This is a genomic window from Marinobacterium halophilum, assembly GCF_003014615.1.
GTDB classification, from domain to species: Bacteria; Pseudomonadota; Gammaproteobacteria; order Pseudomonadales; family Balneatricaceae; genus Marinobacterium; species Marinobacterium halophilum.
The window spans coordinates 115,343-169,046 of record NZ_PYGI01000005.1; the positions used below are offsets into that span (position 1 = coordinate 115,343).

A 53,704-nucleotide genomic window follows, 5' to 3' on the forward strand; every position below is an offset into this window, starting at 1 on the left:
GGTAAATTTGAAGAACGCATAGATAAACAGAACCACCAGCAGGAGCAACTTGAACTCCCATTCCTGCGGCGTCGCAACCACTACAAAGGGTAAATCCTGCACCAAGTTAATGGCCTTTTCAGCCGATCCCATCACCGTCATCAGGCCCGCCAGCACCAGAATTGTGGTCGAGGCGAAGAAAGCAACGCTGCGCTCAAGATTGGCGATTGCCGTGGTATCCGCAATACGTACTTCACGTGATAACATGCGCTGCATCCATTCGGTACGATACAGATGCAGCATGCTGACCAGACAGGGCGTGGTATGACTTTTGTAAGCCGAGTAATACATGTACCCTCGAAAACACAGTAGAAACCAGCCCAGTGCAATCGCATTCGGCCAGTTGTTCTGCAACAGCAACAGCATTTTTTCCATCAATAACTCCGCTCAACCCGTATCGGTATTACTATAATTTACAGGGATTAAGTTTCAGTGTCTTCAAGCAGTTACAACCTTTCAGCCGGTGCTGGCTATGCGTTGGCAACGACACTGGTAATGAGTTTAGCCGCCGTTTTGATCAAGCTGGCCGCCACTATGATCAGTATTGAAATGATCGTCTTTTTTCAGTATCTGCTGTGCGTGCTGATCATGCTGCCCTGGCTAAGGCGAGAAGGGATACAGATACTGCGTACCGAGCGCCCGGGACTACATCTGTTTCGCGGTTTGTGCGGTTGGGGCTGTTTCTACACTTACTATCTGGCGCTGACCGAAATTCCGCTGGTTGATGCTGCTCTGCTACGCAATGCGGCACCACTGTGCGTTCCGGTTTGGCTACTACTGTGGCACCGGGTTCATCTGTCCTGGCTCAGCTGGCTGCCGCTGCTGCTGGGATTTGTTGGCATTACCCTGATCATGCAGCCGGAAGGGGGCGGCTTCAGTCGCTGGCATCTGGTTGGTTTTGTATCAGCGTTGGCACTCGCCGGCTCAATTGTCACTACCCGTGAACTGACGCATAGCGAACCGGTTAACCGCATCCTGTTCTACTATTTTCTGGTGTCGACGCTGGCGAGCCTGCCACTGGCCATCACTCACTGGCGCCCACTGACACTGCCCAGCCTGCCCTATATTATTCTGATAGCAGGCTCCATCTGGTTGACCATGTGGCTATATACGCGCTCATACAGCCATGCTCCCGCTTCCGTGATCGCGCCACTCAGCTATTTCGGTGTTGTGTTTACCGGCCTGTGGGGCTGGCTGATCTGGCAGCAGATACCCGCAACCACAAGCTGGGTCGGGATGACGCTGATCATTCTGGGTGGCATGGGCTCAGTCTGGATCGGTTCCCGGCTAAACAGCACCCACTGACAATTACGAAGAGCAGGTCAGATAGATCGATTCAGCCCAGTCTGGACGTGGCCCGGCATAACGGGCCAACTCCGCGTGCTCGTCACCCGGATGGCGCAGCAGTGGCAGGAGCGCCTGCAACGGACGATAATCCCCCTGATGCGCTTCCCGAATCACTTCTTCCGCCATGTAGTTACGCAAGATAAAGCGCGGATTGACCGAACGCATCTGCTGCTGGCGGATAGGTGCGCTGGCGGCCTCTTTCTGCATGCGACCGGCATAATCCTGCAGCCATGAAGCAACCGAATCAGGCTGGGTACACAACCCCAACAACGCAGCTGTGGACTCTGCATCTCCGGCCTGCCACTCACTCAGCGTCCGCAAGAAACGGTTATGATCAATTCCCTGCTCAGCCCAAATCGCTTCCAGCCGGTCAATCAATAACCGGTCATCGCCATCGACAACCTGTAATCCCAGACGCGCGCGCATACGCTCCAGGCGTTCAGCCTGGTATAGACCATCGAAACGATCCAGCTCCGCTTCCAACAAACTGCGTTCGACCAATGGCAACATTGCCTGAGCCAATGCAGCCATGTTCCAGAGCACGATGGAGGGCTGCTTGTGAAACGCATAACGGGCCTGATGATCATTTTTGTTAGCTACATGGTCCGGTTCATAGCGATCAAGAAAGGTATAGGGGCCATAGTCGAAGGTTTCACCGATGAGTGACATATTGTCCGTATTAAGGACACCATGTACAAAACCATACGCCTGCCACGCCGCTACCAGCCGCGCTGTCCGTTCCAGCACTTCACGGTACATCGCCAAATAGGGCTGTTCGGCGGATTGCAGCTCAGGGAAGTAGCGTTCCAGGCAGTAATCGGCCAAGCGGCGCAGATCATCATGCTGACCGGAATAGAAAAAATGTTCGAAGTGACCAAAGCGAATATGACAGGGCGTCACCCGCAGCAGCATGGCACAGGGTTCCATACCGTTACGCTGGGTAAATTCTTCACTCCCCAGCAGACAGAGCGCGCGGGTGGTCGGTATACCCAGCCCGGCCATCGCCTCACCTGCCAAGTATTCACGAATACTGGAGCGCAGCACTGCCCGGCCATCACCAAAACGGGAATACGCGGTTTTCCCCGCACCTTTCAAATGTAAATCATAGCGCTGCCCTTGCGCATTAACCACTTCACCCAACAGCACACCACGACCATCACCTAGATCAGGGTTATAGACACCAAACTGGTGACCCGTGTACTTCATCGCCAGGGGCGCGATGCCAGACCACTCTATTTCACCCATGCAACGACGCACCAGATCTTCCGGCGAAATACGACAGGGGTCCAGGTCCAGCCAGCGTGCGACTACGGGACTGAAGGCAATCAGGTGACTGTGCTTGAGCGGCTGCACGGGCATTGGCTGAAACCAGTGCTTCGGCAAGCGCGCATAGCTGTTATCAAAGCTCAATTGATTCAAGGTACGACCCGCACTCATCCATTTATCTCCTGTCTCGTCTGCCCCTATAACCTAGCATTTTGATCAAGTATTAACAGCCCCCTAACTGCAGGGTTATTTTTCCGACACGGCCTGTTAAGCTTGCCGCTCGAAAAGGAGCACATGATGTGGATTGAGTTATCGGACCTGTTTTGGCTGGCACTGACAGCCACCCTGTGCCTGAGCTGGTGGCACAATTTAAAACTGCGGGAATATGCGACCCAGAAGGTCAAACGCTATTGCAGTGCACAGGATGTACAGCTGCTGGATGACAATATTGCCTTGAAAAGCCTGAGACCTGTACGTGATGGCGATAGCGGCATGCTGGTGTTGGCACGCCGCTATCAGTTTTACTTCACCTCGACCGGGGACGAACGCTATCCCGGCACAATTGAGCTGACAGGCCGCCGCGTCATACGTATCGAACTGGCCGCCCACAAACTCAACTAGGCAAGTCGCCAAGTTTGCGGGCTCGGGCAATAAGACGATCCAGCTGATTGGCGAACTGCTGGCGGTCGGCATTGTTCAGAGCAGCAGGACCACCACTCTGTACACCGCTGGCCCGCAAGGTTTCCATGAAGTCACGAATGTTGAGGCGAGCCCGGATATTCTCTTCCGTAAAGCGCTCCCCCCGGTGCGTCAGCGCCAACGCACCCTTTTCCAGCACCTCGGCTGCCAGCGGAATATCACTGGTAATGACCAGATCACCCGCACTCGCACGACGCACTATTTCATGATCAGCCACATCAAAACCGGCGGCAACCTGTACCGAACGAATATTGGCAGCAGGCGGCACGCTCAGTGCGTGATTGGCAATAAGCGTAAGCTCCAGACCAGTACGCTCTGCCGCCCGGAACAGAATATCCTTGATAACAGCCGGACAGGCGTCGGCATCCACCCAGATCTTCATTCAGACCTCCGTTAGCGTAACTGGCGAACGCGGCAGCTACGCCCCTTGATTTTGCCCGCCGAAAGCTGACGGACCGCATCACGGGCAGCAGATCGACCGACGGCAACATAGGTGCAGAAGTCGAATACACGGATCTTGCCGACTTCATCACCCGACAAGCCTTCCCCGCCTGTCAGCGCACCCAGCACATCACCGGGACGAATTTTCTGCTTTTTGCCAACATCCAGCTGCAGGGTCACCATCGGAGGGCGATACTCACCATCCATGCGCACATTCGGCAACGGCTCGTCGGTGATGATCATATCCATCTGCGCCTCAATGGCCGCAAGCCTGAACCGTTCACGCTCATTGAACAGCGTGATCGCCACGCCGCTTTCTCCAGCACGTCCGGTACGACCGATACGGTGTACGTGCACCTGCGCCTCTTTGGTCGGACGCTGGTTGATGACCAGATCCAGCCCGGCAATATCGAGTCCACGGGCAGCCACATCCGTTGCCACCAGGACCGAAGCGCTCTGATTGGCAAAACGCACCAATGTTTCATCACGTTGGCGCTGATCAAGCTCACCGTGCAACGCCACTGCCGCAATTCCGGCCTGCTGCAAACGCGTCTCGAGATCCTTGACCTCTTGGCGGGTATTGCAAAATACTACTGCCGACGTTGGGCGATAGTGATACAACAAAGCGGTCAACGCATCATCACGCGACTCTTCCTTCACTTCGTAAAAATGCTGTTTGATCGTCGAGTCCTGATGCAGAGCCGCCACTTCAACGCGAGTGGGATCACGCATGATGCGACCGGCAATCAGCTCGATTTCCTTTGGATAGGTCGCACTGAACAGCAGTGTCTGACGCGACTTGGGTGTTTCAGCCACGATGGTATCGACGGCAGCTTGAAAACCCATTTCCAACATACGATCGGCTTCATCCAACACCAGCGTCCGCAGCTGCCCAAGACGCAGCGTACCTTTACGCAGATGTTCCTCAATACGCCCGGGCGTACCCACAACAATATGGGCACCATGCTCAAGGGAACCGATCTGCGGCCCTAACGGCATACCGCCACAAAGGGTGAGTATTTTTACATTGGGAATGAGGCGAGCCAGACGGCGCAATTCCTGCGCAACCTGATCAGCCAGTTCACGGGTCGGGCACAACACCAGAGTCTGTACCTGAAAACTGCTGTTATCCAGCGCCTGCAACACCCCCAAACCAAACGCTGCGGTTTTACCGGAGCCGGTTTTACCCTGTGCGATAAGATCACGACCCGCGAGAACGACGGGCAAGCTATCCTGTTGGATCGGGGTCATCTGGTGATATTCCAGCGACTCCAGATTGCGTAAAATTTCGGCTTTTAACGGCAGGAGCGAGAAAGACTGTTGGCTCAAGTGAAATACCTGTCAATGGCGTGGTACGAAAACGCCATTCTACCAGAACACCCCGAACAGCGGCGGAACAGCCACAAAAAAAGGCAGCCGAAGCTGCCTTTTTCATCAACCCTGAAGGGTTTTACTTCATGGCCCAGCCTGTCACTTCGGACAGACCCTTGCCGATGTCGGCCAGGGAACGGACAGTTTTCACGCCAGCATCTTCCAGAGCCGCAAACTTCTCGTCTGCAGTACCCTTGCCGCCGGAAATGATCGCACCGGCATGACCCATGCGCTTACCAGCAGGCGCAGTAACACCTGCAATGTAGGAAACAACCGGCTTGGTTACGTTTGCCTTGATGTAGGCAGCCGCTTCTTCCTCGGCAGAACCACCGATCTCACCGATCATAACGATCGCTTCGGTCTGCGGATCCTTTTCGAACATTTCCAGAATGTCGATGAAGTTGGAGCCCGGGATAGGATCTCCACCGATACCAACACAGGTAGACTGACCGAAACCAGCGTCAGTAGTCTGCTTAACCGCTTCATAAGTCAAAGTACCTGAACGCGATACGATGCCTACTTTGCCCGGCAGGTGGATGTGACCGGGCATGATACCGATTTTGCACTCACCCGGAGTGATAACACCCGGGCAGTTCGGGCCGATCAGGCGTACACCCAGCTCATCACACTTCACTTTGCACTGCAGCATGTCCATCACCGGGATGTGCTCGGTGATGCAGACGATCAGCTTGATGCCAGCGTTGGCTGCTTCCAGGATTGAATCCTTGCAGAAAGGAGCCGGAACGTAGATCACGGACGCTTCAGCACCAGTCGCTTCAACCGCTTCTTTAACGGTGTTGAATACCGGCAGACCCAGGTGCTCAGTACCGCCTTTACCCGGCGTTACACCACCAACCATCTGAGTACCATAGGCAATCGCCTGCTCAGAATGGAATGTACCCTGGCCGCCAGTGAAACCCTGACAGATAACTTTGGTATCTTTGTTGATCAAAATGGACATGATTATTTACCCTCCGCTGCTTTAACTGCCTGTTGAGCAGCATCAGTCAGGCTGGTTGCCGCAATAATGTCCAGACCAGATTCAGCAAGCTTCTGCGCACCCAGTTCTGCGTTGTTGCCTTCAAGGCGCACAACAACCGGTACGCTGACACCAACTTCTTTCACTGCACCGATGATACCGTCTGCGATCAGGTCGCAACGTACGATACCGCCGAAGATGTTAACCAGAACCGCTTTAACATTGGTATCTTCAAGAATGATCTTGAACGCTTCAGTTACGCGTTCTTTGGTTGCACCACCGCCAACGTCCAGGAAGTTGGCCGGGAAACCACCATGCAGAGATACGATATCCATGGTACCCATGGCCAGGCCTGCGCCGTTAACCATGCAACCAATGGTGCCATCCAGTGCAACGTAGTTCAGATCCCACTCGGCAGCACGTGCTTCACGCTCGTCTTCCTGAGACGGATCATGCATGGCCTGCAGATCCTTGTGACGGTAAACAGAGTTACCATCGATCACGATCTTGGCATCCAGGCAGTGCAGGTTACCCTGATCAGTGATGACCAGCGGGTTGATTTCCAGCAGCGCCAGATCTTTCTCTTCGAACATCTTCGCCAAACCCAGGAAGATATGAACGAACTGCTTGATCTGATCACCCTGAAGACCCAGCTGGAACGCCAGCTCACGGCCCTGATAAGGCTGTGCACCGGTCAGCGGATCAATCGTTGCTTTCAGGATTTTTTCCGGAGTCTCTTCAGCAACCTTCTCGATCTCGACACCGCCTTCGGTGGAGGCCATGAAGACAATACGACGGCTGGAGCGATCAACCACGGCGCCCAGATACAGCTCGTTGGCAATATCAGTGCACGTTTCAACCAGGATTTTGGTAACCGGCTGACCATTGGCATCTGTCTGGTACGTTACCAGACGCTCGCCGAGCCATTTTTCTGCAAAAGCTTTCGCTTCTTCAGCAGAATCGACCAGCTTGACGCCACCCGCTTTACCACGGCCACCAGCGTGAACCTGGGCTTTAACAACCCACTTGTCACCGCCAATTTTTTCAGCCGCTGCAGCAGCCGCTTCCGGAGTATCTACCGCGATCCCTTGAGAAACCGGCAGACCATATTCGGCAAACAGTTGTTTGCCCTGGTACTCGTGAAGGTTCATGCTCTAATCCGTTGTTATATCATTTATACAGGTGCCCAAATCCAAAATACCTATGGCAAGGGCACACCTTTTGCTCTGCAGAACCTTGCCGACCGAGCTATCCGACCGACAAGGCCAACCATTCAGGTTACCGCTTTTTGCGATTTGCAATGTGAATGGCGTGATTGTCTACTGCCAGAGCCGCCTCATGGACAGCTTCACTGACGGTCGGGTGAGCGAAGACCATCAGCTGCAGATCCTCTGCACTGGAGCAGAACTCCATTGCAATCACACCCTGGGCAATCAGCTCGGAGGCGATACCGCCAACCATGTGAACACCCAGAATACGGTCGGTGACTTCATCAGCAATGATTTTGACGAAGCCGTCAGTCGCATTAGCTGCCATTGCACGACCAGAAGCCGCGAACGGGAATTTACCAACCTTGTATTTAACACCCTCAGCCTTCAGCTCTTGCTCGGTCTTACCGACCCAAGCCAGCTCCGGGAAAGTGTAAATGATGTTGGGAACACAGTCATAATTCATTGCAGCCTTATGGCCCGCAATGATATCAACGGCCATGATTCCTTCTTCAGATGCCTTGTGCGCCAGCATCGGGCCACGCACCGAGTCACCAATTGCGTATACGCCCGGTGCATCAGTGCGGCAGCTTTCGTCAACGAAGATGAAGCCACGCTCATCCAGTTTGACGCCGCTATCAGCAGCAATCAAACCCTGAGTCTGCGGACGGCGGCCAACAGCAACGATCAGCTTGTCGAATACCATCTCCTGCTCACCGTTGGAATCAGTGAATTTAACTTTCACTTCCTTGCCATCGATGATTTCAGTGCCCGTGCAACGCGCACCCAGCTTGATATCCAGACCCTGCTTGGTCAGCAGTTTCTTGGCTTCTTTGGAGACATCAACGTCTGCCAGCGCCAGGAAATCATCCATCGCTTCAAGAACGGTGACTTCAGAACCGCAACGCGCCCAGATGGAACCCATTTCCAGACCGATGACACCCGCACCAATGACACCCAGACGTTTCGGGGTTTCATCAATATTCAGTGCGCCTTCGTTATCCAGAATCAGACCTTCGGTCAGCGGTGCCGGCGGAATTTCAACCGGTACTGAGCCTGAAGCCAAGATCACGTTATCAGCCGCATAAACGGTAGCAGCACCATCCTGAGCGGTAACTTCAACCTGCTTGTTGGCCAGGAGTTTACCCGTACCTGCCAGCAGAGTGACGCCATTGGCTTTGAACAGACCTGCGATACCGCCGGTCAGGTTCTTAACGATCTGATCTTTGCGTGCCACCATCTGCTTGGTGTCCATACGCACGTTGTCCGCAACGATGCCCTGTGCAGCAAAACCATGCTGAGCTTCGTGGAACTTGTGCGTGGTTTCCAGCAGTGCCTTTGACGGAATACAACCGACGTTCAGGCAGGTACCACCCAATACAGCGGCACCCTTATCATCAACCCACTTCTCGACACAGGCAGTCTTCAGACCCAGCTGGGCAGCACGAATAGCTGCCACATAACCGCCGGGGCCGGCACCGATAACAATGAGATCAAATTTATCTGACATTACTTAATCCTGTTTTCGCTCGTTCGATTGCGTGTCTGATCAGACATCCAGCAGCATGCGTGCCGGATCTTCCAGCAGATCCTTGATGGTGACGAGGAATTGTACCGCCTCTTTGCCATCAATCATACGGTGGTCGTATGACAGCGCCAGATACATCATCGGCAGGATTTCAACCTGGCCGTTGACCGCCATCGGGCGTTCCTGGATTTTATGCATACCCAGAATTGCAGTCTGCGGCGGGTTAAGAATCGGCGTCGACATCAAGGAACCGAAAACACCACCGTTAGTGATGGTGAACGTACCGCCCTGCATGTCATCCATACCCAGCTTGCCTTCACGACCACGCTTACCGAAGTCGGCAATGGTTGATTCAACTTCAGCCAGATTCATGGAGTCGGTATCACGCAGAACCGGCACCATCAGGCCACGTTCAGTCGATACAGCTACACCGATATCCTGGTAACCATGGTAAACCATGTCGTTACCATCAATGGACGCATTTACCGCCGGGAAACGTTTCAGCGCTTCAGTTGCTGCCTTCACGAAGAAGGACATGAAGCCCAGACGCGCGCCGTGAGTTTTCTCGAACAGGTCCTTGTACTGCTTGCGCAGTTCCATGACCGGCTTCATGTTGACTTCGTTGTATGTAGTCAACATGGCCGCACTCTGCTGTGCTTCAACCAGACGCTTGGCGATGGTTGCACGCAGGCGGGTCATCGGCACACGCTTCTCGGTACGCGCACCAACCGGTACGTTCAGTACCGGCGCTGCAGCAGCGGCAGCCGGTGCTGCAGTCGCAGCAGGCTTGTTCTTGATGAAGTTCTGTACGTCTTCCTTGGTGATACCGCCATTCTTGCCGGTACCCGGGATGCTGGCGGCATCCAGACCATTTTCTTCGATCAGCTTGCGTGCCGCAGGCCCGATCTTGTCAGCGTCAGTCGTTGTTTCCGCCACAGGGGCAGAGGCTGCCTCTGTGGCTGATGCAGCCGGAGCGGACGCTGCAGCGCCGGCTTCGAACACTGCAATAACTTCTTCGCTCAGAACAGTCTCGCCTTCGCCTTTGAGGATCTCTTTGATTACACCATCTGCCGGCGCAACCACTTCCAGAACAACCTTATCGGTTTCAATGTCAACGATCAGGTCATCGGCTGAACATGCTTCACCCGGCTGCTTGTGCCAAGTTGCAACGGTTCCGTCTGCTACTGATTCAGGGAAAGTCGGCGCTTTAATATCGATGGACATGCTGTTTCCTTTATTCATGCTGCGCAGGTATTGATTACTAACCTGTCGTCATTAACCGTTGATTGCTTCGTTGACCAGCTGTTCTTGCTGCTCAAGATGAACCGAAATATAGCCTACTGCCGGCGCGGCTGCATGCGGACGCCCCACACCCATAAGGTGCAGTTTGGGATCATGCTTCTGCAGGACATTACGCATGTGATGCTGACTGCAGTACCAGGCACCCTGGTTCATCGGCTCTTCCTGACACCAAACAACAGACTCAAGGTTGGTGTACTCAGCAATAGCCTGCTTCAGCCCTTCTTCCGGGAACGGATAGAGCTGCTCGATGCGCACGATGGCCACATCGTCTTTCTCAAGCTCGGCGCGGCGATTGTACAGATCGTAGTAAACCTTGCCACTACACAGCACAACACGTTTAACCTGCTTGGGATCCTTCGCATCCACTTCCGGGATAACCGGCTGGAATGTACCCTCAGACAGGTCTTCCAGTGAACACACCGCCTGTTTATGACGCAACAGGGATTTCGGTGACATCACAACCAATGGCTTACGCAGCGGGCGAACCATCTGACGACGCAACAGGTGGAAAATCTGTGCCGGAGTTGAAGGCACACACACCTGGATGTTGTGCTCTGCACACATCTGCAGGAATCGCTCCAGACGTGCAGAAGAGTGTTCCGGACCTTGCCCCTCAAAGCCGTGCGGCAACAGCATGGTCAAGCCGCAAAGACGGCCCCACTTGTGCTCACCGGACGTAATAAACTGGTCGATAACCACCTGGGCACCGTTGGCGAAGTCACCAAACTGAGCTTCCCAGATCACCAATGCGTTCGGCGTAGTGGTGGAGTAACCATATTCAAAGCCCAGTACCGCTTCCTCGGACAGGAAGGAGTCATAGAGATCGAATGTCGGCTGATCGTCCGCCAGATTCTGCAACGGGACATAGTTGGATGAATCTTTCTGGTTATGCAGCACCGCATGTCGGTGTGAGAACGTACCGCGTCCAACATCCTGACCCGTAATACGAATCGGATAACCTTCTGCAAGTAGCGTGGCATACGCCATGGTTTCAGCGAAGCCCCAATTGATCTCCATCGCACCGGCAGCCATTTTTCTGCGGTCTTCGTAGATCTTTTGCACCTGGCGCTGAACAACAAGTCCTTCAGGGAATTCGCAAGTTTTATTCGCCAATTCCTGCAGCAACTTCTGATCTACACTGGTATCACAATCGAATGACCACTTGTGGCCCAGATACGGACGCCAATCGACGAACAATTCCTTGTTCGGCTCCATGACCAGGGATTTGGCAACGTGCTGGCCATTTTCAAGCGCCTTGCGATAGTCCTGATCCAAGCCTTTAGTATCTTCTGCTGCAACCACACCTTCAGCAACCAGATGCGCAGCATACAGTTCCTTAGTGGTTTTCAGGCTCTTGATCTTCTGATACATCATCGGCTGGGTGCCGGACGGCTCATCCGCTTCGTTATGACCACGACGGCGGTAACACACCAGGTCGATCACGACGTCCTTGTTGAACTCGTTGCGGTAATCCAGTGCAAGCTGAGTCACGAAGCGCACAGCTTCAGGATCATCGCCATTGACATGGAAGATCGGCGACTGAACCATCTTCGCTACGTCGGTGCAGTACTCGGTTGAACGCGCATCTTCCTTGCGCGACGTGGTAAAGCCAACCTGGTTGTTGATGACGATATGAATCGTACCGCCAGTCTTGTAACCGCGAGTCTGGGACATCTGCAATGTCTCCATGACTACACCCTGACCGGCAAACGCTGCATCACCATGAATGGCGACCGGAATAACACTATTGCCCACAGCATCATCACGGCGATCCTGACGGGCACGCACAGACCCTTCCACTACCGGAGAAACAATCTCCAGATGTGACGGGTTGAACGCCATTGCCAGATGCACTTCCCCACCCTGGGTCATCACATTGGATGAGAAGCCCTGATGGTATTTCACGTCACCAGAGGTTTCGATGACACGCTTGCCTTCAAACTCGCCGAACAAATCCTGCGGATTCTTACCGAAGATATTGACCAGCACGTTCAGACGTCCACGGTGCGCCATGCCGATAACCAGCTCTTTGGCACCATCACGACCCGCACGCTGAACCAACTCATCCAGGCAAGGGATAAGGCTCTCACCACCTTCAAGACCGAAACGCTTGGCGCCGGCATAACGTGAGCCCAGGTATTTCTCCAAACCTTCTGCAGCGGCCAGGCGTTCAAGGATATGCTTGCGCTCATCATTGGACAGTACGGGATGGCTGCGTACCGGCTCCATGCGCGACTGAATCCAGCGTTTTTCCTGCGTGTCGACGATGTGCATGTACTCTGCGCCGACGGTAGTGCAATAGGTTTTCTTAAGATCAGCCAGGATCTCTTTCAGTGAACTCTCTTCAGGACCGAAGAACAGGGAGCCCAACTGGAAGCGGGTATCAAGATCGGCCTCAGACAGCTCATGGAAACGCAGATCCAGATCAGGCACCTGCTCACGTTCCATCAGATTCAAAGGATCGATCTCAGCATGCTGATGTCCACGTACGCGATACGCATTAATCATGCGCAGGACACGGACCTGTTTCTTTTCATGTTCCGAGCTGACACTGCTGCCGGAAACCGGCATGGCGCGCTTCTGATTTTTGGAGAGGAGAAGGAAGTGTTCCCGGATAGTGGAATGGGGTACATCTTGAGTGATGTTTTCACCAACCTTGGGGAGTCGATCGAACTCTTCACGCCATTCTTGTGGAACAGCGTTAGGGTCCATCAGATACGTTTCGTATATTTGTTCAACATATGAAAGGTTGCCACCATAGAGATGGGCATTCTTCCACATCTGCTCCATTATGCCATCTTGCATTATCATCTCACCCTGGCTCTGAGAGGGCGCTGCGACGGTCAGGCTGCACTAATTCCTGTACCGGCAGTCCTTCGACCCTCTACTGATTACCGTTTTGTATATTGCTCGTCACCGCAACGGATTACGTGCGGTTGCGGGCAATAATTCTACGCCTTTTATGACAGGCTTTACACCGCTAGCAGCTATCGATTCTACAAAATATTACCACCTTGTCGACATAGGCCTTTTGGCTAGTAGAAAAGCATTGCCAAAATCGACAAATAAAAAAAAACGGCATCATGGATGCCGTTTTTCGAGACACTGAATTGTGATCAGGTCGCCTGCTGGATCAGCATGTTCCGAATTTTGCCGATCGCCTTGGTCGGGTTAAGACCTTTCGGGCATACGCTGACACAGTTCATGATGCCGTGGCAACGGAAAACGCTGAACGGATCATCCAGGCCAGCCAGGCGCTCCGTTGTTGCGGTATCGCGGCTATCCGCCAGGAAGCGGTAAGCCTGCAACAGGCCGGACGGACCGATGAACTTGTCCGGATTCCACCAGAATGACGGGCAGGACGTAGAACAGCATGCACACAGAATACACTCGTACAGACCATCCAGCTCAGCACGCTCTTCCGGAGACTGCAGACGCTCAATAGCAGGCGCAGGCGTATCGTTGATCAGGAACGGCTTGATCTTCTCATACTGCTTGTAGAACTGGGTCATATCAATGACCAGGTCACGAATGACCGGCAGACCCGGCAGCGGGCGCAGAACAAGCTTGTCATTCTCAACCACTTCAGAAAGCGGTGTGATACATGCAAGACCGTTCTTGCCGTTCATGTTCAAGCCATCGGAACCACAGACGCCTTCACGACAAGAGCGACGATAGGCCAGACTCGTGTCTTTCTCTTTCAGCAGCTGCAGAAGATCCAGCACCATGATGTCCTTGCCACCCGGGATGTCAATATGAACATCCTGCATGTACGGCGCATCATCAATCTCAGGGTTGTAACGATATACACTTACCAGCATCGCACCAGCCTCTTAATAGGTTCGTATTTTCGGCGGGAACGGATCCATTGTCTTCGGTGCAAAGTTTACTGCACGTTTGCCAACGGACTTGTTCAGCGGGAAGAAGACTGAATGGCACAACCAGTTCTCGTCATCACGCTCGGTGAAGTCGTTACGGGCATGCGCACCACGCGACTCCTTACGCTCCTCTGCCGCGATCGCAGTTGCTTCAGCAACTTCCATCAGGTTTTCAAGCTCCAGTGCTTCAATACGCGAGGTATTGAACGCCTGACTCTTGTCTTCCAGATGTACGTTGGCTACACGCTCGCGGATCTCCTTCAACAGACCCAAGCCCTTCTGCATGCTCTCGCCATCGCGGAATACACCGAAGTAGAGCTGCATAGTAGCCTGCAGATCCTTACGAACGTCAGCAACCTTTTCACCACCCGTGCTGCTATTCAGACGATTCAGACGACCCATCGCCGCTTCAATATCAGCGTCGGTTGCATCAGTCACCTGATAGCCTTCACGCATCTGCTGTTCGATCTGGATACCGGCTGCGCGGCCGAAGACCACCAAATCAAGCAGCGAGTTGCCACCCAGACGGTTGGCACCATGAACAGATACGCACGCGGCTTCACCGCAGGCAAACAGACCGTTAATGATCTTGTCTTCGCCCGTCTCCTGATCCGGCGCAATCGCCTGACCACCGATATTGGTAGCAACACCACCCATCATATAATGACAGGTCGGAACAACCGGAATCGGCTCTTTAACAGGATCGGATGCTGCAAACGTTTTCGACAGTTCACAGATACCCGGCAGGCGGGAGTGCAGAACTTCCTCACCCAGATGATCCAGCTTCAGGTAAACGTGGTCGCCATTCTCACCGCAACCGCGACCTTCAAGGATTTCCAGAATCATGGAGCGCGCAACAACGTCACGACCCGCAAGATCCTTGGCATTCGGAGCGTAACGCTCCATGAAACGCTCGCCATCCTTGTTGACCAGGTAGCCACCTTCGCCACGACAGCCTTCTGTTACCAGAACGCCAGCACCGGCAATACCGGTCGGGTGGAACTGCCACATTTCCATATCCTGGACAGGCACGCCAGCACGCATTGCCATACCAATACCGTCACCGGTATTGATCAGCGCGTTGGTAGTAGAGGAGTAGATACGACCCGCACCACCGGTTGCCAGAACTGTTGCCTTGGCCTTGATATAGACGGTCTCGCCCGATTCGATGCAGATTGCAATACAACCTACCACATCACCGTCAGCGTTTTTCACCAGATCAACGGCATACCATTCATTCAGGAATGTAGTACCGGCTTTCATGTTAGCCTGGTACAGAGTATGCAGAAGTGCATGACCGGTACGGTCAGCTGCCGCACAGGTACGCGCAGCCTGGGTAGAGTCGTTTGGACCCTTGGACTGACCACCGAACGGACGCTGGTAGATACGACCCACTTCAGTACGGGAGAACGGCAACCCCATGTGGTCCAGCTCGAATACAGCCTGAGGACCTACAGAACACATGTACTCAATTGCGTCCTGGTCACCGATGTAATCAGACCCCTTAACGGTGTCATACATGTGCCAGCGCCAATCATCATTCGGATCAGCACTCGCAATTGCACAGGTAATACCACCCTGAGCCGATACGGTATGAGACCGGGTCGGAAATACTTTAGTGACACAGGCGGTATTCAAACCTGATTGTGCAAGCTGTAGCGCTGCGCGCATGCCCGCACCACCACCACCGACCACAATCGCATCGAAAGTAAGCGTACGCAGTTTAGACATGTTTTAGATACCCCACAGAATCTGGACGCCCCACACGACGTAAATAAACGCCAGCAGGCCGCATGCGGACTGGAATACAAAGCGAGCGCCGGTCGGCTTAATATAGTCAGTAGATACAGACCACATACCGATCCAGGCATGTGCCACCATGGAGAGTATTGCCAGCAGGGTATAGATACGCATAACCGTACCATCAAACAGCTCTCTCCACTGCGCATAACCCATATCAGGGTTCAGCAGCAGATAACCGATCATGAAAACGGTGTAGGTCAGCAGCACCAGCGCTGTAACACGCTGCATCATCCAGTCATAAAGACCGCTACGACCAAAGCTTGTAATACTAGTTACCATATCCAGACTCCCGCCAGCAGAATAGCGATAACCGCTACTACCAAGGTGACTTTTGCAGCCAGACGACCGCCTTCCAGTTCTTCACAGTGACCAAGATCCATGATCAGGTGCTTGATACCTGCAAAGAAGTGGTACAGCAGTGCTGATACCAGTCCCCATGCAATGAGTTTTGCCAGGAAAGACTCCTGGAGCATCTCAGTAGCTTCATTGAAGCCGGCCTGAGACTCCAGCGAAAGACTCAACACATACATCATAAAGATGGCGCCGAAGAACAGCGCCACCCCTGTTACGCGATGAATGATCGAAGTGATCGCCGGGAGTGGCTGTTTTATGGTTCGCAGATCTAAATTTACAGGTCTTTTCTTGTTCACGGCTCTAGTTCACACTTTATTTGCCCAATTGCAGGACAACGGACAAGGTTGCTAGGAAGTGCTCAGAGAGTAGTACCTCGAGATGCCAGAACTGACACTAAACCAGCGGGCACGGTGCCAACTCAGGGGCGAGAGTATAGACAGATCATATGTGGAATACAACGAGATAACAGGGTCTTAAGGCTTAAGTCTAGTGTATTGATCCATGCTTATTCCCAATTCGTAATAGCTATGTTTTGATGTATTAAACTAATTATTTATTCCCCTGAAGCACTTGTATTGGTAGAACTTTTTACTCGTGCTGCATTGCAACACTTTAGCTAAACGCTTAATTGACAATCCCGTTTCAAACTCTATAGTGGTCGAGTCCTTTTTCGGGCCATTTCCTATGACGCGGCGCTCCATTTGCCGTAGTAATACAAACAGAATGATAGGAGCCTCTAATGGCTGACAAGAAAGCACGTTTGACAGTCGATGGTCTAGACGAAGCGATTGAACTACCGGTCTACTCCGGTACGGAAGGTCCCGACGTCATAGATGTACGCCCGTTGACCGGTAAAGGTCTGTTTACTTACGACCCCGGCTTCGTGTCGACTGCAGCATGCGAATCCAAGATCACCTACATAGACGGTGCCAACGGGATTCTGCTGCATCGCGGCTATCCGATTGAACAGCTGGCCGAAAAGTCAGACTATCTTGAAGTCTGCTACCTGCTGCTGAATGGCGAACTGCCGACCGCAGAACAGAAAGAAACGTTCGTCAACACCGTGTCCAACCATACAATGGTGCATGAGCAGCTTAGCCAGTTCTTCAAAGGCTTCCGTCGCGACGCCCACCCGATGGCCATCATGTGTGGCGTCGTGGGCGCATTGTCCGCTTTCTACCATGACTCGCTGGACATCAACAACCCGCATCACCGTGAAGTCTGCGCATACCGCCTGATCGCCAAAATGCCGACGCTTGCAGCCATGTGCTACAAGTACTCCATTGGCCAGCCGTTTATGCACCCGCAGAATGAGTTGAGCTACGGCGAAAACTTCCTGCGCATGATGTTTGGCACCCCCTGCTCCGAGTACAAGGTCAATCCGGTACTGGCCCGCGCCATGGATCGTATTTTCATCCTCCATGCCGACCATGAGCAGAACGCCTCCACATCAACCGTACGCCTTGCTGGCTCATCCGGCGCCAACCCGTTCGCCTGTATCGCAGCAGGCATTGCCGCGCTCTGGGGCCCGGCACATGGCGGCGCGAACGAAGCGGTTTTGACCATGCTGGACGAAATCGGTGACGAATCCAACATTGCAGAGTTCATCGAAAAAGCCAAGGATCCGAACGACCCGTTCCGTCTGATGGGCTTTGGCCACCGCGTATACCGCAACTTCGATCCGCGCGCCAAGGTCATGAAGAAGACCTGCGACGAAGTACTGGCCCTGCTGGGTATCGAAAACGATCCGCAGCTGCGCATTGCCAAGCGACTGGAGCAGATTGCCCTGGAAGACGACTACTTCGTACAGCGCAAACTGTACCCGAACGTCGACTTCTACTCAGGCATCATTCTGAAAGCGATCGGCATCCCGACCAATATGTTCACCGTGATTTTCGCCCTGTCACGCACCATCGGCTGGATATCGCACTGGAACGAGTTCCACTCCAGCCCGAACAAGATCGGCCGCCCTCGCCAGCTCTATACCGGCGAAAAGCAGCGCGACTACCCTGCCTGACACTGATACAAACAAAAAAGCCCTGCACTTGCAGGGCTTTTTTTGGTTTAACTTTAGGAATTTGTCTTAGTGCTCATACAGTCCCGGCAGGTTATAGTGTACAGACCAAGGAAGATAACGTTCAAAAGGAGTCTTGAACATGGAACACAGCTGCCAACAATGCCACCTGCTGCTTTGCACCGGCAAACGCCACCCTGACCTACACACGATCAGCTATCTACACCAAAGCGAGCTGGCCAAATGCGACATCTGCTCCACCTACTACCTGCATGAGCGCAATCACTGGGAGTTCCTACCCACCCTCCCCAATACCCCTAATTCAAACAATACCCATAGCAATATTTAAAGCAAAACATAGTTGCAAGAAACGCCATGAAAAGGCCGCATGAATAATAAGAGCCTCAATAGCCCACATGGATACTAAATATATTAACCATGCAGCGCATCCAGACTCGGAGAGCAGAAAGGAATATACAAAAAATACTCACATGCTATCCCCAGCCAACCCGACAGAATAGAGCACCCCAAAAGAAGCAAACCCACATACTGAACACAACACGACTACAGAATCATATGACTAGAGTACAGATATGAAAAAAGCCACTCGGCATTATCCGTTAGTGGCTTTTTTCAATAATTTGGTAGGACTAAGCAGATTCGAACTGCTGACCTCCACCATGTCAAGGTGGCGCTCTAACCAACTGAGCTATAGTCCTGAAACTTGCTGCGTATTATATAGATGAAATTTTGGCGCGCAAGACTTTTTTTAATTTTTTCTCGTTCTTTTTCATAAGGATGCACCACCTGCACAGATCATAAGTAGAATCGATCAATGAACAGTCAGTCCGCGATTCAGGACAACTGAACCAGGTTGTGCTCAATGGCATAGCGGGTCAGCCCTGCTGCCGTATGGATATCCAGCTTGGCCTTTAAATTCTGGCGATGGGTTTCCACCGTACGCACTGAAATGCCCAGCACACGGGCTATCTCCTTATTGTTATGGCCTTCAGCCAGTAGTTTGAGCACCGTCTGCTCACGCTGCGTCAGCGCCGATGCCGCTCGCGCCTCCCCCGCAGCCGGCTGCTCGAAGTTACTGAACAAGGTCTGGGAGGCACTGGCGCTGAAGTAGGTACCACCCTGATAGACAGTCTCGACCGCCTTCACCATTTCTGCAGCTGATACATCCTTTAAGATATAGCCCTTGGCCCCACTCTGAATCAGCTGCACCATATATTCACGATTATCATGCATGCTCAGAATAAGCACCCGAGTATCAGGAGCCTGCTCACTGAGAATACGCGTCGCCTCCAAACCATTCATAACAGGCATGGAAATATCCATCAGCACCACATCGGGCTGCAGCTCTCGGCTCAGCACTATGGCTTCCTGGCCATTACCGCCACGCCCTACAACCTCAATATCACCCTCACCCTCAAGGCGCGCCTGGATACCATCAATGACCAATGGATGATCATCCACCAGCAATACACGTATGCGTTGCCCCATGCCTTTATACCCTCTGCTGCAATGACAGACCTACCAGCAGAGTAGCACCCTGCCCTAACTTTGATAACAAACGAAACTCGCCACCCAGCAGCTCGACCCGTTCACGCATGTTACGCAAGCCGATCCCTTCAAACCGTTCCAGCACATCAGAGTCAAAGCCACACCCGTTATCCTGAAGTCGTAGCCATAGCATACCGGCCTGCCCCCACACACTCAATTTGAGCAGACTGGCATCTGCATGCCGCTCCACGTTAGTCAGCCCCTCCTGTACCAGGCGGTAAATGGTGATCTCCACATCTTCCGGCGGCTCTGCCACCGGCATGCGAATGTCTACCTGCAAACGCATACCAGTACGCTCGGCAAACCGACTGAGCAAGCCTTCCAGTGCGGCCTGCAATCCCAGATCATCCAGCAATGTCGGTCGCAAATCGTGTGATATTCGCCGCACTTCCTGAATGGCTTCATTCAGCACATCATAACCCTGGCCCAAGTCCTCCAGCCCACTCATGTCCTGCCGTTTCAGCTTGCGCTGCGCCAGTTCAATCCGGTACAGCACAGACACCATCAATTGATTGATGCCATCATGCAACTCACGAGAAAAACGCCGCCGATCCGCCACGTTGGCCAACACCGAACGATGAGCCAGCAGACGCAATCGACTGTCAGCCAGGCGACTTTCATGCAGATTTACGGCAATGCCCACGAGCACCACCAGCACGACAGCCACCGACATGATCACCAATACTGTAAAGAAGGTATTACGGATATTACGATTGACCTGCGCACGAATTTTGGCAACGTCGCGACTGATGTCATCAAGGTATAACCCTGTACCCAGCATCCAGTTCCACTTTGGCAGCAGCACCACATAACTGAGCTTCTCGATATATTCCTGCCGCGACGGTTTTTGCCACAGATACTGATGGTACCCGCCCCCGTTCTCAACCTGTGCCAGCAGGTTACGGATAACATAATCACCACGCCGGTCCTGCAGATCATACAAATTCTGACCTACCAGCTCAGGCAGTGTCGGGTGCACCAGGTTGGTGCCGTCCAGGGTATAAACAAAGAAGTAACCGTCTGTGCCCTGCCCAAAGGTCATATCGGTCAGAATACGGCGTACATTCGCCTTTGCCTGCTCATCATCAACACCGGCATCATTGACGATGTGCGCAATAGACGTAAGCGCCAGGTCAACATAGTTTTTAAGCTCACGTTGCCGTGACGACAGCAGACTTTCTTCAAATAGCCGAATTTCCTCTTCGGACAATTGACGCGCCTGATTGAGACCAATCCAGGTAACAGCGGATGTCACCACCATCATCGGAATAAGAGAGAGGAGTAAGATCTTGAACTTGAGCGGCATGAAACGGTACCCGCTGCAGGGAAACAGAAATGCCCCGGGTTATACCCCGGGGCTACCGCTTGAGTTTAAACCAGTCCGTAAAGATCCGGGAACAAGAGTATCGAGATAACGACCAGAACTTGCAGCAGGATGAAGGGCAACACTCCCTTATATATGTCCAGCGTACGAACCTGCGGCGGCGCCACACCCTTCAGATAAAAGAGACTGAAGCCAAACGGTGGCGTCAAAAAGCTGGTCTGCAGGTTCATTGCAATCAGAATGGCAAACCACAGCGGCGCAATGCCCAGAATTTCAGCCGCTGGCAACAGGATTGGCACGATGATGAAGCTGATCTCGACGAAATCGATGAAGAACCCCAAAATCATGATTGCCAACATCGACAGCAGCAGGAAGCCCATGGCACCACCCGGGAGATTGGACAGATAATGCTCGACCACCTCTTCACCACCGGTATAACTGAAAGCCATTGAGAAGGCCGTTGCCCCCAACAAGATGGCAAAGACCATCGCAGTCACCTTGACGGTTTCAGTTGCGGAGTCAAATACCATTTTCCAGCTGAACTGACCGTAAATAAGCGCCAGCAACAGCGCACCCACTCCACCCAGAGCCGACGATTCGGTGGGCGTAGCAATACCGGCAAAGATGGAACCCAGCACCACCAAGATCAATGTTAACGGCGGGATAATAGCCTTCAACGCCTTGAATATCTGTTCTTTTCGGGTTCCGTCATTCGGATCCAGTGGCAATGCCGGTGCCACTTCAGGCTTGAGGTAGGTGTAGATCAGGATGTAGATGATATAGGCACCGATCAAAATCGAGCCCGGCAGTATTGCAGCCTGAAACAGGTCGCCCACCGGAATCCCCATAACATCACCCAGAATGATCAGGATAATCGAGGGCGGGATGATCTGCCCCAGCGTACCTGAAGCACAGATGGTGCCGCAGGCCAGCTTCTTGTCATAGTTGTATTTCAGCATTACCGGCAATGAGATCAAACCCATCGCAACGACGGAAGCTCCCACCACACCAGTAGATGCTGCCAGCAACGCGCCCACCAGAACTGTAGAGATTGCCAGTCCGCCACGCACACCACCGAACAGCTTACCCATGGACTCCAGCAACTGCTCAGCAAGGCGAGTACGCTGCAAGACAATACCCATAAATACAAACAGCGGTACCGCCATCAGCACCGTATTTTCCATGATGCTCTGAATACGGAACGGCATGAATGCAAACATGTCCGGACCTTCGGCATACACACCAAACCACAGCGCTACACCACCGAAAATAAAGGCTACCGGGAAGCCGATCAACAGCATCGCCAGAGCCACGAAAAACATTGTAATACCAATCATCGTGAGATCCTTCGTCAGTGCTGTGTCGGAATATAGTCATCACCCTGGTGATGACCCTTGAGTATATTGATCGACCTCAGCATCATTCCCACCCCACTGATGAAGGTGCAGAAAAGGGCAAAGGGGATTACAGCCTTGATAACCCAGCGGTAAGACAAGCCACCGGGGTCACCTGATGTTTCACCCAACTCAAACGACTCGCGCGCAAAATCCACGCCATACCAAGCCACCAAGAGACAAAAGGGAAACAGCAAGGTCAGAATCCCGAAGAGATCGACAAAAGCCTTCCGCTTCAGACTCAAACCTTCGTACACGATATCGACACGTACATGACCACCCGCTCTGAGCGTAAATGGCACACCCAACATGAACATGGCAGCAAACAGGTGCCACTCCAGTTCTTGCATGCCGATGGAAACATCATTGAACAGGTAACGCGTGATTACGTCATAGAAGACGTTGAACAACATCAATACAAACAGTACAGCAGAGATCTTGCCCAACCAGTCGGAGAAAGCATTGATCGTCTGCTCAAGGCGTAACAGAAACATGTGAAGTCCTCACAGACAGGAACAGCAGACACATCGTCTGGTGATGAATGGGGCCTGGATTGCCCAAGCCCCACGACTGACTTACTCGAAGCTGTTCAAGTAGGCCCGGTCAGCAATATCGGTCCACTGACGCACCACACCCATATACTCAGCCTGGGAGTCGAGAATCTCCTTCGCAAGCGGGTCGTTGGCAGAATGCTCAGCCAGCAGGTCGTCATTGGCCTGACGCAAGGCCGTCATCACTTCATCAGGGAAGGTTTTCACCTCGACATTCGGATATTCGGCCTTCATGGTGGCCCAGTTCTTACCCGACTCATGATGCGACTTAATAGTCATGTCATATGCCGCGACACGCATCGCTGTCGTCAGGATCTCCTGCAAATCAGCCGGCAACTTCTCAAATGTACGCTTGTTCACGATAAACTGCAGCTCGGTGCCAGGCTCATGCCAGCCGGTGTAGTAGTAAGGTGCAATTTTATGGAAGCCCATACGCAGATCCATGGACGGACCTACCCATTCAAGCGCGTCGATGGTGCGGCGCTCCAGCGAGGTATACAGCTCACCCGGCGGGATATTGGTCGGATTGGCGCCCAGCTTGGCCAACACTTCACCGGCAAAGCCCGGTATACGCATCTTCAGACCCTGAAGGTCTTCGACGGTGTTGATCTCTTTCTGGAACCAGCCACCCATCTGCACACCGGTATTACCGCCCGGAAATGACATCAGATTGAAGGGCTCATACACTTTCTGCATCAGCTCCATGCCATCGCCGTAATAGAACCAGCCATACTGCTCGGTTGCTGTCATACCAAACGGCATAGTGGTGAAATACAGGGTGTTGGGCACCTTGCCTTTCCAGTAGTAGGACGCCGAATGCCCCATGTCGTACTGCCCGGCACGGACCATATCGAATACGCCAAACGCAGACTTGTGCTTGTTAGCCGTATCGATACGAATCTCGAGTCGACCGTTTGACATCTTGTTAGCCAGATCAGCCATGCGTCGGGCAGGTTCACTGAAGACACCGAAGTTGGTCGGCCAGGTTTCGGCCAGCTTCAGCTTGTAGACTTTCTCGGCGGCCTGGGCCGGGCTGATCAGCACGGCTGCACAGGCAGCGGCCGTCAGAATTTTACGAGCAAAGGTCAGTTTAAACATTATTTTTATCCATCCTCTGTTGTCATTCCGACCGGCGCATCGGGCATGTCACCGGCAATCAACAGTATCAACAGAAGGACGTGATAAAAATATTCGCAAAAACCCGCAACTACCCGCCATTTATACGCAGATCAGAACGTAGTTTCCGCAGGATTGGCTACGTAGTATTACGGTGTTTTTTCGCTTTCCGGTGCCGACAGAGGTGCAAGGTAGGCATACTCGGCAGGAATAAACAGCTCAATACGCACTCCGTGCCCAGAGGCAATCGTCAGCTCGGCATGCATGTGCTCTGCTCGCTCACGTATCCCCAATAGGCCAAACCCTCCAGTTTGAGCCCGCTCCCGAGCATCACCGAGACCTTGGCCATCATCTTCGATAACCATACGCAACCCGGTCGGCTCATCACATAACTGCACCAGCACATAGGTTCCATGCGCATGCCGCGCCACATTGGACAACGCTTCCTGGGCAATACGGTAAAGATTGGACATCAGCTCAGCCTGTAACGGCCGAGTCTGATTGATATCCAGCTCAACCGCATAATCCAGCTGCTCCAACAGCTTGACTACCGGCAGTGCGGCCACGCTGACCCCCAAACCAAAATCACTGAGTTCAGAAGGCCGCAACATACGAATACGATGATAAACCGTGTCATAAATGCTATTGACCAGCGTCATCGCATGCTCCAGGTTCTCAATACAGGGCTCACCTGCCTGAAGCTCATCATGATGCAGTTGCAGGTTCATTTTGACCGCCACCAACAACTGCGCCATATCGTCATGCAACTCACTGGACAAACGTAGTCGTTCACGCTCTTGCGTCTGCATCAGGTGCTGCAAAATCTGCCGCTTTTCCTCATTGTTCTGTGACAACTGCATATTGACGCTTTCCAGCTCGTCTTCTCGCGCCTTCAGACAATTAACAATGCTGACGATCTCTTCACCGATAAGGTTGAATTCACGAATGCGGGTTTGCGGCCAGCGGGTGTTGCGGTCCGTATTGGCGAGGCGGGTAAATGCGATCAGCTGCTGCAACTGGCGGTCCACCGCACCCGACAGCAGTAACGACATCACCAACGACACAACCAGCGCCAGCAGACAACCGTAAAAAAGCGTTTCAATCAGTACCGTCCGCAGCTGCATCTGCGCCTGGTCACTGGATATCAGACCGATGCGAACATTCTGGCCAAGTTGTGTCAGCCCTTCAGAATAGGTGATACCCACACGCCGCTCACGCTCGGCATCTGCTGACATTCGATCCAGAATGGTCAGTGGCTGCTCGTCGCCAAACAGCCCCAGCATCTGTAAGCCATCGGCTGGCAATAACAGCTGATTCAACAGGTAACGATTATTCTTCAGGCGAATGCCCACCATCAACTGGCCTACAATCTTGCCGGACTCACTCAACTCCAGTGGAGTTGAATACACGGCCAGCCACTCGCCGTTGAGCTGCACCTGACGCCACCCATAGGCTGCAAACTCGCCATGTTCGCGCACCAGATCCTCGCAAGGCATGACACTCAACTCAGGCACATAACTGCGCGACAGATAGCAACGTGCGGATGCAAAGAAGGACGCGGCGACAAAATCATAGTGCAGGTTCTCATAACGCTCCTCCCAACGGGTAAGGCTGCGGTGAAACTGCAGCTGATCACCGGTATACAGCGCCTCCACACGGTCCGCATTGGCGGCAATCGCCAGAGCCTCGTCCTCCACGTTTGCAAGATAGTCATGCAAACGTTGCTCATAGCGCGCCGCCAGTCCTCGATTATACCCCTCGGCCTGAAGCTCGATGACGCCTCGGGACTGAATAAAGGCAGTACTGATGAATACCATCAGAAAGACCAGCGACGACCCCAACGTCAGCAAAAATGTCAGCGTTTTAAAACGCGGCTTAGTTGCCATTGGAATGCACTCCAGAGTAGCGGTGCGCACGTGCTTCCTGTTCTCGAATACTGGCATCCGACATGCCTTTATGCAGCACGGTAAAGCGCCCCGCATACACCAGCGGTACCGGAAGCCCCAACAGTTCTCGCCGTATCGCTTCAGCAATCGCAATACCGCTTTCATCGCTCATCCGCATTAACACCAGCGGAAGCGACCCGGCACGCAGCTGTTCAATCTCTTCCGGCCCGCCACCCCAACCATTCACCATCACATCCTGTCGATCCAGTTCAGCCAAGGCGTCCAACACTCCCAGCGCCAGGTCTGTCGAGCAGGCATAAATATAATCCAGTTGCGGGGACTCACGCAGCATCTGCAATGCAGCAACCCGCCCGCCTTCACGGCTGGAGTCAGAATAGAAGCTGCTGCGTAATCGGTGTGCGGCAGGCTGCGCCTGAATAAAGTTGACCCCCCGCATCTGACTCACCAGCCCCTTACTGCGAAACAGAACGCCGTAATCAGCTTGATCCGGGAAACGATCACGAAATTGCTGCGCAAGTATCTGTGCACCTTCAGCATGGTCAAAACCGACATACATAAAAGGCTGACGTTTATCCCAGGCTTTCAACGGCGTGGTGATATTCTGCAGGATCAAACGGGTGTCCGTGTTCTGGACCAGACGCTCGACGATCAATTTCTGACGTGGAGAATCCAAGGTATAGATCAGATAATCCGGCTTCCACGCAAGCAGCTCGTGAATCTGCCGAATCTGTTCATCGAATTGAGTATTGGGTGCGGTGTAACGCGTTTCCAGCCAATAGCGAATGCCCAGTGCATCCAGACGCCCAGTCAGCGCATTTTCACTATCCGACCAATAACTGGATGCCTGCAGTCCCGGATACACTTGAGCAATCCGAATCGTTTTTTGTCGTAACGCGGCAGGCACGCCAACAGGATCCTGCTGGACTGCATGAACCAGCTCATCCAGCCAGGGCTTCTGGTCGGGATGCATGGAATAATATTGATCAACCGACCAGTAATCGCCCAGCCCCGCTGCGCGCAGGGTGGTTGATATCGCCAACAAAGCCGGCAACATGATCACCAACAGCAGTGTAACCCCGAACGGCAGACGTGGGCATACCCTTCCCTGTATTGTATTTTGCATCCTGTCTTCCCGGTTTATCTACTCGCAGAGCATCCGTCAGGCACGGACAAAAAAGATGACGGTCATGACCAGACCCACCAGCACCACAAAAATCTTGACCCAGCGAGCCGGCAAGCGGCGCGACAACGCCGCCCCCTGATAACCACCCGCCGTTGCCGCCAACATCATTACCACAGCTTCCAGCCAAAGCACCTTGCCGGCAACAGCGAAGGCGATCACCGAAATCAGCGAAATAACGAACGAAATCCAATTCTTGAGGCCGTTCATCAACAACATGCTGGTCATTCCGGCGGCAGCCAACATCGCCAGCAGCATAATGCCCAACCCACCATTAAAATAGCCGCCATAGAGCGCCACGACAAACAAACCGGGCAACAGCGGTAACGGATGTTCACTTTTACGCACCCGCGCCAGCAGCTGCTGACCAAAGGCAAACATCAGCGTCGCCAGCAGCAAAAGCAATGGCACCACTTGTGAAAACAGCTCTGCCGGGGTGATCAGCAGCAGCAATCCGCCACACAGCCCGCCGGCCAACCCAACCAGTGACATCTGAACATGCTGACGGCGACTCAGCTCACCCAGCTCGCGACGAAAACCGGCAGCCCCGCCCAAATAGCCGGGTAATACCGCAACCGCACTGGTAGCATTAGCGATGATCGGAGGGACTCCAGCCCACACCAGAGCGGGAAAGGTAAGAAAGGAGCCACCGCCTGCAATCGCATTCAATACCCCCGCCAGATAACCGGCTACCAGCAATACACTCCACTCCAGCATGATCTACTCCTTAGCCACTGTGCTTCAGTTGTTCCAATGTGTCGCGGTAGCCTGCGGCCTTCTCGAACTCCAGATTCTTGGCCGCTTCATACATCTGATCCTCAAGCCGATTGATCGCCTTCGCCAGTTCAACCGGCGACAGCGTCGTCGCATCCACTACATACTCCGGTTCCGCCTCTGCCACCTTGCGCATTGCATTGCGGCTGCGCTTACCCGGTATCTGCTGAGCACCTTCCATAATATCGGCAACCGACTTGCGAATACCCTTCGGGGTAATGCCATGCTCGGCGTTGAACGCCACCTGTTTTTCCCGACGGCGGGTGGTCTCGTCAATCGCCCGCTGCATCGACCCGGTCATCCTGTCAGCATACAAAATTGCCCGGCCGTTGACGTTGCGCGCCGCCCGTCCGATCGTCTGAATCATGGACGTCTCGGAGCGCAGGAAGCCCTCCTTGTCGGCGTCCAGAATCGCAACCAGCGCCACCTCTGGCATATCGATACCTTCACGCAGCAAGTTGATACCCACCAGGACATCGAATTCACCGATACGCAGATCACGGATGATCTCTACACGCTCAACCGTATCGATATCCGAATGCAGGTAACGCACACGTACATTATGCTCGGCCAGATAATCGGTCAGATCTTCCGCCATGCGTTTGGTCAACACGGTCACGATCACCCGCTCATCACGGACAACGACCTTGTTGATTTCACTCAACAGGTCATCAACCTGGGTCGTGGCCGGGCGCACCTCCACTTCAGGGTCAACAAGACCCGTCGGGCGCACAACCTGCTCAACAATCTGCTGCGCATTGGCCGCTTCATACTTGCTCGGCGTCGCCGACACGAACACCATCTGCGGCGACTGACGCTCCCACTCCTCGAACTTCATCGGCCGGTTGTCCAGCGCAGACGGCAGACGGAAACCATATTCCACCAGCGTTTCCTTACGGGAACGGTCACCTTTATACATGGCGCCGATCTGCGGCACGGTGACGTGGGATTCATCAATCACCAGCAAGGCGTCGTCCGGCAGATAGTCAAACAGCGTCGGCGGCGGCGCGCCCGGATCACGACCAGAAAGATAACGCGAGTAGTTTTCAATGCCGGAGCAATAACCCAGCTCGTGGATCATCTCGATATCGTACAGTGTTCGCTGCTCCAGCCGCTGCGCCTCGACCAGTTTGCCGTTCTCACGCAACTGGTCCAAGCGCAGGCGCAGCTCATCCTTGATGTGCTCGGTTGCCTGCAGCAGGGTCTCCCGCGGAGTGACATAGTGCGTTTTGGGGTAGATCGTCGCCCGCGGCACCTTGCGCAACACTTCCCCGGTCAGAGGGTCGAACCATGAAATCTGATCGACTTCATCACCAAACAGCTCAATGCGAACCGCTTCTTTTTCCGATTCTGCGGGAAACACATCGATCACATCACCACGTACCCGGTAGGTGCCGCGATGAAACTCGATATCATTGCGTGTGTACTGCAATTCGGCCAATCGACGCACCAGGTCGCGCTGATCAATTACGTCACCGCGATCCAGATGCAACATCATCGACAGGTAGGATTGCGGGTCACCCAAACCATAAATCGCCGAAACCGTGGCCACGATAATCGCATCATCACGTTCCAGCAAAGCCTTGGTTGCTGACAGGCGCATCTGCTCAATATGGTCATTAATCGAGGCATCCTTCTCAATGAAGGTGTCCGATGACGGCACATAGGCTTCCGGCTGGTAATAGTCGTAATATGAAACAAAGTATTCCACAGCGTTATCCGGGAAAAATTCCCGAAACTCGCCATAGAGTTGTGCTGCCAACGTCTTGTTATGTGCCATGATAATTGTGGGACGCTGAATCGCCGCCACAACATTGGCAATGGTAAAGGTCTTGCCCGACCCGGTCACGCCGAGCAGCGTTTGTGCCGCAAGCCCTGATTCCAGACCGTCTACAAGCTTTTCGATGGCGGCGGGTTGATCACCGGCCGGGGCAAACGCCGACTGAACTTTGAACCGTTGTTTCATCATGGCACCGTTATCGCAGATGACCGGTCAGTATACCCTGTTGACCGGTACGCAGAAATCGAGAATCGCACCTAATACACGGGGGAGACTGGCTTTTTTAGTATTCAAGCATTTAGACCCGGACATTTATGTTGTATGCTCGTTTGGCTATGCATTGATGGATACCTTGCACCGGAATATAGAGAGGACCAAGGCTTGGACGTGCGACTTTCCAACCGCGTTAACAGCATCAAACCTTCCCCGACACTGGCAGTCACCAATCGTGCTGCCGAACTGCGTGCCGAAGGCAACGATATTATTGGCCTGGGTGCCGGTGAACCTGATTTCGACACCCCTGAACACATCAAGGCCGCTGCCACCAAAGCGATTCAGGATGGCTTCACCAAATACACGGCGGTAGACGGAACACCGGCGCTGAAGAAGGCAATCATTGCCAAATTCGAGCGTGAGAACGGTTTCCAATACGCAGCCAATCAGATTTTGGTGTCCAGTGGCGGCAAACAAAGCTTCTTCAACCTGGCGCTGGCATTGCTGAACCCGGGTGATGAAGTGGTTATCCCAGCACCGTACTGGGTTTCTTACCCGGACATGGTACTGGTTGCCGAAGGCAAGCCGGTGATCATCACCACCGCTCAGGAACAGCGTTTCAAGATTACGCCTGAGCAGCTGGACGACGCAATCACCGACAAGACCCGCCTGGTCGTGCTGAACAGCCCGTCCAACCCGTCAGGCGTGGCCTATACACTGGATGAACTGAAGGCATTGGGTGAAGTACTGAATAAGTACCCCGATGTACTGGTCGCCACCGACGACATGTACGAGCATATCCTGTTCACCGAGCAGCCGTTCTGCAACATCCTGAACGCTTGCCCAGAACTGTATGACCGCACCATCGTTTTGAATGGCGTATCCAAGGCTTACTCCATGACCGGCTGGCGTATCGGTTACGCGGCAGGTCCGGCAAAGCTGATCGGCGCAATGAAAAAGATCCAGTCACAGAGCACCTCCAACCCGAACTCCATCGCACAGGTGGCAGCTCAGGCAGCACTGGAAGGGCCTCAGGACTGCGTCCACATGATGGTCAGCGCGTTCAAGCAACGCCATGACTTCGTGATCAAGGCGCTGAACGAAATTGAAGGTGTTGACTGCATCGAAGCCGACGGTACCTTTTACGCGTTCCCAAGCTTCCATGCCGTGATCGATTCGCGCCCAGAGTTCGAAGACGATATTGCTCTGGCCGAGTTCCTGCTTCAGGAAGCCGGCGTTGCCCTGGTGCCGGGATCCGCATTTGGCACGCCCGGCAATATGCGCCTATCCTTCGCCACCAGCCTCAATGTGCTGGAATCAGCGATAAGTCGCATCAAGGCCGCACTCGACGCTTGATCAACATACGCCCCGGCCTGACCGGGGCGTTTTTTTATCTGACCGAAACACCCACCCATGAAAACCCGCGCCCTGACCAAACTGCTCTCCACCACCGCCACGCCTGCTCTCCTGCTCACGGACAACAGCATCCAGTGGCACAACTCCGCCTTTGATACATTGGCCAAACCTGAACGGCAACAGATTGAACACTGGGGCCAACATGGCCACGATGAACTTTTGGTCTGCCACGGCATGCTGTTTGAGCGCCTGACCGCCGACGACCACACCCTGGTCATTGCCAGCGGTCACCGAGCTCCCGCTCAACAGCGCCAACTGATGCAGGCACTGTTGCCACAGTTGCAGCACGGCACTGACCCCTTCTTCGCGTTGCCGCAAATTCTCGCCGAACTGTTGCAATGGCAGTCCGCCGCCGCTTGCAAGCACCTGCACGATGGGCAGCTATCACTGGTCGGTCACTGGAGTGATGGACAACAGCAACCACCGCGCACACTGAAAATGAAGCACAGTCTGGCAGCCCCCCTCTATGACGACGCCCAGACCGGCACTCGGGTACAGGAGTGGGAAGCTGAAGACACACATGACCCGCTATTGCCTGAGCAAGGCATCTGGTTGGGACAGCGCATCGATAATGCCAACGGACAGCCCATCGGACATTTGGCTGTTTGGGGACCCGGCCCACAGACCAGCATGGCGGACAGTATTCATCTACTGCAATTATGCGCGGACCTGGTCAGCGCCTGGTCACCGTCTGCCGAGAGTAAAGAGCCGCCTGCTGCCTCATTCATACAGGACAGACTGACCGGCTTGCCCTTGCGCGACGCCCTCGACCACGCACTGACCACCAGCGAACAGCACTACCGCAACGGCAAGGACTACCTCCTGGCCCTGATCGATATCGACGCCCTGTCCGAGATCAACACCCGACTCGGACAACAGGAAGGTGATCGCGTACTCTGCGCCTTTGCCGACAAGCTCCGCCATGTCTGCCGCCCCAACGATCAGCTGTTCCGCTTCGGCGGTGACGAATTTGTACTCTTGCTGCCGGCAGGCTCGCATCCGCCACCGATCATGGATCGCCTGCAACAGATTAACCGCAGCATGAGCGAACAGCTGGGGCATCCTTTCAATGCCAGTGTTGGCTTGGCCAAACTCGATGAAGTCAATGGCAGCGGCGATGAACTGCTCCTGCTTGCCGATAGTCGCTTGCAACAGGATAAGCGAACCGGCTGATACGTCTTTAGTCTACATCCATTATTGAACCGATCGTTCCATTAGGGCACAATGCTCGCTTTCTGGAACGAATGGTTTAATTAGATGAGCAGAGGCAGACCACCGACTCACTGTCGCGAAGCCCTACTGGAAATCGGTAATTCCCTGTTCCAGCTACACGGTTATCACGGCACCAGCCTGAGCATGATTCTTGAGGCCTGTGCCGTGTCACGCGGCTCTTTCTACAATTATTTCAACGGCAAGGAAGCCTTTGCCATCGAAGTGATTGAACATTACCAGGTACTGGAGCTTGATCTCTGGAAGGCCGAGTATGGCCAACTGGAAGGTCGACACGCTGACAAGCTGCAAACCATGATGCGCCGCCTGACCGAAGAGTTCAGCATGACCAATGAGCGCCTCGGCTGCCTGCTGGCAAACCTCTCTGGTGAAATGGCACTGGCGTCAGACTCCTTTCGAGCCGCAATCCGCAATGCCATCAGCCGCGTACTAAGCGTCATTACCGATGATATGCGGCTGTGCCAGGACGAAGGCAGCGTCCGTACCGACCTTGCGCCCGAACAGCTCTCACGGCTGATTTGGGACTACTGGCAAGGTGCCCTTTTGCGCATGAAAACCGAAAACAGCCGCGAGCCGTTATATCAAGCGCTCGATATGCTGTGGCAACACCTGTTACCGCCCCAATCACCCTTATCCCCCACAAAGAGTGAAGCATGAAAAGGATATCTGTATTCATATTGGCCTGCGCGTTGACTTCCCCCAGCGCAATCGCCGAGGAAGCTCAACCCGAAACGACGGCCGGCCTGCCCGCTGAAGTAGTAAAACTCACCCCTGTGGTGTTCGAACAACAGCTGACCGCTGTAGGCGTACTTCAGGCCAACGAGTCGGTCATGATCAGTCCGGAACAAAGCGGACGCATCAGTGAGATCCTGTTCATGGAGGGCCAGCAGATCACAGCAGGCAGCCCAATGTTCAGACTCGACGGCGCACTGTACGACGCAGCATTGGCACAGGCCAAGGCACGCGCCCGATTGAGCCAGCTCGAATATGAACGTGCTGCCAGCCTGCTAGAGAAGCGAGTCGGCTCACAGACGGAACACGACACCCGACTCGCACAATTGCGGGTGGACGAAGCCGAAGTCGCTCTGGCACACACGCGTCTGGACAAAATGACCATTGGCGCACCCTTCTCAGGTACGATCGGCTTGCGCAGGGCCAGCCCGGGCGATTTTGTAGTCGCCGGCCAGCCACTGGTTGAACTGACGGATCTGTCCAGCCTGAAAGTCGAGTTCAGCATTCCCGAACGCCATCTGCAGCAACTGCGCACCGGTCAACCGATCACTCTGGCTGTCGATGCCCTGAACAAGCAGACATTTACCGGCGAGATCTATGCGATCGCCCCCAGCGCAAATCCTGAAAGTCACAACATCAGCATTCGCGCCCGTGTACCCAACCCGGAAAGCACGCTGCGCCCCGGCCTGTTTACACGCATTCAGGTACTGACCGCACGTAACGAACAGGCGTTGATCATGCCGGAACAGGCCCTTATTCTGCAGGGCAAAGAAACTCTGGTCATGCGTGTCGGTGTCAACAACCAGGTTGAACTGGTGCCGGTCACAACAGGCGCACGCCGCTTCGGTGAAGTGCAGATTCTATCAGGCCTCAAGCCCGGTGCCGTCGTCGTCACTGCAGGGCACATGAAGCTGCGTCCGGGCATGCCTGTCACACCGATCTTTCCCCAGCCCGTCAGCACTGAAGGCAATGGCGCATGATTCTGTCCGAAATCAGTATCAAGCGCCCCGTACTGGCCACGGTGATGAGCCTGCTCATCCTGCTGGTCGGCCTGATAGCTTACGACCGTCTGAGCGTGCGCGAATACCCGAAGATCGATGTCCCTGTAGTTTCGGTGGAGACCGTCTACCCGGGTGCCAGTGCGTCCATTATCGAATCACAGGTCACCAAAATTATTGAAGACTCGCTCTCCGGTATAGAAGGGATCGATTTCATCAGCTCGATCAGTCGTTCGGAGAAGAGTCAGATTTCAGTGACCTTCCGCCTGGAACGCGACCCGGATGACGCCGCCAGTGAGGTCCGCGACCGTGTTGGCCGTGTACGCGGGCAACTGCCTGACGATATAGAAGAGCCGGTGGTGGCCAAATCCGAAGCGGATGCCCAGCCCATTATCTGGATCGCTCTCTCCTCAGACAGCCATACGACCATGGAGGTCACCGACTACGCCGAGAACCGGGTTCAGGATCCGCTGCAGACCGTGCCGGGCGTGGCCAGCGTGATGATTGTTGGTGAACGCCGCTACGCCATGCGCATCTGGCTCGACCCGCAGAAAATGGCGGCTTACAACATTGTGCCGCAGGATATCGAGTCCGCACTGAGTGCTCAGAACGTAGAGATCCCTGCGGGGCGCATCGAGAGTCGCGAACGCGAATTCACGGTGCTGACGCAAACGGATCTCAATACCGTACCCGAGTTCGAACGTATCATTATTCGCAACGACAACGGCTACCCGGTACGTATCAGCGATGTCGCACGCGTTGAAATCGCCCCGGCATCCGAGCGCAACACGGCCCGTTTTAATGGTGACAACGCCGTTGCACTGGGCGTTATCAAGCAGTCCACCGCCAACCCACTGGACGTATCCGCTGGCGTGCGCACCATGCTGGAGCAGATCGACCAGAACCTGCCGCCGGGCATGAGCGCCCAGATCGGTTACGACTCATCACTGTTCATTGAAGAGTCGATCGACTCCGTCTTCACAACACTTTGGCAGGCCGGCGTACTGGTCGTACTGGTGATTTTCTTCTTCCTGCGCAACATCAAGGCCACATTGATTCCGGTCGTGACCATTCCCTTGTCGCTGATCGGTGCGTTTGCCATGATGTCGCTACTGGGGTTTTCCATCAACACCCTTACGCTGCTGGCACTGGTGCTGGCAATCGGCCTGGTGGTGGATGACGCCATCGTCATGCTGGAGAATATTTACCGCCATGTCGAAGCCGGGCTGGACCCGATACAGGCTGCCTTCAAGGGCGCACGCGAGATCGGCTTCGCCGTTATTGCTACCACCGCCACACTGGTTGCCGTATTCGTACCCGTCGCCTTTTCCACCGGCCGTACCGGCCAGCTATTCACCGAGTTTGCCCTCACGCTGGCAGGTTCCGTACTGGTGTCCACCTTCATTGCGCTGTCGCTGTCACCGATGCTCAGCTCACGTTTGCTGCATCACGAAAAACGCCACAGCGCTCTATTCAACCTGATCGAAGGCTGGCTCAACAGCTTGAGCGCCTTTTATCAGCGCATCCTGGTCAAGGTGTTGCGCTCACGCTTGCTGGCAGTCGCCCTGCTGGGTGCCAGCGCACTCGGTGCCGCCTATTTTTACCAGCAACTGCCACAGGAACTGGCACCGGTTGAAGATCGTGGCACCATCATGACCTTTTCGATCTCGCCCGAAGGCGCATCAGTCAACTATGTTGATCGTTACGCACGCCAGGTAGAAGACATTGTCGGCCAGGTACCTGAAGGTACACATTACTTTGGCGTGGTTGGTTTCCCTAGTGAAACCAACTCGCTGACGTTCCTTGGCCTGCAAGACTGGGACGCACGTGAACGCAAGCAACAGGCCATCACCAATAGCCTGACACCACAGCTTTATGGCGGCGTCACCGGCAATATGAGTTTCGCCATGAATCCGCCATCACTGGGGCAGAGCATCATCTCGCGCCCCGTCGAGTTCATCATCAAAACCACCGCGGACTATGACCAACTGGCGATCATTACCGACCAGATGTTGGCCAAAATGGCGCAAAATCCGGGTCTTGCCCAACCGGATACCGACCTTAAGCTGAACAAGCCGGAGCTGATCGTAACGCTGGACCGCGACAAGGTGTCGGACGTCGGAATCAACGTCAATGTCCTTGGCCGCACCCTGGAAACCTTCATGGCCGGCCGCGAATTGACCCGCTACAAACAGCAAGGCGAGCAGTATGACGTCATCCTGCAGGTCGAGGATCAGTATCGTCGCGTTCCTGGTGACCTGACCGATGCCTATGTTCGCGGCGATAGCGGTGACATGATTCAGCTGGCGAACCTGGTTACCGTGGAAGAAAGCATCACCGCCAAGGAACTGAACCACTTTGACAAACTCAAAGCCGTGAAAATTCAGGCCATGCTTGCGCCTGGCTACAGCCTGGGCGAAGCCTTGACCTTCATGGAACAGAGCCTCAAGGAAGTCGCACCGGATGCTCTTTATGACTACGCTGGCCAATCCCGCGAGTTCAATGAATCCAGCAACACCCTGCAGATGACGTTCGGCCTGGCGCTGATATTCATCTTCCTGGTGCTCGCGGCTCAGTTCGAAAGCTTCAAGAATCCTTTGATCATCATGCTATCGGTACCCCCTGCACTGGCAGGTGCATTACTGGCGCTGCATTACAGCGGCGGCTCACTGAGCATCTATAGCCAGATTGGCCTGATCACACTCGTCGGCCTGGTCACCAAGCATGGCATTCTGATCATCGAATTTGCCAATCAGCTGCAGGACCGCGGTGCTGCACTGAACGATGCTATTGTTGAAGCAGCAGCCCTGCGCTTGCGTCCGATCCTGATGACGACAGGCGCAACGGTTCTTGGCGCACTGCCTCTGGCAATGGCGATGGGTGCCGGGGCCGAATCCCGACAACAGATCGGTTGGGTCATTGTTGGCGGTATGCTGTTTGGTACGCTGCTGACTCTGTTTGTGATCCCCACCGTCTACAGCTATTTTGGTAAACGCAACTTCCGTCAGGTCGAGCCTGATCCTGCACATCGATAAGGGAAGCGCACACGTGAAACAGATGAAAAAACGACTGATCCCCCTGCTCGTGGCCGGTGCCATGGCAACGTCAACCGCTCAGGCGGCTGCGCTGGCCGATCTGTACCAACTGTCACTCAAGAACGATCCGCAGCTTAAGGCGGCTGAGGCTACCTATCTGGCAGGTCAGGAGGCGGTTCCACAGGGCCGCGCCGGCCTGCTGCCACAAATCAATGCCGGAGGCAGTTACACCCACTCCGACAGTGGCGCACTGAACCAGTCCGCCAAAGACCGTGCCTGGCAGGTCTCTCTGGTACAGCCCGTGTTTGATACCAGCAAATGGTTCGGCTTTCAAAAAAGCAAAGTAATCAGTGAACAGGCGCAGATTCAGTTCGATCTCGCCCAGCAACAGCTGATCCAACGTTCAGTTAACGCCTATCTTGGCGTGCTCAACGCAATGAGTGCTCTGGATACGGCACAGGCACAGGAACGCGCGCTACAACGCCGCCTGGACCAGGTCAATGCCCAGTTTGATGTTGGCCTGATCGCCATTACCGACGTGCAGGAAGCCCAGGCCTCGTTCGATAATGCAGTCGTCCAGCGTATTGATGCCGAAGGCGCACTGGCCAACAGCTATGAGGCACTGAATCGTTTGGCTGGCCAGACTTTTGATACCGTAGATCCCCTGCGTGAAGACTACCCGATCGAAGCCCTGTCACCTAACGACCCAGCCGCCTGGCTGGAAAAGGCACGTACCGGCAACCTCGCACTCAAACTGAGCGAGCTCGGTGTCGAAAGCAGCCGCCGCGATACCCAGATCGCCCGCTCAGGCCACCATCCCAAGGTCAATCTGGAAGCGGCCTACGGTTACAGTGAAAATGAATTCCAGCCGAGCAGCGGCCAATGGGACGACAACAGCCAGGTTGCATTGACGCTGAGCGTACCTGTCTTCTCTGGCGGCGCTACCAGCTCTAAAGTACGCGAAGCCGAGCAAGGTCTGTATGCCGCCCAGTACAACCGTGAAGACCAGTATCGCGCAGTTACTGAGCAGACACGTTCGCTGTTGCGCGATTTGCTAACCAGTGTACAGAGCGTGAAAGCACGCCTGCAGAGCATCAAATCACGGGAAACCGCTCTGCGTGCCACTGAAGAAGGTTTCAACGTTGGCACCCGCAACGTGGTCGATGTACTGCAGGCCGAACAGGCGCTGTATCAGGCACGCCTGGACTATGCCAACGCGCGCTTCAACCACGTTTCCACTCTGTTTCGCTTCAAGTTACAACTGGGCACACTGAACCCGGATGACCTGCTGGCACTGGATGAATGGCTTCAACCCGCATCCTGAAGCCGCACCACAAAAAAGGGCTGACGATTCAATCGTCAGCCCTTTTTAATACCTTCATTTCACCGCCCCATACAGAGTACAGAGCGGCGAAAATCAGGATCAGTTCCGCTCGATCTCAGCCGATGCTTTCAGACCCTGAACATGAGCACCATAGGAGAAGTTGGCTTCACGCCCAATCAGCGACTGCTGCAGTTGCTCGACCAGTTGCTCATCAACCTGCTCCGGGGTATGCACTGCGCGTACGCGCACCAGCAGATGATCACCATTCTGCATTGCGATCGACTTGATACTAGCCTTGTCACCGGCTGGACGCGGCATCTCGAACGCAGCACGGTTCACTTCCAGCGGCATGCTGCCAGCATCACGCGCCACATCATCTGCCACATTCCACTGCAAACCCGCAACCAGCTGCTCAAGAGGTTCGCCCTGCACCAATTTCTCTGCCAGTGCATCGGTACGCTCTTTCAAACGTGACGCAGCGAGTTCCTGACGCAACTCGGCATCCAGCTGAACCCGCACTTCTTCCAGCGACTGCTGACGGGCAGGAATTGCTTCATGCACTCGCACCACAACCGCACGCTCACGACTTAGCTCCACTGGCGCACTATTGAGTGCTTCATCCAACAGCTCCGTGCTGAACGCAACACGCAACACCTTGGCATTGGTCGTAATGTCACTGGCGCCACCACTCTGCGCGAAGGCTTCCGTCTGTTTGATCTCCAGACCCAGCTCTTCCGCCGGCACCTGTAGGTCGGCAGACGAGAAACTCAAATCTGCAAGACGTTCCAGAGCCTCAACATAGTTTGCTTCCGCAGCAGACGCAGCCAGTTCAGCCTGCAGCACCGGCTTGCGCTCGGCAAAACTCGGCGGCTCGGTGGCTCGCACTTCGTCCAACTGGATCAGGTGGTAGCCAAATTTGCTGCGTACCGGCTCAGACAACTCACCCGCCTGCATGGCAAACAGCGTATCTTCAAAAGGTCCGGCAAAAACACCACGACCATTGAAGCCCAAATCGCCACCGACCGCAGCAGACCCCGGATCGTCTGAATACTGCGCAGCCGCCTCGGCAAAGCTCAAATCACCAGCCACAATGCGTGCCCGGACGTCAGCGACCAGTTTGCGGACATCAGCCTCTGATGCGTCATCCAATGTAAACAGAATATGCGCGGCACGACGCTCCTCCTCTGCACTGAAGCGAACCAGCTCCTGCTCATAGGCGCTGCGCAGATCCGCTTCGCTGACACTGTTTGGATCAGCAAAATCGGCCTGATTCAGTTCAACATACGACAGCACAACCTGGGCATCGGTCATGAAACGCTCGCGCTCGGCGTCGTAGCGTTCCTGCAACTGCTCAGGCGTGATTTCAATCTCTGCCAGGGCATCATCAAATGCAAAACGAACCCAGTCAATATCACGCGTCTGGGCTGCCAGCAGCGCCAACTGCTCCGCTTGCGCCGGAGTGGCAAAGGCTGAAAGGTAATAGGCTCCACGCTCCTGCGCAGTCAACAGCGCCTTGCGCAACTGATCACGATACATGAGCGGCGTCAGACCCTGGTTACGCAATACGGCTTCAAACTGGTTACGGTCAAAACGGCCGTCTTCACCCTGAAAGGCGGGCTCCGCAACAATCAACTGGTCAATCATCTGCTCAGAGACGTACAGACCCTGATCCTGTGCCGACTGTAGCAAAACCTGCTGCTCGATCAGACGATTCAGCTCAACACGACGCAAGCCGACCTCATCAATGGCGGCCGGGTCTGCGTTTTCACCCATCTGAGAAAGAATCTGACGACGTTGCAATTCGACTCCGCGCTGCAGATCCATTGTGCTGATCTCTTCTCCGTTAACCTCTGCCGGTGCCTTTTCACTGTTGGCCAGGCCGATCAGCGACTCAACACCGAAGAGCGCAAAGGTGACGATGATCAGGCCAACGATCGCCTTGGCTATGATCCCCTGTGAATTTTCCCTGATGGTTTGAAGCATTGTATGCGTACACTCTGATTCTGTTATAAAAAAAGCGCATTCGGCTGAATGCGCTTTTTCAGATCACGTTAAAAATCCCGATAGACTATGGGACATGATCGGAAGTTGGCGGAACGGACGGGACTCGAACCCGCGACCCCCTGCGTGACAGGCAGGTATTCTAACCAACTGAACTACCGCTCCGTCGCAATCAGGACTTCAGCCCTATTACTTGTTGACCGCGTCTTTCAGTGCCTTGCCCGGCTTGAACGTCGGCAGAGTTGCTGCTGCGATTTCAATCGGGTTACCTGTCTGCGGGTTGCGGCCAGTACGCGCTGCACGTTCTTTGGTCGCAAAAGTACCAAAACCAACAAGAGCAACAGACTCGCCGCTCTGCAGTGCTTCAGTAACTGCTTCCAGAGTGGCATCCAGTGCGCGACCAGCTGCAGCCTTAGGAAGGTCAGCCGAAGCGGCAATAGCGTCAATCAGTTCAGATTTATTCACAGTGTTCCCCTTGTAGAATCGTTGTCTAGTTCTATCCGTTGTCGTTGCCCAGCGCATAGTTGCAACTTTATACCAACTGCCCGAAACCGGTGTCAACTGGCTGCAGCCCTTTTCTGCTGGGGCTTTGCGTTAATGCGTACTTAGCTGACCTGAACCCTTGTGCCCATTCTTCGCCTCACTCGCTGCCGGTTCTGCCTCAGGTTCAGGCAACGGCTTCGGCTGATAGGCCAGTGCAATATCCAACACTTCATCAATCCACTTCACGGGTCGAATATCCAGATCTGCCTTGATGTTGTCGGGAATTTCCTTCAGATCGCGGGTATTTTCCTCAGGAATGATCACCGTACGAATACCGCCACGGTGTGCCGCCAGCAGTTTTTCCTTTAGGCCACCGATCGCCAACACCTGTCCTCGAAGCGTGATTTCACCAGTCATGGCAACATCGGAACGCACCGGAACACCCGTCAATGCCGATACCATCGCCGTACACATGCCAATACCGGCGCTGGGGCCATCTTTCGGTGTAGCTCCCTCAGGAACATGGATATGGATATCGCGCTTCTCGTGGAAATCAGGAGCCACACCCAGCGACCGCGCACGACTGCGTACAACCGTCATCGCCGCCTGGATTGACTCTTTCATCACATCGCCCAGTGAACCGGTGTGGATCTGACGACCCTTGCCCGGTACCACGGCAGATTCAATAGTAAGAATATCACCGCCAACCTGTGTCCAGGCCAGACCGGTAACCTGACCAACCTGATCCTGCTCTTCAGCCATGCCAAAGTTGAATTTTTTGACGCCGTTGTAGTGCTCAATCTCATCAGCGGTCACGCGGATCACATCACCCTTGCGTTCCAGTGCCAACTCACGCACAACCTTACGGGCAATCTTGGCAATTTCACGCTCCAGGCCACGCACCCCAGCTTCACGAGTGTAATAACGAATCAGCTCAAGTACTGCTTCATCGGTTATTTCAAGCTCTGTCGACTTGATACCGTTGTTTTTCAACTGTTTGGTAATCAGGTACTTGCGCGCAATATTAAGTTTTTCGTCTTCGGTGTACCCCGGAATACGGATGATTTCCATACGGTCCAGCAAGGGGCCCGGAATGTTCATCGAGTTGGAGGTACAAACAAACATCACATCCGACAGGTCGTAATCGACTTCAAGATAGTGATCGTTGAAGCTACTATTCTGTTCCGGGTCCAGCACCTCAAGCAAAGCCGATGCAGGGTCACCGCGCTGATCCATGCCCATTTTATCGATCTCATCGAGCAGGAACAGCGGGTTCTTCACCCCGATGCGAGACATCTTCTGAATCAATTTGCCCGGCATTGAGCCGATATAGGTACGACGGTGACCACGGATCTCGGCCTCATCACGTACTCCACCCAACGCCATGCGCACATACTTGCGATTGGTGGCACGCGCAATGGAACGACCCAGTGATGTTTTACCCACCCCCGGCGGTCCAACCAGACACAGAATCGGTCCCTTGAGCTTCTTGACGCGCTTCTGCACAGCCAAATACTCAAGGATACGGTCCTTTACTTCTTCCAGGCCGTGATGATCTTCATTGAGAATCTTTTCCGCATGTTTCATATCGAGACGTACACGAGAACGCTTGACCCAGGGGATCTGTAGCATCCAGTCGATATAACCACGCACCACAGTTGCTTCAGCACTCATTGGTGACATCATCTTGAGCTTGTTGTACTCGCTCAGAGTCTTCTCCAATGCTTCCTGCGGCATACCCGCGGCTTCAATACGGCTCATCAGCTCTTCCATATCGGAAGCGCCGGTTTCATCCATATCGCCAAGTTCTTTCTGAATCGCTTTCATCTGCTCGTTCAGATAGTACTCGCGCTGACTCTTTTCCATCTGCTTCTTGACCCGCCCACGGATCCGCTTTTCGACTTCAACCAGGTCGATTTCGGCTTCCATCAGCGACATCAGGTGTTCAAGACGCTGACGGGCACTCAGCATCTCGAGAATGTTCTGTTTTTCGTCCAGTTTCAGCGCCATGTGCGCTGCAATAGTGTCAGCCAGACGACCAATCTCTTCGATATTCTGCAGTGAACCCAACACTTCGGACGGAATTTTCTTGTTCACCTGGGCAAAACGTTCGAACTGGTCGAGTGCCGTCTTTTTATATACCTCTGCTTCGGTGCTGCTGACCGTCTCGACCGGTAGCACACTTACGCGGGCACTGAAGCTTTCGGCTTCTTCAGTCAGTTCGCTGATATGTGCACGGTAATCACCCTCAACCAGCACTTTCACCGTACCGTCCGGCAGCTTCAGCATCTGCAAAACATTGGCAACACAACCTACTGAAAACAGGTCCGCCGAGGTCGGCTCATCTTCAGAAGCACTCTTCTGCGCCACCAGCAGAATCTGCTTATCACTCGCCATCGCCAATTCCAACGCATGGATGGACTTCTCGCGGCCGACAAACAGCGGGATCACCATGTTGGGATAGACCACCACATCGCGCAGCGGCAGTACCGGAAGCTCGACGGTCACGGCGTCATCTTTTGCTTCAAATTGATCCATGATGGAGTGCCTCTTTACAGGGCGCTATTCACTTACAGCGCAACTTGGAAAAATGTCAGATATGTCTTCAATGGGGTTGAATCCAGTAATTACAACCGGTTAAAACGGCTTTTTCACTGAAAACACTGCTGGGGCGGGGTCGGAGGAGGATAATACCTCCTCCGGAGGGGTTATTGCGGCTGGTATTACTTGAAATAGGCGTTTTCACGTACGCTGTGATCGGTCACATCACGCACGCCGGCCAGACCGGGCACACGTTCGATCAGCGTTTTTTCAACACCATCTTTCAAAGTCATATCCACAGCACTACAGCCCTGGCACCCACCACCGAAACGTAATATGGCAATCATGCCGGCCTCTTCCTCGACCAGCTCGGTCAATTTCACTTCACCACCATGGGAAGCAAGGCCCGGATTGACTTCAGAGTAGAGGATATAATTGATCTGCTCGTCCATCGGACTGTCCGGAGACACTTTTGGCACTTTGGCATTCGGCGCCTTTATGGTCAACTGTCCGCCCATGCGATCTTCAGCAAAATCGATATGCGCTTCATCCAGATATGGCAGACTATTACGTTCCATATAAAAACGCAGCAATTCCATATCCATGACTTCGTCTTCTGCATTAACCTCATCAGGACGACAATAAGCCAGACAGGTTTCAGCATAGGCAGTGCCCGGCTGCGTCACGAACAAGCGGACTGCAATGCCTTCAACGTTTTGTTTTTCAAGCAGCTCTGCCAAATAACGTTCAGCAGATTCGGTAACCGTAATTGTCATAACCCAACCTTGTGCAAATCCTGTATTTCAGATTTTTCAGCATACACCCAAAACAATCCCGAGTAAATTGATCGGATATTAATCAGAATGCCTGCTTGTTTCGCTGTTCCCAAAGATGCCTGGCGGTCTGCATCCATTCCTGCGCAGGTCGCTCTTCGCCTTTCGCCAACAGACGCAACACCGCCGCCAAAGTGCTGATCACCGCACCTTCACCATAGGCATGCTCAACGTCCCCGCGCCACAGCCGTAGCATGTCGGCCGGATCCAGCGCATCTTCCCGCACCAACCGCTGCGGATACAGGCGAGGCCAGAACTCTTCCGAAAGCGAGCCGGAGCATACCCAGTGCAGTTCAGAGTCGGAATCCGGCTTCATTTCAGCCTCGCCCCCGTCACCCCGGATGGTCAGACTGTATTGCGTTCCCAGCAGCTGCGCCGTACGTTGATGCATCGGCGCATAGGGCGGATGAAAAACACCATCCACACAACAATCCGCCGATAATGGATTCAGCAATCGGCACAGCGTATGTACAGGTGAACGCAGCCCCAGAATCGGACGCAGTGCAATCAGCTGACCAAGCTTGGGTACCAACCGGTCTATCGACATGAAAGCGAAGCTATGCTCGTTAAGATCTTCGTTCACCTGCGGCCAACTGATAGCAGCGCGCAGACCAAATTGTGCCAACAAATCCTCGGTATAGATACGCCCCGGCGTGTGCCCGCGCGCGCCATGCATGAAGATACGAACGCCCTGCTGTGCCAACAGAAAAGCTGCCAACATGAACCAGGGCAACCGACGTTTTTTACCGGCATAGCTGGACCAATCCAGATCTACACTCAAGCTTTCAGGGACTGGCAGACGCGCCCGGACAGCCTGAGCAAACCCCATCAATTCTTCAGGTGCTTCTTCCTTGATCCGAATCAGCATCAAGAAAGCGCCAAGCTGCTCTGGCAGTACCTGCTCATCCAGGATCATCCCCATGGCAGTTTCAGCTTCTTCAGTGGTCAACGACCGACTGCCTTTCTTGCCCTTGCCGAGAATACGCACATAGGATGCAAATGGATGCTCCGCAGACATGAAAACTCCTTAAAGCTGGCAGCGATTGATTCACGTAACAGACGGCAGTTTGCTAGAATGGCCGGCTGATCAAGCGGGAAGTATGACATGAGTCGAAAACGAATTCAGTTCGGTGCGCCTCCACGCGCACGTAAAACACCCGAAGCACAAGGCCCGGTTACCGTCGAGATTGACCGCCTGAACCATGAAGGGCGTGGCATCGCCCAAGTGAATGGCAAAACCACCTTTGTCGGGGGCGCACTGCCCGGTGAAACCGCCAGCATACGGGTCACACAGCAACATAAACGCCACGATGATGCCGAACTGATCGAAATCGTCACGGAGAGCCCGGAGCGTGCCGAGCCGCTGTGTGCGCATTACGGGCAATGCGGGGGCTGTGATCTGCAGCACTTGAACATTGAGCAGCAGCGCCAGCACAAGCAGCAGCAGGTACTGGACCAGCTTTCACGCTATGCTGACGTGCGACCCGAGCATATCGCCCTGCCACTGGTCAGCAATGATAGCGGCTATCGCCGCGCCGCCCGCATCGGCATTAATCAGCGCCAACGGGATGGTGAAGTGCTGGTCGGCTTCCGTCGCCGCGGCAGTCACAAGCTGCTCAACATCGACACCTGCCCGGTCCTGACACCCCGCCTGCAACCGGTCTTTGCACTGCTGCGCGAGGCACTCAGCGACATGGGGGATATCCGCACCCTGACCCATGTGGATGTCAGCTGCGGTGATCGCGATGGTTTTATCCGCTTCCGCTGCACCCGCAAGCCAACCGATGCATTGCACGCCAGGCTGATGGAAATCAGCACACAACTGCAGCTGAAACTGGTCATTGGCCTTAAAGACCATGATATCAGCGTGGATGAGGGTTACGCCCACTACCAACTCCCTGACAGCAACATGGCACTGGCCTTTACCAGTACCGATTTCATTCAGGTCAATGCGGATGTGAACCGTGCCATGATCCAGCAGGCGATTGCATGGCTTGACCCGCAACCGGACCAGCGAGTGCTCGACCTTTTTTGTGGACTGGGCAATTTCACCCTGCCACTGGCACGCAGCGCAGCACAGGTCGTCGGCGTTGAAGGTTCCGCCGAGATGGTCCAGCGGGCACAATACAATGCAACACAGGCCGGACTGGATAACGCCCAGTTCTATCGTGCCGACCTGAGCGAAAGTTTCCGTCATGCAGCCTGGTTCCGCAGCGGCTTTGATCTTATTCTGCTCGACCCGCCCCGCACCGGTGCGCGTGAAGCGATCAAGCAGCTGACTGGCTACGGTGCCAAGAAAGTACTCTACATCTCCTGCAACCCATCCGCACTGGTGGCAGATCTGCCGCTGCTGACGGCAGCCGGCTACAAAGTTACTCGTTTCGGCATTATGGACATGTTCCCGCACACCGCACATGTTGAATCGATGCTGCTGCTGGAACGCAGCAATGCCTGAATATATCTACACTGACGAAAGCATCGTGGTGGTCAGCAAGCCAGCCGGACTGTTGAGCGTCCCTGGGCGTGGCGAAGACAAGCAGGACTGCCTGTGGCGAAGGGTACAACAGCGATTCCCCACGGCGCGCATTGTCCATCGCCTGGATCAAGCCACGTCAGGATTGCTGATTCTGGCGCTCACAGCCGATACGCATCGCCACCTGAGCATGCAGTTCGAGCGTCGAGTGCCGAGCAAGCGTTATCAGGCGGTTATCTCCGGCGTTCCCGAACAGAGCAGTGGCCGCATTGAGCTACCCTTGCGCTGCGACTGGGAAAATCGTCCTCTGCAAATGGTCGATCCTGTCGATGGCAAAGCCGCCACAACCGAGTGGGAACGCATCGAAACACTGGAACAGGGCACGCGTGTATACCTGCATCCTATTACCGGGCGCTCGCATCAGCTGCGTGTTCACATGCAAGCGATCGGCCATCCAATCATCGGTGACCGCTTTTATGCACCAGAACCGGCACGCAGCTGTGCCGATCGGTTACTTCTACATGCCGAACAGCTAGGACTGAACCATCCAGTCAGCGGACAATGGCTCGACTTTGAAGCTCCCTGTCCATTCTGAGCAGATATAAAAAAACGGGAGCCAAAGCTCCCGTTTCTGTTTGCGCAGCTGGCTCCTGATTCAGTCTGCCTGTGGCAGCTGATCCTTAACCGCCCAAAGAATCTCTTCGGCAATCACCGCAGGCGCTTCCAGACCTTCAGCGTTGTACACGGAAAGGAACACGCCTGAGCGGGTTCTGTTCACTTTAAGCTGATAGCGGCCCGTATGCTCATAGTTGCCGGTTTCGGCATTGTAGCTGCCGCGCTCACCACTACCGAATACATACACAACCTTACCACCAAACCAGATTTTGTAGCCTTCCTGGTTCGCCATATTGGTCGGATCAGACAATTCGGTACTCAACTCGCCATCTTCTTCTATACGCTCGGAAGACGGACGCGCACCGACAGCGCTGTAGCGCTTGCCATCAATCTCTTCTTCACTCCCCAGCGCCGCACTGATCATGCTGGTATCCAGCTTGATATCACCGCGATCAGAGTGCAGCCATTCGAAGAACCCCATTTTTTCAGTATCATCAAACGGGGTCGTCGTTGTGTAGGTCATGTAGAAGACACCGACGGCCTGGTCACGCGTACCGACATCAACACCGGCTGCATCCAGTGCATCACTCACCTGCTCCCAGGCGGCATCAATCGGTGCATTGATTTTCAGCACCGGATTGCCACGGGAATCACGACCCAGCAAAGGTCGCTCGGCACGCTGCTGCTGCAATGCAACCAGTGAGTTTGCGCTTTGCTGCGAACTGGCCTTGCTCAGATAGCGCAGCAGTTCGAACATCATGTCGGACTGGTAACCGACATCACGCGCTGTACGTTCCCAATCAACGGCAGCGACATCAGCAGACTCAGGGTACTGGGCATGCTTGAGCCGCACGGCAGTACGGCCGTAATTTTCAGGGTCCGGACGCAATGTCATACGCAACTTGTTGCGGGTAGGGCCCTCAACATCCTGCAGTGTCAGACGCTTGACCCAGCGATCAGCAAAACTGTATTCGCGGCCGTCCAACACGATCCATTCGGTTTCCATAACGCCCTGACGCGGATCTGAACGAGCCACATCGATCTCATTGAAGGCCCAGAAGTCCTGAGCCTTCAGCCATACATCAGCAATGGGCTCGTCAACCAGAATGACTTTTTCGCCTTCAATGCGACGGAAGTTGACACTGTCGCTGCCCGATTCCGCATAGAAAAACTCTGGCCGGGGCACTGCGAACTCACTATCGCTGCGGGTTGCCGTAGCACCTACATCGGGCACAACCAGCTGCTCCTGCAACTGTTTGGCACGCAAATGTGGAGGCAACTGCAACCGATCACTCTTTTGGGCCAGCTCATAATCCTGAGTGCGATCACGGATCACGCCGTTGTCGCCATAGATCGGGTTATTGCCAACCATACTGCAGCCCGTCAGCGCGACCGAAACGGCCAGCGCCAGCGGAAGATAGGTAGTCCGAAGTGTAGTCATGCCAAATCCTGTTAGATGATGCCAGCTTCGCGCAAAGAAGTACGTACCAGGTCCTGATACTGCTCAGACAGGACCGTCAACGGCAAACGGATACCGTTGTCGATCAACTTCATGTCATACATAGCCCACTTGACCGGAATCGGATTGGCTTCCACGAACAGGTTGGTATGCAACGGCATCAGTCGCTGCTGCAAGGCACGAGCAGCTTCAGTCTCACCCTCCAGGCCCAGACGACACAGTTCGATCATTTCAGCCGGCGCCACATTGGCTGTAACCGAAATATTGCCTTTGCCGCCCATCAGGATCAATTCGATCGCAGTCGCATCGTCACCCGAGTACACCGCGAAATCAGCCGGCACATTGGCGAGGAGCTCACGCGCACGATCCAGATCGCCCGTTGCTTCCTTGATACCGACAATGTTGTCAATCTCGGCCAAACGGTAAACGGTTTCCGGCAACATATCGCAAGAGGTACGACCAGGCACGTTGTACAGGATCTGGGGGATAGCGACCGCGTCCGCGATTGCCTTGAAGTGCTGATACAAACCTTCCTGGGTCGGCTTGTTGTAATACGGTGTTACCAACAGGCATGCATCCGCGCCAGCCTTGGCGGCACGCTGCGTCAGGTCGATCGCTTCCTTGGTAGAGTTGGCACCGGTACCCGCAATTACGGGAATACGACCGTCCACACGCTTGATGATCGCCTTGATGACTTCCAGGTGCTCATCATAATCCAGGGTCGGTGATTCACCAGTGGTGCCAACGGCAACAATTGAGTCGGTACCCTTCTCGATATGGAGATCCACTATCTTATCCAGCGCAGTCCAATCGATCGCTCCATTGGCTGTCATCGGGGTCACGAGCGCTACAATACTGCCGCGAATCATCTCTGTCTCCATTTGTCTGAGAACTCTCAACATGTTGCATCATGCTACCGGTGCTGGGCGATAGCCTCAACCAGTAGACACTTTTTTGATATCGTAAAGGCCGATCATTCTAAACGAATTCTGCACCTTGCGCGTAGTAGTGCGCATCACTTTTTAGTCACTGAGGATGTTTCACCATGACAGCACCCGTCATCGACCAGCCGGTCACCGATTTCACCGCCCCCGCAACCAGCGACACCGGCATCACGCTGAGCGCACTCAAGGGCAGGAATGTGGTTATCTATTTCTATCCCAAGGACAGCACACCCGGCTGCACGACGGAAGGCCAGGATTTCCGTGACCTGTATGCTGAATTTCAGGCTCTTGATACGGAAATTTTCGGCGTATCCCGCGATGGTCTGCGCAGCCATGAAAATTTCAAGAGTAAACAGTCTTTCCCGTTTGAACTGATCAGCGACAAGGACGAAGCCATCTGTCAGCTGTTTGATGTGATCAAACTGAAAAAAATGTACGGCCGCGAACATATGGGCGTTGAACGCAGCACCTTCCTGATCGATAAAGCGGGCGTATTGCGCCAGGAATGGCGCAAGGTCAAAGTCAAGGGACATGTCGCTGAAGTACTTGAAGCCGTCAAGGCACTTTAAAGACACGGCCTCCGCTGATCACACAGCGGAGGCTTCCACCTCTTCCGCCGCCTTGGGCCAGGCACTCAAAATAGCCTTGACCAGCGTTGCCAACGGAATTGCAAAGAACACACCCCAGAAACCCCAAAAACTGCCGAATACCAACACCGCCACGATAATTGATACCGGGTGCAGATTAACCGCCTCGGAAAACAACAGCGGCACCAATACGTTGCCGTCCAGTGCCTGAATGATGCCATAGGCGATCATCAGATACATGAAGTCTGTCCCCCACCCCCACTGGAACAGTGCAATCAGCATAACCGGCAGCGTTACCAACGCGGCACCAATATAGGGAATCACCACCGACAATCCCACTAGAATACCGAGCAGAGCTGCATAGTTGATGCCAAAAAAGACAAACGTTACATAGCTGATAATACCGACAATCAAAATTTCGATCGCCTTTCCCCTCACGTAATTGGCAATCTGCTGGTCCATCTCATGCCAGACCCGGGTCATCATTGCCCGCTTTTCAGGCAGCAAGGCTGACCAGCCGCTCATCAGGTGCCGCCCATCCTTGAGGAAAAAGAACACCAGAATCGGTACCAGCACCACATAAATCAACAGGGTCACGATGCTGGTGATCGAGTTGAGTGAAAAGGTCAGTACCCACTGCCCCAGCTGACTCAACTCAGCGGCGGCGGCAGCGATCAGTTCACGTATCTGGGTTTCGGACACCAGCTCCGGGTAACGCTCCGGCAATACCAACAGCAGCGCCTGTACCTCAGCCACCATGCGCGGTGCTTCATTAAACAGATTTACCAGCTGCTGCCACACGATCGGCAACACAAACAGCAAAAACGCCGACACAAATCCGATAAAAAGCAGAAACACCGAGATCACGGCAAAAAGATGCCCAATACCCCGCCGCTGCAACCAATCCACCACACCTTGCATCAGAAATGCCAGAATAATACTGGCGATCACCGGCGCCAGAGGCTGACCAAGTACCCAAATAACCAGCAGCGCGCCACTGAGCAATAAAAACAAAAACAGCGCTTCTTCATCGGAGAAATAGCGGTCAATCCATTTACGGAATATTTTGCGCATGTACCGTCCTTAGGCGTTATTACCACGCCGAATCCAATAGATGAAATGCTGCTCATTACTGAACGTATGCAGCAACTCATGGTCCGACACTTCAGTATAAGCCGGAAAATCACGTACCGACCCGGCGTCGGTTGCTATAACTTTAAGTACCTGCCCCGGCGACAGTTGATGCAACGCAAGCTTGGCTTTCAACAAGGGCATGGGGCAACTCAGCCCGCTGGCATCCAATTCCTGATCATGCTGGGGAGGTAACATCGGCTCGACTCCTGCGATAACACTGGCCATGAATGGCAAGCACTATATACCATAAACAGATGCCAAGATAATTCGGAAGGCGTTTCGAGATGCTCAAGTTTACTGCTGCGAAAATCATTATGCTCGGCCTGCTATTGCTACCCTATCAAGCCAGCAATGCCACGGAAAATTATAACCTGCCACTGCTCAATGACGGCACCTCTTCAATTGTCAGCCTGGACGCCGAATACCGGCTAGGCCGCAACTGGGCGCGTATTCTGCGTGGCCAGGCCCCCATGCTCGACGACCCGATCACCTATCAGTATCTCGAAGACCTGCTCTGGCGACTACTGCCCAACAGTCAGGTACAGGACCGCAGACTGGAACTGTTCGTACTGGCCAACCCGAGCTTTAATGCCTTTGCCGTACCCGGTGGCGTCATCGGTGTACATGGCGGCCTTATACAGGCCGCCGAAAGCGAAGGTGAGTTGGCATCGGTCATCGCGCACGAATTGGCACACTTGAGTCAGCGCCATTACGCCCAACGCCTGGAGGAAGAACGCCGCAACCGCCCACTAATGCTGGCCGGGGTACTCGCCGGTATTCTGGTTGCAGCGGCCGATACCCAAGGCGGCATGGCGGTACTGTCTTCCACCATGGGCGCGACAACCCAGAACCAGCTGGCTTTCAGTCGCCGCAACGAGCAGGAAGCGGACCGCGTCGGCATGCAGACTCTGGTCAATACCGGCATTGATCCGCATACCATGCCCCAGATGTTTACCCGTCTGCAGCGCACCTATCAATTCTATGGCCAGCGCCCACCCGAATTCCTGCTGACTCACCCGGTGACCGAATCACGTATTGCCGACTCACTCAACCGCGCCAGTCAAATGCCGCGTCCGCAGCACAGCACAACCGGCATCGAGTTTTCGCTGATCAAGGCCCGTATGGATGTGCAGTTTGCCGACTCGGCCGATGCCGCATTGAGGGTTTTTCGCAACGCACTGGAGGCCAATGCTACTGCCTACAACCGTTATGGCCTAATGTTGGCTGCGATCGCCAATAATGACTTTCCCCTGGCCGAGCGCACTCGTACCGAGATGCCTGCATCCTTGCGCCAGCACCCCTATGTCGAGCTAAGCCGCGCCGAAGCACTGCTGAAATCGGAACGCCCGGCCGACGCCGAGGCCGCAACGCGTAATTTGCTTTCCCTCTACCCTGGCAGCCGCCCAGTACGGAGCCTGCATGCGCGCGCACTACGCAGCAACGGCAAACTGAACGAAGCCCTGCGGGAATACAAGTCACTGACTCGTACTTACCCAACCGACGCACTCCTCTGGTTTCAACTGGCCGAAACCGAAGGTCTCGCCGGTAATACACTGGGGGTACACGAGGCCCGCATCGAATATTTCATGCTGACCGCGCAACTGGACCGGGCACTCAAACAGATTGAATATGCCCGCAAGGCAAAAGGACTCCCACCTGCCGCCAGCTCACGCCTCGACCAGCGCGAACAGGAAGCGATCGCCTTACGCCAGGAAATGAAAGCCCAGTTCTGAGCCAATACAGCAGCAACGCGCAGACAATAAAAAAGGCTATGTCTGAGTTAGTTGTTGTGGATATCGCTCAATAGCTTCTAACAAACATAGCTCAGCTGTTATTCCAGTAGAATAACGTTCCAGCATCCG

44 protein-coding genes and 2 tRNA genes (1 of these 46 only partly in view) are annotated in these 53,704 nt (G+C 54.2%); 13 read left to right on the top strand and 33 right to left on the bottom strand.

Annotation, left to right across the window (positions count from 1 at the left end; all coding sequences use genetic code 11):
- A protein-coding gene (locus CLV44_RS04935) for a DUF599 domain-containing protein (RefSeq protein WP_106591000.1) crosses the window boundary here: on the bottom strand, window positions 1-414 show its 5' portion. 306 nt of this gene lie to the left of the window's left edge; the window shows 414 of its 720 coding nt (coding positions 1-414); the start codon lies at window positions 412-414; the stop codon falls past the left edge of the window.
- Between the two features lie 57 nt (window positions 415-471).
- On the opposite strand from CLV44_RS04935, the gene CLV44_RS04940 reads away from it, so the two are divergent.
- Window positions 472-1,344 carry a DMT family transporter gene (locus CLV44_RS04940; RefSeq protein ID WP_106591001.1) on the top strand — a complete coding sequence of 291 codons (873 nt, stop codon included), beginning with the start codon at window positions 472-474 and terminating at the stop codon, window positions 1,342-1,344.
- 3 nt (window positions 1,345-1,347) lie between these two features.
- Here CLV44_RS04940 and CLV44_RS04945 read toward each other — a convergent pair whose 3' ends face one another.
- Window positions 1,348-2,823 carry a protein adenylyltransferase SelO gene (locus CLV44_RS04945; protein ID WP_106591002.1) on the bottom strand — a complete coding sequence of 492 codons (1,476 nt, stop codon included), beginning with the start codon at window positions 2,821-2,823 and terminating at the stop codon, window positions 1,348-1,350.
- A 123-nt stretch (window positions 2,824-2,946) separates the two neighbouring features.
- Between CLV44_RS04945 and CLV44_RS04950 the strand changes: the two genes are divergently transcribed.
- Window positions 2,947-3,273, top strand: coding sequence for a DUF3301 domain-containing protein (locus tag CLV44_RS04950; RefSeq protein ID WP_106591003.1), 327 nt, complete (start codon window positions 2,947-2,949; stop codon window positions 3,271-3,273).
- On the opposite strand, the gene CLV44_RS04955 is transcribed toward CLV44_RS04950, so the two are convergent.
- From CLV44_RS04955 to sdhC, 11 genes are all read right to left on the bottom strand, one after another.
- On the bottom strand, window positions 3,266-3,733 hold the full coding sequence (locus CLV44_RS04955) for a YaiI/YqxD family protein (RefSeq protein ID WP_106591004.1): 468 nt from the start codon (window positions 3,731-3,733) through the stop codon (window positions 3,266-3,268). The two genes, CLV44_RS04950 and CLV44_RS04955, sit on opposite strands and share 8 nt — an antisense overlap.
- 11 nt (window positions 3,734-3,744) lie before the next feature.
- Window positions 3,745-5,121, bottom strand: a complete 1,377-nt coding sequence (gene dbpA / locus CLV44_RS04960; protein WP_106591005.1) for an ATP-dependent RNA helicase DbpA — start codon at window positions 5,119-5,121, stop codon at window positions 3,745-3,747.
- 121 nt (window positions 5,122-5,242) lie between these two features.
- Entirely contained in the window at window positions 5,243-6,124 is an 882-nt protein-coding gene (sucD, locus tag CLV44_RS04965) for a succinate--CoA ligase subunit alpha (protein WP_106591006.1), read from the bottom strand.
- A 2-nt stretch (window positions 6,125-6,126) separates the two neighbouring features.
- A complete protein-coding gene (sucC, locus tag CLV44_RS04970; protein ID WP_106591007.1) occupies window positions 6,127-7,293 on the bottom strand; it encodes an ADP-forming succinate--CoA ligase subunit beta in 1,167 nt (388 codons plus the stop codon).
- A 127-nt stretch (window positions 7,294-7,420) separates the two neighbouring features.
- On the bottom strand, window positions 7,421-8,860 hold the full coding sequence (lpdA, locus tag CLV44_RS04975; protein WP_106591008.1) for a dihydrolipoyl dehydrogenase: 1,440 nt from the start codon (window positions 8,858-8,860) through the stop codon (window positions 7,421-7,423).
- 39 nt (window positions 8,861-8,899) lie between these two features.
- Window positions 8,900-10,102, bottom strand: coding sequence for a 2-oxoglutarate dehydrogenase complex dihydrolipoyllysine-residue succinyltransferase (odhB, locus tag CLV44_RS04980; protein ID WP_106591009.1), 1,203 nt, complete (start codon window positions 10,100-10,102; stop codon window positions 8,900-8,902).
- 51 nt (window positions 10,103-10,153) lie between these two features.
- The gene (locus CLV44_RS04985; protein ID WP_106591010.1) at window positions 10,154-12,985 is read right to left on the bottom strand and encodes a 2-oxoglutarate dehydrogenase E1 component; all 2,832 of its coding nucleotides are present in this window, start codon (window positions 12,983-12,985) and stop codon (window positions 10,154-10,156) included.
- 311 nt (window positions 12,986-13,296) lie between these two features.
- Window positions 13,297-14,001 (bottom strand): succinate dehydrogenase iron-sulfur subunit, encoded by a 705-nt coding sequence (locus tag CLV44_RS04990; protein ID WP_106591011.1) that lies wholly within the window; start codon window positions 13,999-14,001, stop codon window positions 13,297-13,299.
- A 12-nt stretch (window positions 14,002-14,013) separates the two neighbouring features.
- On the bottom strand, window positions 14,014-15,789 hold the full coding sequence (gene sdhA / locus CLV44_RS04995; protein ID WP_106591012.1) for a succinate dehydrogenase flavoprotein subunit: 1,776 nt from the start codon (window positions 15,787-15,789) through the stop codon (window positions 14,014-14,016).
- A gap of 3 nt (window positions 15,790-15,792) precedes the next feature.
- On the bottom strand, window positions 15,793-16,140 hold the full coding sequence (gene sdhD, locus CLV44_RS05000; RefSeq protein WP_106591013.1) for a succinate dehydrogenase, hydrophobic membrane anchor protein: 348 nt from the start codon (window positions 16,138-16,140) through the stop codon (window positions 15,793-15,795).
- On the bottom strand, window positions 16,134-16,511 hold the full coding sequence (gene sdhC, locus CLV44_RS05005) for a succinate dehydrogenase, cytochrome b556 subunit (protein ID WP_106591014.1): 378 nt from the start codon (window positions 16,509-16,511) through the stop codon (window positions 16,134-16,136). Before sdhC ends, sdhD begins: the two co-directional genes overlap by 7 nt.
- A 443-nt stretch (window positions 16,512-16,954) precedes the next feature.
- On the opposite strand from sdhC, the gene gltA reads away from it, so the two are divergent.
- On the top strand, window positions 16,955-18,232 hold the full coding sequence (gene gltA / locus CLV44_RS05010; RefSeq protein WP_106591015.1) for a citrate synthase: 1,278 nt from the start codon (window positions 16,955-16,957) through the stop codon (window positions 18,230-18,232).
- 639 nt (window positions 18,233-18,871) lie between these two features.
- Here the strand turns inward: gltA and CLV44_RS05015 are convergent.
- From CLV44_RS05015 to uvrB, 10 genes are all read right to left on the bottom strand, one after another.
- Window positions 18,872-18,948, bottom strand: a tRNA-Val gene (locus tag CLV44_RS05015).
- Between the two features lie 136 nt (window positions 18,949-19,084).
- Window positions 19,085-19,738, bottom strand: coding sequence for a response regulator transcription factor (locus tag CLV44_RS05020; protein WP_106591016.1), 654 nt, complete (start codon window positions 19,736-19,738; stop codon window positions 19,085-19,087).
- Window positions 19,739-19,742: 4 nt separating this feature from the next.
- Window positions 19,743-21,104, bottom strand: coding sequence for a cache domain-containing protein (locus CLV44_RS05025; RefSeq protein ID WP_106591017.1), 1,362 nt, complete (start codon window positions 21,102-21,104; stop codon window positions 19,743-19,745).
- Between the two features lie 65 nt (window positions 21,105-21,169).
- Window positions 21,170-22,459: a TRAP transporter large permease gene (locus CLV44_RS05030; RefSeq protein ID WP_106591018.1), complete on the bottom strand. Its 1,290-nt coding sequence runs from the start codon at window positions 22,457-22,459 to the stop codon at window positions 21,170-21,172.
- A gap of 14 nt (window positions 22,460-22,473) precedes the next feature.
- Window positions 22,474-23,010 (bottom strand): TRAP transporter small permease subunit, encoded by a 537-nt coding sequence (locus tag CLV44_RS05035; protein WP_106591019.1) that lies wholly within the window; start codon window positions 23,008-23,010, stop codon window positions 22,474-22,476.
- Window positions 23,011-23,091: 81 nt separating this feature from the next.
- On the bottom strand, window positions 23,092-24,165 hold the full coding sequence (locus CLV44_RS05040; RefSeq protein WP_106591020.1) for a TRAP transporter substrate-binding protein: 1,074 nt from the start codon (window positions 24,163-24,165) through the stop codon (window positions 23,092-23,094).
- A 167-nt stretch (window positions 24,166-24,332) separates the two neighbouring features.
- Window positions 24,333-26,069 carry a sensor histidine kinase gene (locus CLV44_RS05045; protein ID WP_170069264.1) on the bottom strand — a complete coding sequence of 579 codons (1,737 nt, stop codon included), beginning with the start codon at window positions 26,067-26,069 and terminating at the stop codon, window positions 24,333-24,335.
- Window positions 26,059-27,213, bottom strand: a complete 1,155-nt coding sequence (locus tag CLV44_RS05050) for a substrate-binding domain-containing protein (RefSeq protein WP_106591022.1) — start codon at window positions 27,211-27,213, stop codon at window positions 26,059-26,061. The genes CLV44_RS05045 and CLV44_RS05050 overlap by 11 nt, the downstream gene beginning before the upstream one ends.
- Before the next feature lie 36 nt (window positions 27,214-27,249).
- Window positions 27,250-27,987: a sulfite exporter TauE/SafE family protein gene (locus CLV44_RS05055; protein WP_106591023.1), complete on the bottom strand. Its 738-nt coding sequence runs from the start codon at window positions 27,985-27,987 to the stop codon at window positions 27,250-27,252.
- A 10-nt stretch (window positions 27,988-27,997) separates the two neighbouring features.
- Window positions 27,998-30,010 carry an excinuclease ABC subunit UvrB gene (uvrB, locus tag CLV44_RS05060; protein WP_106591024.1) on the bottom strand — a complete coding sequence of 671 codons (2,013 nt, stop codon included), beginning with the start codon at window positions 30,008-30,010 and terminating at the stop codon, window positions 27,998-28,000.
- Between the two features lie 195 nt (window positions 30,011-30,205).
- On the opposite strand from uvrB, the gene CLV44_RS05065 reads away from it, so the two are divergent.
- The 6 genes from CLV44_RS05065 to CLV44_RS05090 all read left to right on the top strand — a co-directional run bounded on the left by CLV44_RS05065 (window position 30,206) and on the right by CLV44_RS05090 (window position 38,772).
- A complete protein-coding gene (locus CLV44_RS05065) occupies window positions 30,206-31,393 on the top strand; it encodes a pyridoxal phosphate-dependent aminotransferase (protein ID WP_106591025.1) in 1,188 nt (395 codons plus the stop codon).
- Between the two features lie 57 nt (window positions 31,394-31,450).
- Window positions 31,451-32,626 (top strand): GGDEF domain-containing protein, encoded by a 1,176-nt coding sequence (locus CLV44_RS05070; protein ID WP_106591026.1) that lies wholly within the window; start codon window positions 31,451-31,453, stop codon window positions 32,624-32,626.
- Window positions 32,627-32,710: 84 nt separating this feature from the next.
- On the top strand, window positions 32,711-33,340 hold the full coding sequence (locus CLV44_RS05075) for a TetR/AcrR family transcriptional regulator (RefSeq protein ID WP_106591027.1): 630 nt from the start codon (window positions 32,711-32,713) through the stop codon (window positions 33,338-33,340).
- Window positions 33,337-34,395, top strand: coding sequence for an efflux RND transporter periplasmic adaptor subunit (locus tag CLV44_RS05080; protein ID WP_106591028.1), 1,059 nt, complete (start codon window positions 33,337-33,339; stop codon window positions 34,393-34,395). Before CLV44_RS05075 ends, CLV44_RS05080 begins: the two co-directional genes overlap by 4 nt.
- Entirely contained in the window at window positions 34,392-37,448 is a 3,057-nt protein-coding gene (locus tag CLV44_RS05085; RefSeq protein ID WP_106591029.1) for an efflux RND transporter permease subunit, read from the top strand. Before CLV44_RS05080 ends, CLV44_RS05085 begins: the two co-directional genes overlap by 4 nt.
- 22 nt (window positions 37,449-37,470) lie before the next feature.
- Complete coding sequence (locus CLV44_RS05090; RefSeq protein ID WP_245912610.1) at window positions 37,471-38,772, top strand: TolC family outer membrane protein; 1,302 nt, start codon at window positions 37,471-37,473, stop codon at window positions 38,770-38,772.
- A gap of 99 nt (window positions 38,773-38,871) precedes the next feature.
- On the opposite strand, the gene CLV44_RS05095 is transcribed toward CLV44_RS05090, so the two are convergent.
- The 6 genes from CLV44_RS05095 to CLV44_RS05120 all read right to left on the bottom strand — a co-directional run bounded on the left by CLV44_RS05095 (window position 38,872) and on the right by CLV44_RS05120 (window position 45,648).
- Entirely contained in the window at window positions 38,872-40,755 is a 1,884-nt protein-coding gene (locus tag CLV44_RS05095) for a SurA N-terminal domain-containing protein (RefSeq protein ID WP_106591031.1), read from the bottom strand.
- Between the two features lie 106 nt (window positions 40,756-40,861).
- Window positions 40,862-40,938: transfer RNA gene (locus tag CLV44_RS05100), tRNA-Asp, on the bottom strand.
- Window positions 40,939-40,962: 24 nt separating this feature from the next.
- A complete protein-coding gene (locus tag CLV44_RS05105) occupies window positions 40,963-41,295 on the bottom strand; it encodes an HU family DNA-binding protein (RefSeq protein WP_170069265.1) in 333 nt (110 codons plus the stop codon).
- 72 nt (window positions 41,296-41,367) lie between these two features.
- On the bottom strand, window positions 41,368-43,794 hold the full coding sequence (gene lon, locus CLV44_RS05110) for an endopeptidase La (RefSeq protein ID WP_106591033.1): 2,427 nt from the start codon (window positions 43,792-43,794) through the stop codon (window positions 41,368-41,370).
- A gap of 185 nt (window positions 43,795-43,979) precedes the next feature.
- Window positions 43,980-44,573 (bottom strand): Fe-S biogenesis protein NfuA, encoded by a 594-nt coding sequence (nfuA, locus tag CLV44_RS05115; RefSeq protein WP_106591034.1) that lies wholly within the window; start codon window positions 44,571-44,573, stop codon window positions 43,980-43,982.
- 82 nt (window positions 44,574-44,655) lie between these two features.
- Window positions 44,656-45,648: a glycosyl transferase family protein gene (locus tag CLV44_RS05120; RefSeq protein WP_106591035.1), complete on the bottom strand. Its 993-nt coding sequence runs from the start codon at window positions 45,646-45,648 to the stop codon at window positions 44,656-44,658.
- Between the two features lie 87 nt (window positions 45,649-45,735).
- Between CLV44_RS05120 and rlmD the strand changes: the two genes are divergently transcribed.
- Window positions 45,736-47,085 (top strand): 23S rRNA (uracil(1939)-C(5))-methyltransferase RlmD, encoded by a 1,350-nt coding sequence (gene rlmD, locus CLV44_RS05125; RefSeq protein ID WP_106591036.1) that lies wholly within the window; start codon window positions 45,736-45,738, stop codon window positions 47,083-47,085.
- Window positions 47,078-47,698: an RluA family pseudouridine synthase gene (locus CLV44_RS05130; protein WP_106591037.1), complete on the top strand. Its 621-nt coding sequence runs from the start codon at window positions 47,078-47,080 to the stop codon at window positions 47,696-47,698. Before rlmD ends, CLV44_RS05130 begins: the two co-directional genes overlap by 8 nt.
- Before the next feature lie 60 nt (window positions 47,699-47,758).
- On the opposite strand, the gene bamC is transcribed toward CLV44_RS05130, so the two are convergent.
- A complete protein-coding gene (gene bamC, locus CLV44_RS05135) occupies window positions 47,759-49,159 on the bottom strand; it encodes an outer membrane protein assembly factor BamC (protein ID WP_106591038.1) in 1,401 nt (466 codons plus the stop codon).
- An 11-nt stretch (window positions 49,160-49,170) separates the two neighbouring features.
- Entirely contained in the window at window positions 49,171-50,046 is an 876-nt protein-coding gene (gene dapA, locus CLV44_RS05140) for a 4-hydroxy-tetrahydrodipicolinate synthase (protein WP_106591039.1), read from the bottom strand.
- Window positions 50,047-50,222: 176 nt separating this feature from the next.
- On the opposite strand from dapA, the gene CLV44_RS05145 reads away from it, so the two are divergent.
- Window positions 50,223-50,690 (top strand): peroxiredoxin, encoded by a 468-nt coding sequence (locus tag CLV44_RS05145; RefSeq protein WP_106591040.1) that lies wholly within the window; start codon window positions 50,223-50,225, stop codon window positions 50,688-50,690.
- A gap of 18 nt (window positions 50,691-50,708) precedes the next feature.
- On the opposite strand, the gene CLV44_RS05150 is transcribed toward CLV44_RS05145, so the two are convergent.
- Window positions 50,709-51,782 (bottom strand): AI-2E family transporter, encoded by a 1,074-nt coding sequence (locus tag CLV44_RS05150; protein WP_106591041.1) that lies wholly within the window; start codon window positions 51,780-51,782, stop codon window positions 50,709-50,711.
- 9 nt (window positions 51,783-51,791) lie between these two features.
- Window positions 51,792-52,037, bottom strand: coding sequence for a sulfurtransferase TusA family protein (locus CLV44_RS05155; RefSeq protein ID WP_106591042.1), 246 nt, complete (start codon window positions 52,035-52,037; stop codon window positions 51,792-51,794).
- An 89-nt stretch (window positions 52,038-52,126) separates the two neighbouring features.
- On the opposite strand from CLV44_RS05155, the gene CLV44_RS05160 reads away from it, so the two are divergent.
- Entirely contained in the window at window positions 52,127-53,575 is a 1,449-nt protein-coding gene (locus CLV44_RS05160; RefSeq protein ID WP_170069266.1) for a M48 family metalloprotease, read from the top strand.
- The last annotated feature ends 129 nt before the right edge of the window (window positions 53,576-53,704 follow it).

What these genes read in the sequence shown, in the direction of transcription:
- CLV44_RS04945 (WP_106591002.1), bottom strand. Translation starts at nt 2,823, where the DNA reads ATGAGTGCGGGTCGTACCTTGAATCAATTGAGCTTTGATAACAGCTAT.
- CLV44_RS04950 (WP_106591003.1), top strand. Translation starts at nt 2,947, where the DNA reads ATGATGTGGATTGAGTTATCGGACCTGTTTTGGCTGGCACTGACAGCC.
- CLV44_RS04955 (WP_106591004.1), bottom strand. Translation starts at nt 3,733, where the DNA reads ATGAAGATCTGGGTGGATGCCGACGCCTGTCCGGCTGTTATCAAGGAT.
- sucD (WP_106591006.1), bottom strand. Translation starts at nt 6,124, where the DNA reads ATGTCCATTTTGATCAACAAAGATACCAAAGTTATCTGTCAGGGTTTC.
- sucC (WP_106591007.1), bottom strand. Translation starts at nt 7,293, where the DNA reads ATGAACCTTCACGAGTACCAGGGCAAACAACTGTTTGCCGAATATGGT.
- lpdA (WP_106591008.1), bottom strand. Translation starts at nt 8,860, where the DNA reads ATGTCAGATAAATTTGATCTCATTGTTATCGGTGCCGGCCCCGGCGGT.
- odhB (WP_106591009.1), bottom strand. Translation starts at nt 10,102, where the DNA reads ATGTCCATCGATATTAAAGCGCCGACTTTCCCTGAATCAGTAGCAGAC.
- CLV44_RS04985 (WP_106591010.1), bottom strand. Translation starts at nt 12,985, where the DNA reads ATGCAAGATGGCATAATGGAGCAGATGTGGAAGAATGCCCATCTCTAT.
- CLV44_RS04990 (WP_106591011.1), bottom strand. Translation starts at nt 14,001, where the DNA reads ATGCTGGTAAGTGTATATCGTTACAACCCTGAGATTGATGATGCGCCG.
- sdhA (WP_106591012.1), bottom strand. Translation starts at nt 15,789, where the DNA reads ATGTCTAAACTGCGTACGCTTACTTTCGATGCGATTGTGGTCGGTGGT.
- sdhD (WP_106591013.1), bottom strand. Translation starts at nt 16,140, where the DNA reads ATGGTAACTAGTATTACAAGCTTTGGTCGTAGCGGTCTTTATGACTGG.
- gltA (WP_106591015.1), top strand. Translation starts at nt 16,955, where the DNA reads ATGGCTGACAAGAAAGCACGTTTGACAGTCGATGGTCTAGACGAAGCG.
- CLV44_RS05020 (WP_106591016.1), bottom strand. Translation starts at nt 19,738, where the DNA reads ATGGGGCAACGCATACGTGTATTGCTGGTGGATGATCATCCATTGGTC.
- CLV44_RS05025 (WP_106591017.1), bottom strand. Translation starts at nt 21,104, where the DNA reads ATGCCGCTCAAGTTCAAGATCTTACTCCTCTCTCTTATTCCGATGATG.
- CLV44_RS05030 (WP_106591018.1), bottom strand. Translation starts at nt 22,459, where the DNA reads ATGATTGGTATTACAATGTTTTTCGTGGCTCTGGCGATGCTGTTGATC.
- CLV44_RS05035 (WP_106591019.1), bottom strand. Translation starts at nt 23,010, where the DNA reads ATGTTTCTGTTACGCCTTGAGCAGACGATCAATGCTTTCTCCGACTGG.
- CLV44_RS05040 (WP_106591020.1), bottom strand. Translation starts at nt 24,165, where the DNA reads ATGTTTAAACTGACCTTTGCTCGTAAAATTCTGACGGCCGCTGCCTGT.
- CLV44_RS05045 (WP_170069264.1), bottom strand. Translation starts at nt 26,069, where the DNA reads ATGGCAACTAAGCCGCGTTTTAAAACGCTGACATTTTTGCTGACGTTG.
- CLV44_RS05050 (WP_106591022.1), bottom strand. Translation starts at nt 27,213, where the DNA reads ATGCAAAATACAATACAGGGAAGGGTATGCCCACGTCTGCCGTTCGGG.
- CLV44_RS05055 (WP_106591023.1), bottom strand. Translation starts at nt 27,987, where the DNA reads ATGCTGGAGTGGAGTGTATTGCTGGTAGCCGGTTATCTGGCGGGGGTA.
- uvrB (WP_106591024.1), bottom strand. Translation starts at nt 30,010, where the DNA reads ATGAAACAACGGTTCAAAGTTCAGTCGGCGTTTGCCCCGGCCGGTGAT.
- CLV44_RS05070 (WP_106591026.1), top strand. Translation starts at nt 31,451, where the DNA reads ATGAAAACCCGCGCCCTGACCAAACTGCTCTCCACCACCGCCACGCCT.
- CLV44_RS05075 (WP_106591027.1), top strand. Translation starts at nt 32,711, where the DNA reads ATGAGCAGAGGCAGACCACCGACTCACTGTCGCGAAGCCCTACTGGAA.
- CLV44_RS05080 (WP_106591028.1), top strand. Translation starts at nt 33,337, where the DNA reads ATGAAAAGGATATCTGTATTCATATTGGCCTGCGCGTTGACTTCCCCC.
- CLV44_RS05085 (WP_106591029.1), top strand. Translation starts at nt 34,392, where the DNA reads ATGATTCTGTCCGAAATCAGTATCAAGCGCCCCGTACTGGCCACGGTG.
- CLV44_RS05090 (WP_245912610.1), top strand. Translation starts at nt 37,471, where the DNA reads ATGAAAAAACGACTGATCCCCCTGCTCGTGGCCGGTGCCATGGCAACG.
- CLV44_RS05095 (WP_106591031.1), bottom strand. Translation starts at nt 40,755, where the DNA reads ATGCTTCAAACCATCAGGGAAAATTCACAGGGGATCATAGCCAAGGCG.
- CLV44_RS05105 (WP_170069265.1), bottom strand. Translation starts at nt 41,295, where the DNA reads ATGCGCTGGGCAACGACAACGGATAGAACTAGACAACGATTCTACAAG.
- lon (WP_106591033.1), bottom strand. Translation starts at nt 43,794, where the DNA reads ATGGATCAATTTGAAGCAAAAGATGACGCCGTGACCGTCGAGCTTCCG.
- nfuA (WP_106591034.1), bottom strand. Translation starts at nt 44,573, where the DNA reads ATGACAATTACGGTTACCGAATCTGCTGAACGTTATTTGGCAGAGCTG.
- CLV44_RS05120 (WP_106591035.1), bottom strand. Translation starts at nt 45,648, where the DNA reads ATGTCTGCGGAGCATCCATTTGCATCCTATGTGCGTATTCTCGGCAAG.
- rlmD (WP_106591036.1), top strand. Translation starts at nt 45,736, where the DNA reads ATGAGTCGAAAACGAATTCAGTTCGGTGCGCCTCCACGCGCACGTAAA.
- CLV44_RS05130 (WP_106591037.1), top strand. Translation starts at nt 47,078, where the DNA reads ATGCCTGAATATATCTACACTGACGAAAGCATCGTGGTGGTCAGCAAG.
- bamC (WP_106591038.1), bottom strand. Translation starts at nt 49,159, where the DNA reads ATGACTACACTTCGGACTACCTATCTTCCGCTGGCGCTGGCCGTTTCG.
- dapA (WP_106591039.1), bottom strand. Translation starts at nt 50,046, where the DNA reads ATGATTCGCGGCAGTATTGTAGCGCTCGTGACCCCGATGACAGCCAAT.
- CLV44_RS05145 (WP_106591040.1), top strand. Translation starts at nt 50,223, where the DNA reads ATGACAGCACCCGTCATCGACCAGCCGGTCACCGATTTCACCGCCCCC.
- CLV44_RS05150 (WP_106591041.1), bottom strand. Translation starts at nt 51,782, where the DNA reads ATGCGCAAAATATTCCGTAAATGGATTGACCGCTATTTCTCCGATGAA.
- CLV44_RS05155 (WP_106591042.1), bottom strand. Translation starts at nt 52,037, where the DNA reads ATGTTACCTCCCCAGCATGATCAGGAATTGGATGCCAGCGGGCTGAGT.
- CLV44_RS05160 (WP_170069266.1), top strand. Translation starts at nt 52,127, where the DNA reads ATGCTCAAGTTTACTGCTGCGAAAATCATTATGCTCGGCCTGCTATTG.